Origin of the sequence: Flavitalea plasmicola, assembly GCF_030546645.1 — a bacterium.
Classification (GTDB): Bacteria; Bacteroidota; Bacteroidia; order Chitinophagales; family Chitinophagaceae; genus Puia.
This window is the reverse complement of the sequence record NZ_JAUOTO010000004.1, coordinates 403,701-461,371: the sequence shown is the minus strand read 5'-3', so window position 1 is coordinate 461,371 and position 57,671 is coordinate 403,701. Positions and strand designations below refer to the sequence as shown.

Below are 57,671 nucleotides of genomic sequence, written 5' to 3'. Positions count from 1 at the left end.
GACGATGCCCTTCTTCTGCACGTTTGGCCTCAATGATACCTACGGGCTTTTTATCGATAAATAGTACATAGTCTGCCGGTCCTACGTCGGTCTGATACTCTCGCACAGCGACCCCCAAGCCAGCAGCAAGATTAATATGTTTTTTACTCTGAATAACCCATCCGCAAGCCGATAATTGGCTGTCAATATGATCCCTGGCAAGTTGTTCAGGATTTTGGTTCATTGGTTGAATCAAAGATAAAAAACTATTTGAATTATGCTTATTTCATACGCCGAATCGAACCAGATTAAAATAATAACTAAATGATTTACACTAAATTATAAAAACAACTTGTATTATGTATATGCTTTAATCATGGGCCAATTTATCCAATTTCATCACTATCTATACTTGACAAATTCTCAGATTCATCAATTTATTATGTTATAATTGAAGAAATCTGTATTTTTGCAGATTTATAAATTATACCGTATGAAAGAAAAGATTATTCTCCGGAAGCAATATATGGAGAAGATCAAGCCCTTTATCGGAAAGGACCTGATCAAAATTATCACCGGACAACGAAGGATCGGCAAGAGCTATATGCTTAAACAGCTCATTGAAGAAATAAGGCAGAGCCATCCGGACGCCAATATCCTTTATATAGACAAAGAGTTGGAAGAGTTTTCAGGGCTCAGGAATAGTGAGGATCTGCATATGTATGTCAAGGACCACCTGTTGGAAGGGAAGGACAACTTCCTATTTATAGATGAAGTGCAGGAAATTGAATCCTTTCAACGCTGCCTGAGAAGCCTGTTAAACCTGAAAGAATGCGATATCTATTGTACCGGCAGCAATGCCAAGATGCTCTCGGGCGAATTGGCCACTCTGTTAGCGGGCCGATATATGGAGTTCTCCATTCATGGTTTAAGCTATGCGGAGTTTCTGGAATTTAACCAGATAGTGGATAGCAAGGAAAACTTAAACCTGTATCTGACGTTGGGAGGTATGCCTTACCAATATCATCTCGGGCTGGACCCATCAATAGTCTTCGAATACCTGAAAAGCCTGTATTCAACCATTTTATTAAAGGATGTGGTAAGTCGGGAAAATATCCGGAACGTGTCTCTTTTGGAAAATCTGGTCACTTACCTGGCCGATAACACAGGCAGCCTTTTTTCGGCGCAGAATATTAGCAAATATCTTAAATCGCAGCAGATCAATATACCGACACAATCTGTCATCAATTATCTGAAGGCCCTGACGAACGCCTATTTCGTTCATAAGGTATCGAGGGCTGATATCCAGGGCCTGAAAATATTTGAGATTGGCGAAAAGTTTTATTTTGAGGATTTAGGCTTACGCAACAGCATTCGACCATTTAATTACCGCGGCGATATAGGCAAGCTCATGGAAAATGCCGTGTACCTGCATTTGCTAAGAAACAGACACACCGTTTACGTCGGAAAATCCGGTGATAAAGAAATAGACTTCATGGCCGAGAAAAATGGTGAACGGGTATATGTGCAGGTCGCTTACCAACTGGGTGATGAAAGTATAATCAAACGCGAATTTGGAAACCTTGCCGCTATTCCCGACAATTATCCAAAATATGTTGTTACCATGGATGAAATTCAGTCCAGGAATACATTTAAGGGTATCAAACAGATTAATCTGAAAGAGTTCCTAGCGGGTACAATATAATAAGAAGAGCATCCCAACATCCAACCCAAAAGACCAAAAAAGCGGCGCAAGATACAGCCCGGGGCGATTCCGCGGCATAAACACAGCGCCAGCCGCACAAGAGCCGTCCTTTATACGCGCAATGAAAGATCAGGCTGTGGGCGGCGCCTTTCTTTTTTGCCCTTTTTCGTTTTGGGAAATTCCATATAAGAGTAGCGGGCGGCCGCGCCCTTACCCTTTCCCCTTGTTGCGTACATCACCATTATTTTCTACCTTTGTCATGCAATAGCTCTTAGTCCTAAAACGATCCAAATCATATCAGATCTCCCGGGTAGGGATTCGGGTAGTCATCCGATCGTTATCTTGAAATATAATACAGGCGCAGGTTCCGGCGGTCAGTCATTGTCCCGTCCGGTCCGCGAAAAAAGGATCACAGCAATGTGGTCCTTTTTTTATTTGTACATATCTGCCAGGACCAGCGTATTCTTCTTTAATTTATTAAACCTTCAATAATTTTGATCATCCCGCACCAAACCTTTGATTACCCATTGGGCGGCTGCGATCGTTGCAATCCTGAAATAAAAATTCCTTGTTTAAAAAAATGTCAATGCCCAGATTAAAACATAACTTTATTATTGACATGTTCTTAAACATAATACTGTAAGTCATACCGTTAGCACACAATTGACCGACCAATGAATGATATCAAATTCATAACCGAATCCCTCCTCCAATTCCGCAACGACAGGGACTGGGAGCAATTCCACAATCCAAAGGACCTTGCTCTCGCCATCAACGTGGAAGCCGGAGAACTACTGGAACTATTCCTTTGGAAGGCAGCAGATGAAGCCAATCCGGAAAAAGTTAAGGAAGAACTTGCCGACGTCCTGACTTTCGCATTCCTGTTAGCTGAAAAGTACGGCTTCGACATCAAACAGATCATGATGGATAAGATGTCAAAAAATGCCGAAAAATACCCCGTTGACAAGGCCAAAGGCACGGCTAGGAAATACAACGAATTATGATTGCCGGCAAAGAGTTTAATATCGACCGGATCTCCTTCGATAATGATGTTGTAAAAGCGCTTTCCGAACAATGGTATGCTCAGGAATTTTGGCCCATCGTCTATCTGTTAAGTGAAACAGCCTCTAAGAACAAATATGCATATGTTGGCGAGACGACCGACATAGTAACGCGTTTTTATCATCACAATAACCATTCGGAAAAGAAAAAGCTTAGTGACGCCTATATCATTACTAGTAATAAATTTAACAAGTCTGCAACGCTTGACCTGGAAGCAAACCTTATTAAATATCTGTCCGGAGATGGAAGATATAAACTTTTGAATGCAAACCTTGGACTGGCTAATCACAATTATTTTCAAAAGGACGAAGTATATGCTGCAATTTTTCGATCCATATGGAGCAATCTGATAAAATTAAAAATAGCTCAACATCCACTTGAATCCATCGATAATTCGGACCTTTTCAAATATTCTCCTTACAAATCTCTAAGCAGCGATCAGGTCGATGCTTTATTGGTCATTCTGGATTCACTTCTGAATGATGAATATCGAAACGTATTTATCGAGGGGGGCGCCGGTACAGGCAAATCCATCTTAGCCGTTTTTTTGTTCAAACTGCTAAATACACCTATAGAAGATTTTAGTTTTATAGACTTTGGGCCTGCAGATACGGAGATCTTCTCGCTGGTGACTAAGCTAAAAAGGAAATATCCAAATCCAAAAATGGCCCTGATAATTCCGATGTCTTCATTTCGAAAAACTGTACAAAAGATTTTCGGCTATGTAAAAGGGCTTAGGTCGGATATGGTTATAGGCCCAGCTGATCTTGCCCACCGACGATACGACTTTGTTTTGGTTGACGAATCACACCGTTTGCGGCAGCGAGTCAATTTGGGAGCCTATTTTGGCGTTTTTGATCAAGTCAGTGCTAAGCTTGGTCTAAATAACAAGGTAAACAATGAACTTGATTGGGTTATAAAACAATCTGACAAGACTGTACTTTTTTACGATGAAGACCAATCAATTAAGCCCTCTGATGTTCCAATTGAAGCCTTTGACCTCCTTAAAAATAAAGATCGGACGCAAACCAGATTTTTGGATTCACAATTCCGTGTAAGAGGAGGGATCAGGTATGTCCGTTTTATTAAGCAGTTACTTTCCGCGAGGATACCGAAAGACGACGAAAACTTCAGCTTTAAGAATTATGAGTTTTTCCTTTTCCATGACCTGCAGAAACTTATTACGCAGATCAAAAAGAAGAATGAACAATATGAATTGGCAAGAATGGTGGCAGGTTATGCTTGGCCTTGGATTTCCCGTCACAATCGCAATGCATACGACATTCAGCTGCAAGGCATAAAATTAAAATGGAATAGTGTGAGTATCGACTGGGTCCATTCAACCAATGCAATTAATGAAGTGGGTTGTATCCATACTACCCAAGGTTATGATCTTAACTACACGGGTATCATCTTTGGGCCTGAGATTGCGTATGACAAGGCAAATAAGGAAATTATCATACATAAAGACAACTACCATGACCGTAATGGCAAGAACAATGTTAAAAATAGCGACCAACTAAAAAACTATATTCTGCATATATATAAAACATTAATGTTGCGAGGCATTAGAGGTACTTATATATTTGTGTGTGATGAAGCCCTCCGCGAATACTTTGCACAATCTATGGTAAGCATTAAATAACCTATCCTTTTTATTACGCCCGATTTGCCGATAAATAATACCAACTTTCTCAGAACTATCTCCCAACTTTACACCGAACTCATACCGGACTTTATACCGAACCCCTGGCCAATAATGAGCATGTTCTTCTTCAACAACTCCAATACGGTCGAGTGTGATTCAAAATAATCAACAATATATAAAACATGAGCCACATCGTAGTCGACGTCGAAGCAGACGGACCAATCCCACACAAATATTCCATGGTTTGCTTTGGCGCCGTCATCGTAGAACCCCGCCTGTCAAAAACCTTCTATGGCAAGGTCAGGCCAATCGCTAAAGATTGGCCGTTTTCTCGTTGCTGCGGGCCAGTTGTTCGGATCCGATAAGATGGGCCAGCAGTTCATGACCTTCCAGTTGCTGATCCATGGGCAGTTCCAGTTGGGATTTGTAGGACTCATACATGCCATGTAGGCGGAGCTGTTGCATTTGCTCGAGTGTTTGGGTTGTATTCATGATGATGATTTTTTATTGGTAATGGTCTTTCCCGCGGATATTGTCATGGGATGGCAGCGGTCTATCCTCCACCCGGGCAGGCTGCTTGTCCAACCCTGCCTCCAGGATATTTTTGATCATCGTGTAATTGATCCGGCTGCCCTGTAAAGCGCGGCTGCAAGCCGCCTCCAGCCGGTCGCGACCATACTTTTTTTGCAGCATTAGCATGCCGAAGCAGGCTTTATAGTTTTGCTCGATATATATGCTCTTCTCCCACATCAGCGTAGCTGCCTGAACGGTGGCCGTTCCGATCCGGGCTGCCTGCGCCAGCAAGTCTTCCCGATTAAACCCTTTGATCTGCTGCATCCGCTGATGATGTGGCGGCATATGTTCGGCGAGCGTGGTATAAGCCTTATTGTGCGACTTGCGTACGTGCAGGGCAATACGTTCGCCTTCCAGGTAGACTTCCACCACCCGCTGATCATAGAACACCTTGACCTTTTTGCCCACATGCTGGTAGGGGACGCTATAATAGCGGTGATCTTCGGAGAGCTGAACATGGTAATTACGCTGAACTGTGAGCTGTACCGTTTTTTTGAGTGCAAAGGGTTTCCGTGGGAAGCAGTTTGAGCAGCGACCGCTCTTGCTGCTCATAAAAATACCAGCGGCTGTAAGGGGTATTCTTGTAAGGCTTGTTATTGAGCAGGATTAACTGCTCCTGCATAGCAGCATTGAGCGCCTCCAGGCTGTTAAACTCCCGGTTCCGCAGCGGCGCGTAGACATGGTTATAGATGATGTTAACGGCTCGTTCCACCATCGCTTTGTCTCTGGGACTATATGGACGGGTGGCACTGAAGGTGGTGCCGTAATGGTCGCTGAGCTGGTTGCATAGATCGGTAAAGACAGGTTCATACCGATCGGGTCGGATAACGGTAGTCCTCAGGTTATCGCAAAGAATGGTGATGGTCACACCAGCGTAAAACCGCAGCATGGCGTTGATGCAGCGGATAAAATCAGCGGTTCGCCGGGACGCGACCGCCAAACAGAAGATCAGGCCGCTAAAGGGAAGGATGGCCACAAATACTTCGCACGAGGTCTGTTCACCGGTAGTCGGATCCCGGTAGTGCTGTTTTTTACCCGCAAAATCGATCATGATCGTATCGGAAGGCTCATACTCCAAATGCATCAACAGATCCCGGTTCTTCAGATATTGCTGTAAGTGATAACAATACCGGTTGTAACTGTATCCATCCGGGTGTTGCTCCAGGTATTCCTGCCATAGCAACTGCCTGGTAACTCCTGTTTTTGACAACTCCTTCCCGGCATTGGCAAGATGAACGGTAATTTGCCTCAGTCTTTCTGCTTCAAACTCCAATAAATCATTGTCATAAGCCTGTTCAGCCAAATCGCCTTCCGAGGTACTTTCCTCCGTTCTCAACCGGGAAAGGTACTTGCGCGCGGTGTTGCGGTCAATGCCTACACGTCGGGCTATCTCGCGGATCGCTATTCCATCCTTGTGAAGTTGAAGAACCTGTTTTAATTGTTCCATTGCTATGGGCTTTTGTGCCATGCTCCTCGATTTTTTGGGAGCAAAGGACTGCAAAAGGCCCTTACTGTCTGCCTCTTATGGATGGGTGATCATGCAGGAATGACAGACGAACTGCCCCCCACACCCTGGGTCAACATGCAGGAATGACACCTATACAGGGTGGGTGAACATCCATGAATAGTGGGTGAGCATAATCAGGAATGGTGGGTGAACATGCGCAGGAATCTACATCTGGCTACAATCTCACATAAATAGTTAAATTATAACTACTTATGCTTCCTATAATAGTTGAGACTGATAATATTAGACCAAGCGTTCATTAATATTACATGTTCACTTTTAGTGAACACCCCATTTTAGTGAACAAAAATTGTAAAATTTTCCTCCACGTCTTAAAAATGTTCACTATTTTTACATGTTCACTGTCCGTGAACAGAATAAAATAATGAACGAAAAAGACATCATACAACTTGCTATAGCCCGCCTAAACGACCAGGAAGGAATTAAAGCCATTTTTACGGCAGGCAATCGCCCTGTGGTCGATGGAGAAATTGACCTGCGTCATAAGGATAAAAAGGTAAAAACTTACGTGGAGATAAAAAAGGAGCTACGCCCCTATCAGCTTCCTGAGATCCTTGAAAAATTTAAACATCGTCACCCGCTGATGGTGGTAGCCGAAAAAATCTACCCGGCATTAAAGCAGGAATTAAGAAATAAAGGGATTGCCTATCTGGATACTGCAGGTAATATTTATATTGAGCAAAATGGAACTATTATATGGCTGGAAGGAAATAAGCCAACCAAGCATGAAAAACCAGCAACAAACAGGGCCTTTACAAAAACAGGGCTTAAAACAGTATTCTATTTGCTCTTGCACAAAGAAGCGATCAATCTTCCCTATCGTAAATTAGCTGAAACCACAGAGACAGCGCTAGGTAACATAAAGAATATCATCGAAGGTTTACGTGATGCGGGTTATGTGCTCCAGATGGATGAAAAAAATCTACTTCTTCAAAATAAAAAGGCATTATTGGAGAGGTGGATCACCGGTTATCGGGAAACGCTCAAACCAGCATTACATCTAGGTACTTTCAGGTTTCTTCGTCCCGAAAAATTCGGTAATCTTGAGGCCATTGAAGGCCCAAACCAAGAAACGATATGGGGTGGAGAGCCAGCCGCAGAAGAAATGACTAAGTATCTGCATCCTCAGGTCTACACCTTATATACGACTGTACCTAAAATAGACCTAATGGTAAAGGCAAAGCTAATACCCGATGAAAATGGAAACGTGGAGATATATGAAAAGTTCTGGAAAGATGACATTAAGAATAAATATGCTCCCCCGCTCCTGGTATATGCAGATCTGGTCATCACTGATGATCCCAGAAATTTAGAAACGGCAGAAATGATTTATGATAAATACCTGAAAAATGAATTTGAATAGCGTTAGGGAGGGGGAACTAAAAGAGGTATTTGATGCACTCGAAGAAGCCTTCAGGAAATTAGAAATAGACTATTATCTGATTGGCGCTATTGCTCGTGACATCTGGTAATTTCCAACATATTTAAACATGAGCTACATCGTAGTAGACGTCGAAGCAGACGGGCCAATCCCACACAAATATTCCATGGTTTGCTTTGGCGCCGTCATCGTAGAACCCCGCCTGTCAAAAACTTTCTATGGCCAGGTCAGGCCTATAGCCACTGACTGGATACCAGAAGCCCTGGCCGTCAGCGGGTTCACCAGGCAAGACCATGAAAACTTTGATGACCCAAAAATCGTCATGGAACAATTTGAAACCTGGCTCCGGGAAAACTCCGTCGGCACCCCCATTTTTATCAGCGACAACCTGGCCTTTGACTGGCAATGGATCAATTATTACTTCCACTATTTCCTCGGGAAAAACCCCTTCGGCTTTTCCGGTCGCCGGATCGGTGACTTATACTGCGGGATGAAAATGGACGCCCGGCTAAACAGGGAATGGAAAAAGCTTTACCGCCAGACCAGCCATGATCATCATCCAGTGAATGATGCCAAAGGAAATGCGGAAGCCTTGCTCGCTATGAAAGAAATGGGTCTAAAAATATCACTCGATTAAATTAACTGCCCTGTTATAATTGAAGAATTTCAGCATCCGACCATTTAATTATCGCGGGGATATAGGTACCTTACCAAACCACTTTTTTTATCCAAAACCATCCCGACTGACATGAAATTATTTCAATTTTTCAACCCCAAAAGAAACAAATTTTCTTACAAATGTCCATGCTGCGGCCAAGTTTACGATGAAATGCCTCTGTGCTTTGGTGGCGAATATCCAGACTATTATTTTTCGGTGCCGCCTGAAGAACGGGCAACCCGTATTGAATTGACAGAAAGCCTATGCGTAGTTGACGAGGAGCATTTCTTCCACCGGGGACGAATCACCATCCCCATTCATGACCATAGCGAAGACCTCATATTTAATGTTTGGACCTCTATCAGCAAAGAAAATTTTGCTATCCGCAACTCCATGTGGAATGATCCGGAAAGGGTGCACAACAAACCTTATTTTGGCTGGCTGCAAACGTTAGTACCAACCTACGGAAATACCCTCAACCTCAAAACACAGGCCCGGGAGCAGGAAATCGGGCTCATCCCCTCCATTGAAATAATCGAAGAGAACCATCCCTTGACACTCGATCAAAGAAATGGGATCAGCCTTGTGACCGCCACCAAAAAGGTGGAGGCAATCCTGAGGGAATACCATAATCCGGACAACTAATTGCCTTATCTTTCTTTCTATAGCTCCCATGCTTTTTTGATTTGTCAATTTCTCATCCACCCAAACCCTTCATTTCTTATCTTTGCCCATCGACATTAAACCTTTATCCATGGAAGAAATTATAGCAAAATTTTCCATCTTCTTTCCTTTGAGCGACGACCTTATCAATTACCTGCTGTCTGTAGTCGAAGCTTTCGACCTGCGCAAAAAAGATTATCTGCTGAAATATGGACAGACCTGCAATTATATGTACTACTTGCAATCAGGCCTCCTCCGGTGCTATTATCTCGACGGGGAAGGTAAGGAGACATCCACCTGGTTCATGCGCGAAGGCAATTTCGTCACAGCCGTAAATAGCTACTTCACCGGGCAACCGACCCGTGAGCCGATACATGCCGTGGAAGATTGTCAGTTGTTCGGCATTCACAGAGATCACCTGGATTATGCTTACCTAAATTTTAAGGAATTCAATTTCCCTGGCCGGAAATTAACCGAAAAATATTATGTCCTTGCAGACGAACGCGCAAATTTACTCAGGAGATTGTCCGCAAGTGAATTATATCTCCATCTCAAAGAAAACGAACCATGGATGTTCCAACGGGTCGAGGAACAGGACATAGCCTCTTATATGGGCATCGACAAGTCGACTCTCAACCGGATAAAAAAACAGTACGAATAATCTCACCTACCCTTCATGACCTCCGTAATAAGGGTGTCAAAGATTTCGCTGCCCCCTATATAATAATCAAACTGTAAAGCAAGATAAATGATCCTTATCTCCATACCCTCGTCCAGGGTTACTGGGTGTAACACGTTGCTTTCATACCTAAATGCATCATCGTCTTCCTGCAATGTCCCGCAATGCACACAGGTACTACCCCATATTTCCTGCTGCAGTCCTTTCGAACGTACAAACTTAAAAAAAGGGTAATCGCTTTGCAGGGATGCCGATATTCTATCATCCAGATACGTAACGTCCGTAAAGGTAATGGGAAGCCCTTGCCACCTTCGCCAGGTTACCATGTCCCCCTTTTCAAAGGTGGCCCTTTGCACGACATGTTTGATCTTATCTGGTATCACCCAGGTTACCCCGTCGGGCAACAAGAGTCCGCCCAGTTTCTTTACCTTTGCCGCCTCCTCGGGCAGCACATCAATTATTATTGGCATATAAAAAGTTTTAAAAATAAAAAAACTTAGTCCTAATCTACCCCATTAGATCCTATAGACAAATTGACATTTATCAATTCCAGGCACCGGGGCTTTTCTTTATTTTTCACCTGTTAAACGAAACTTCAAGTAAAATTTAAACCTTTCCTCATGGTCGACTTAACGCTCTTCCATCAAGTCCCCGATGGAAACTATCGGACAAAAGACAAACTAAACAGCCGCTCCGGTCGCGCAGCATGCTATTTTTTTGAATGGACCGGCTGGTACAACCAGAACATAGCCCAAAGACTCCTGGGTCATTATCGCCTCTTTCAGATTTACAAAAAAGACCCGGACAATACCTCCAGGGACATCAACCTGGTGCAGGCGTACGTACTTCAATACCGTTCGAGCCACTTCGTTAAATATTCCCTTTCCCGGCTAATATCCCTTATTTACAGGATCTTCACCCTGGGCCGCCCCTACCTTCCCGTGGAAACCGAGACCTTCAATCGCTCCCTCATCAATGAATACGCAGACATTTTGCACACCTTTCTCACCGACGCAGAAAATGATTTTACCAGCGCCTTCCGGAATGCAATGAAAAGGCTAGACAATGTCAACCCCAACAATCCGTCCGGTCAGTCCAAAGAACTATCTCGACCATTCCAGATCCAGGTCCGGCCCACGTTCATCCAAATTCAAAGCGATCTTCATGTCAACAACACTTTCAACATCCAGCGGAACGACTTCCATACCCACAATAACTACGAGAATGATTACTCGTCCCACACTCATATCAATAATTCTCCCGAAGCCAAAGAAGGCGCAAAAGGAAAAGAAAAGGACGTCCTGTCAAAGAAACAGGTGCTGATCTTATTCGACCTCCTTTCCGAATCAGCAGATCTGGAAAAGATTGACCTAAGGAAACCAAATAAGTATGACGACTACGCAACCCTCCTTCATGCTATCACCGGCAAGTCCAAAGCTTCCTGGAAAGAAGTGTTAAATGATTTCAAAACAAAAGACCTGTATGAATTCCATACCCCCGGCGAGCTAAACCAACTGATTGTCACCATTATTAACCTTGCCGATTTTATCCGAAAAGCCGGCTTCCATTCTGTGGCGGCAGCGGCCGACAAAAAGATCATAGAACTTGAAAGACAAAAAAGGAATGAGTAACTACCTCACCCGTTCCTGGTTAATAAGATTCTTTATTTTCTCGTTTGTCTCCTCCGCCTTCTGCATATTCCTTGCCAGTTGGTCCCTCCGCTCCTCTTCACCCTGTACTTCATTGATGAACTGGTCCGGATTATTGCGGTACCGCTTCTCTGCACGATCCACCAACTGCCAGACAGCCGTGTCCCGGCTAAAGCGTACGTAACGCCACTTGTAATCCCCTGCCCGATAATCATCCACCCGCTGCCATTGTCTCACCGCGACGGCGACGGAAGACGTCGTAATGAACAACATACCAAGAATGACCACGATAGGCCACCCCACATAATGCCGGTAATGCACCGTCTTATCCAACGGTTTCTCGAAAAGCCTTCCATGCTTCTCCAACTGCAGCTGCAGCGTCTCGATTTTGTCCGTCGGAATATCCAACCTTTCTCCAATCTTGTGAACTTCCTCCCGGACTTCCCCGTTTTTCCTGACCAATTCCTCCATCTGCTTTTCCTGGACCAAAGACCGCTCGTTCATTGAGCCCATCACATCCTGCTGATCCGCCAGTTTCTTCAACTGTGCCGTGTTTTCCTGCATAGCGCTTCCCAGATCGATAACCTTACCGATCAACGCCTTTAAGATCTCATCTTCGAAAGGAGCCGGAGCCCCATTTGTTTGTTTTACAAACTCACCCATAGATTGCTGTTTTATGGTTATTAAATGTTGGCAATTACAATCCCAGGCTGTGTCCCTGCGAATGCCGATGCCAGTGTTCATGACTTTGCTCTTGCCGCTGTTGCTGTTCCAGTCTTTCCACCTCCCGCTGACGATCCTGCTCCTCCTTTATCAAATGGAGCCGCTGTTGCAACACCTGCTCCTGCTGCAGACTGAGCGTTTGCTGAAGGCCCTTTAATGTATAAGCCGGGTCAATCCTATAGCCGCCAAAAGCCGTCCTTTCCAGACGGAAACTTACTCCCTGTCGTTCTCCGGTTGCCGGGTCCTGCCTGTATCGCATACTGATCCCCTCTGATAAAAGGCGCTTTTCCAGGTCCTCCATCCTGTAACAACCCGGCAAATGATGTTGAATAGCCTGGTAAATACGATACCGAATGGCGTCCGGCTCCCGCAGCGCCTCCATATTAGTGAGATGGAGGTTTTTCCCCTGCTCCTGCTGCAGGTGGTATTCACGGGTCAATTCCTGTGCGGCTTTTATGCCCCTTTCAATAATGAGCCCCTTCCCTATGATCTGACCCTGATTATCAATCCGGTTAGCCACAATATGCATATGTAAATGCTGTTTGTCGGTATGCTTTATGACGGCGTATTGCGTATCGCGCATCTCTATTTTCTGCAGGTACTCCCGGGCGATCTCAACCATTTTCTCATGACTTAGCTCCTCGCCACGGGGAAAGGTCAGCGCAGCATGGAACACCGGCTTCTCCTTTTCCGGCCAGAATTGGTGCTGCACCTCAAAGTCCTCGGCCATACTTTTATAGTCGTGCCCTCTGACCCCTTCCACACAAAGGACCTCCGACCTGCTCAGATCCTGGCAGACATATTGGCAGGTTTCCTTGAATGTCTTACCCGTGATAAATACTTTACTTAGCATCGCTCAGTTGTTTTATCACTTCATCGATCATTTGCCGGTATTGCTGGAAATGCAACACCGCCGAAGTAGCCCCTTCCTGGCGGCCTATGATCACCAATTGATGCAGGTCATTCGAAATACCTACCATTTTCTTAAAAATCTCCCGTTCTTCCGGCGTCCATCGGGCCTTTATCTCGCTATAAATGGCTGCCTGCCGCAAATAATCGGACATATTCACATGAGCCTTGGCAGCCCTATGCTGAATAATAAAATGTTGTGCATTTGTTACAAAGAATCCCAGAAACTTCTCCTGCTTAATGGCCTTCTTGGGCCTTCCGGTAATTTTGGACATAATATTATCCGAACGCTTTAGTCACGCCCGGACAACAAAAGAAATAAATAAACAGGCTGATGTCAGGTCAGGTCGACCTGGAAAGATCAAAGAATTGGAAATCACCCTATAAAGCGTATTGAATGTCGCGGCCTCCAGGTAATTTAGGCCGGCAGGAAGCGTCCCCATCGGGATCGCGATTATTGAATCCAGGCAGACGCGCGTTACCCATTATACAATTTCCACGCCCCATAGGCCATCCCATACAACCCGACAGTCGTCACAAAATGCGACGCAGCCACCCTATATTCATTAGAACTCACGCCAATTCCTTCCATCAACGCAGAACCTCCGCTCGTATAGAACAAATTCGCAGCAAAAGCCTCAAAATCACCTGCTCTCGCATATCCAAACTTGTCGGAGAACGTCGGTTTATACTTCCCCGCCCCTGTTATCGGGTCCGCATCTGTCCGCGTAGATGTTCCATGCGGCCCTTGCTGTACACCATAAACCGCATAATTAAACGCATCCTTGGCATGCTGGAACTTCACCCCCCACCCCGTATTCGGATTGAATGGATTTCTTTCAGGCTGGAAATACATAAATGGTCGCTCTTTCCGATCCATGATTTTTCCAAACAAAACGGTAGGCAGATAAACCCCGGTCGTACCATACTGCTCCCCGACAACCATAGTGAAACCACTGGCAAACAGCGTACCACTATAATGTGACGACTGCCTTTTCTGGGCGCCAAGGCCTATGAGCCTATTGAATACATTTTGATTAAATGGAACTCTCACCTGCCCCCCATTCGCAACTTCGTCAAAGTTAGCTGGCCCAAGCGCCGCGAAAATCCAGTTGAGCAGTTTTATCTCATTCGCGCCAATTCCTGGCGGCACCGGAGTTTGTGCGCCGGCAATCCCGGGATTAAGAACGGGGTGGGCAGCAGTGAGTTCTGCCAGATTCATACGCATCCGATCGGCAATAACGTTGACATGTCCTTGTTGCGCAGGATCTTTCCCGGTCCACCAGTCGCCAATGCCACTACCAACAGCAGACCCCAGTTTCATACCAACTGATGCACCATGTAAAGTGCTGCTGGAATATCCGGCAATGGCATTCGTTGCAGCACCGAAAGCGCCCCAAGTTAACGCGCTTGTAAGGCCACCATGCTGATATCCTTTCACCGCATCGGCAGCCCCCCCGGTAATAGCGCTGGCCGTTGCACTCAGGGCTCCATAAGTGTAGCCGGCTGCAGCGCCGGCTAATCCGCCCAGGGCGCCTCCAATTGCCGTTCCCCACCATCTGCCATCTTCATTCAGCTGCACAACAGGCATTGCCCGCCTTTGCGCCTGCCTTACTGCTTTCCGTTGTTTGGGTGAGTTATTGGCGACGGCCCTGCTTTTTTCTGCCCGGGTTTTATCAGCGTACGTATGCATATTTTTTCTATTATTGAATGTAAGAGATCCTTCTACGGAATATCATTCTTCTTGATCAGCGGAAAGACAAGGAACCGCGTGATCAACACGCCAATAACAATACCCGTGAAGATGACGACAAACAAGGTCCCCAGCGGAAAATCAAAACAATCGGCCGGGCTGTCGCTGACCCCGAAAAACATCATGCTTGTATCCAGGAAAAAGTACATGAACGCAATGATCGTCAGAAGGATGAACTGGACGATCAGCAGTGCGGCCAGGGACTTCGTCCATTTCCACCCGTCTCCCACCCGCCTGAGCTTTGAGATAAAAAGCACGACTCCCCCGAGGAAAAGCAGGGCAAGTGCGAGGCTCAGTCTACCCAGCACGGCAGCCTCTTCCTTCCGGATCTCCGCACGGTTATTATTTTTTAAACCCGCCTGCTCCCATTTTCTCACCAGCACTTTGGGGAATTTCGGTTCGCAGGGATAAGCGAAAATAAAAGCATACTGTTCCAGCTTGGCCCCGATATAGGCCCAGGACCATTGCCAGTCGTCCAGCACTTTTGGCTTTGGATGCAGTGTCTTCAGTTCAGATGCCATCGTATCTACCCGTGCAAATCTCGAGGCAAGGACGTCCCATAGTTCTCCATAGCCTTCATCATATCCCAATGCCTGTATGGCAATACCACCCAGGTGCTGTTGCAGGATGAGATCATATTTGGCCGCCAGCGTCTTCTCATCTTCGTACCAGATCCGCTCTGTCACCACGCCATTCCTGTTTTTTATGTCCAGGCGTTGGGTGGCGCTGAGTGGATCATAAAGGGGCAGTTGCTGATACCTGGGGTCCGAACAAAGATCCTTGTAGGTTATATACTCCGGCGGGTCTTTGTCGGGTTTTACTTTCCACCTGACACCATAATAAGGGAGACAGACGATCAGTTTGGAAGGAGGGATCTCCATATTGAGGATGCGGGAGATACTGGTTTTCAGATCGTCATTGTGGACACCAGCGAGCGGGAACAATGGCCCGGGGGCCTTGGGCTGGTATTGCGTAAAGTCCAGCAGGAACTGGTCCGCATAGACGTTCAATGTCGCAAGGTCGTAGGCATCTTCCGCATCGTAGGCAGGGACCCGGATGCCCAGCCGGTAAGACCTGTCCCTGGTCTTCAGCGCTTCTGCCAGCTGGATAATAAAGGAGGTGAAGGCGGCGCGCGACCCTCCCGGTAATTTGTCGAACATGATCTGCACGCCATCCGCATGGCGGAGGCGCAGCGCAGCGACAACACCGGCGATCAACACCTGCTGCGCAGGCTTTCTCTCCAGCAGGTCTGTAATGTTCTTTTCATTTTTGCTTTGGACACATAAGCTGATCCTGCATCCCCTTGCCCGGGCAGAGTCGATCACAGCGCTGGTATTCCATCCATTGAAGCTCGTGAGGTCCCCCGTGGAGCCTTTGAACCCTACGGCATACCATGAGAGCTCATTTATCAGCCGGAGGTAAGCGTCTATATTCGGTTGTCCCTCCGGGTAAGGGAACAGCCCGATCACCGTCGCCTGCGTGCGCACGCTGAACCGGCGGATCTCGCTCAGCGAGTCGCTGATCTTCACCGTGTCGGTCAGTGGATCTTTTCTGAAAAGAAGAGACCGGACAGATCGCAGGTGTTCCTCCTCTTTGGGGTCGGTGGCGGCGATCACCTGGTTGACCAGGTCTTGTATCTGCTGATCATCCACCGGCGGATCCACGCTGCTGGAAGGCCTGCGGACAATGTCTTCCGGAACGCTCGTGTCAACAGCAGTTGCCATGCTGTCTAATCGCAGTTTTAGTAAATCGATGGCGTTGAGCACGTCCCGGACACTTTGTTCCTGTAGCGTACTTATACTTGTCCTGTTCACCGTATTCACCGAATCGAGTACGCGCACGGTAGCCTGAAGAGAGTCCTTCAATCCGCTGCGTGCAATGATATTCAATACTCTGGCCTGCTCGCGCGCCCTCGCATTCTTACGGAACTGCAGGGCTTGCAGAAGTTTTTTCAACAGCCCGACCTTGGGTGCAGGCGTCGAATCTGCCGCATACACCGGCATGTTGACGAAAATCAAATTTTTGGTAAAAGGGAAACCCGATGACGCACACCGGCAAAGATTATTTGCATGTAGTGTGTATGCAAAAAGAAAGAGAAATGATAAGGTTAATTGCTTATGCATATCAAACGATCGGCCCGACGAATGTATCAATTTATTTTTTCTTCAATCTTTTTTTTTGAATTGTCGATAAGATTTTTCTAACTTGTATCTGCAAAGCACAGGTGAACTAAACCCATTTTTTTCCTCTCTGGTTAGTCAAGGTTAAGCTTCCGATTTTTTTTACGCACTATTCAATAGTTGTATAAATGATACAAGAGGCCTTGTCATGCCTGGTTGACGAGATCAACAGCTTTTTTAAAAGCAAGCTGAAGATCACGGAAGATAAGGTCGTCCTTTCCGGTTTGCTGAACGCCGATGGATCAATAGCCATGCGGGAAGAGAACAAGATCGTCGTGACATTGGTAAACGTGGAGAAAGAGACAGTAGGCCAGAATGGCGTCAATCCGCATACATCCCCCCCTTTGAATATCAACCTGTACGTACTTTTCTCCGCCTATTTCGCTGCTGCGAACTACCATGAGGCGCTCCGTTTCCTTTCGTTTGTCATGGGGTATCTTCAGCAGAAGAATGTATTCAACAGGACTAACACGCCGCAGTTGGACGGAGGGATCGAAAAGCTGGTCTTCGAGATGGAAAATCTGACCACGGAAAAAATGAATAATGTATGGGCCGCCCTGGGTGCGAAATATATGCCCTCGGTGATATACAAGATGCGGATGCTGACGATCGACGGTTCGATCGTCCGGGAATTCAGGCCCGAGATCAGTGGTATTCAAAACTAAACTTGAGCAAGCAGCATACTATGATGGAAATGAAAATGGCGATATTGTCGGAGATCCAATACAGGCATGGCTATTTCAAAGATCGGCTTTGTCGCTGCCTCTCCGTCTCGCCTGCTGAAAGCTCCCTCCGGGAAATGCTCAATCATGGCCTGTTGCTGAAGTCAAACCCTGGCGGGTTCCGGCTGCTGTACGACATCCGCCATGCAGGTGCCCCCCGGTCCAGGTCCGATGTGCTCTACAAGGGCATTGCCATCCGCCTGCTGCTCCGCCTGGACGATCCCGGTTTTTACAATTACACGACACCCTCCCCTGCCGACATCAGCAAGCAGGTGTTCTATTTCCGTAACAGGCCGGGCCGCAACTTTCTACACAACGAAGAACAGGTGTCCGCAAGCGACCTGTTCGAAACCATCGCCCCCGGTAAGCCGCCCGGAAAAAAGATCGTCCTGGCGCCTTCCGCACACCGCCCCTTTGAAAAACCCTTTGGCATACTCGACTTCCATCTTTACCCGGGGCTTGAGAAAAATTATCATATACTTTTTCAACCCCTCTCCACCTGGTGGAATTATATTCTCGTCGGCAATCATTTGAAAGAGCTGCGCGACCCGGCTATTATCAATACGGGTACGAAAGAAAATTTTGCCGGGCCTTCTTCCATCCGTTTGCCTGATGAACGCACAGGACTATCCTTTCTGTCGCCGGCGCCGATGATGCTGAGCGAGCAACCGGCAAGCCCCTGCATGCTGGTGGAAAATTTCGACCCGGCAACGGGAAAATATAAGATCGTCGTGGCAGCGCTCCCTATCCCCGATACCCGGATGATCTCCAGGACCCAGGCCCGAAGGAAGCCGGCTGATTTTTCTGAAATCCTTTTATACTAAACAAACATAAATCCTATAACATGGCTTCAACATTCATGACCCCGGGCGTTTATATCAAAGAAGAGAACGCCTTCCCCGGATCGGCAGTCGCCGTAGAGACCGCCGTTCCCGTTTTCATCGGCTACACGGAAAAGGCGGAACGCAACGGAAAATCCCTCATCGGCAAACCGACCGCCATCACCTCCTTCGCGGAGTATACGGAAACCTTCGGCGGCGGCTTCCATGCCAAATTCACGATCGCCCCGCCGGCCGACCCCAAGGTCAAACAGGAGACCTTCAATCTCAACGGTAAGGACATGGTCGTAACCATCAAAGCAAACAATACCGCGTACTTCTACAATTGTATAAGGCTATTCTATGCCAATGGCGGAGGCAACTGTTATATCTACTCTGTCGATACCTATGGAGGCAAACCGGACGGATTCGAGATCAAAGCATCCGACTTCATCGGTTCACCCGACAATCCGGTGTCCGTGTTCGAGGTATTGGAAAAAGAATATGAACCCACCCTCATCGTCATACCCGACGTCATCGCACTGGGGAAAGACGTCTATAACACCGTATACACACAAGTGTTGAATCATTGCCATAAAATGCAAAGCCGGATGGGTCTGTTCGATCTGCGTAAACAGGAGCCTTCTGAAAAGACCGACGACCTGGCGGAAGAATTCAGGACGGGCATTGGGGTGAATTTCCTCAACTATGGCGCCGCATATTATCCCTGGCTGAAGGCGGGGGTCGTACAGCCGGGCGAAGTGGATTTTGAGAACCTGGATGCTTCGATGGACCTGGAGACGCTATTGCCGGAACCCGCCGCGATAGAGATAGTAAAAAAATTCAAGGCGGCCAACGCTTCTGACGCCGGTTCGAAAAAGAACTACCATCAATCCCTGAAAGCAGCCAGCCCCACCTACGGCAACATACTGGATGAGCTAAGGTCCAGGCTGAACGAATTGCCCCCCGCTGCAGCCATGGCAGGCATCTTCACCCTGGTGGACAACAGCCGGGGCGTCTGGAAGGCCCCCGCCAACGTATCATTGAGCATGGTCAATGCACCCACCATCAATATCTCATCCGAGGCCCAGCAAAAGCTCAATGTGGATGTCATGGCAGGCATTTCCATCAATGTGATCAGGCCCTTCCCCGGCATCGGCACCCTGGTCTGGGGCGCTAGGACCCTAGACGGCAATAGCCAGGATTGGAGATATATCAACGTAAGAAGGACCCTGATCATGATCGAACAGTCCCTCAAGCTGGCCACCAGAGCCTATGTGTTCGAGCCCAATGACGCCAGCACCTGGATCACCGTCAAAAGCATGATCAACAATTTCCTCGCCAATCTCTGGAAACAGGGAGCGCTGGCGGGAGCCGTTCCGGAGCAGGCCTTCGATGTTCAGATCGGCCTGGGCGCTACGATGACGGCTACCGATATTCTGGATGGGCTCATGAAGATCACTGTCAAAGTGGCCGTCGTACGCCCCGCTGAATTCATCGTCATTACGTTCCAGCAACAACAGCAGTTGTCATAAACCCAATATAAAAAGATCTTAAACCATTCATTTACTTTTAAAACCTTACAACTATGGCAGACGACGGATCAAGCCAATCACAATCCATATGGCCTCTCGTCAAATTCTCATTTCAGGTGAAATGGGACGACAAGGAACTGATCTTCCAGGAAGTGACAGGACTTTCTTCGGAAACGCAGGTCATCGAATACCGCGGTGGTAACAATAAAGTTTATTCCACCGTAAAAATGCCCGGATTACAGAAATTCGGCAACGTCACCCTGAAAAAAGGCATTTTCAAGGGCGATAAGGACCTGTGGGATAAATACAACCTGATCAAGATGAACACCTACAAAAGGTCCACTATCACCATCAGCCTGCTGGACGAAAGCAACGCCGTGGCCATGACCTGGACTTTGACCAATGCTTTCCCCGCCAAGATCACCGTGACGGATATGAAATCCGACGGGAACGAAGTGGCGGTGGAGACCATGGAGCTGGCCCACGAAGGACTCAAGCTGAGCGCTTAACACAGCTTAACCGCAGCTTAACACCGGCTTAATACCAAAGGAATGCCTAATGCACAAAGTCCATACTACCCACCCGTCGGCTTTTATTTTCGGGTGAGCGTTTCAGGTATCAACGGTCAGAACGAAGGGAACTTCCAGGAAGTCACGGGCCTCAACGTCAAGCTGGATGTGGAAGAAGTCAAAGAAGGCGGGGAGAACCGGTTCTCTCACAGGTTGCCTACCCGCCCGAAATATGAGAACCTTGTCCTGAAAAGAGGGATGATCACGGATTCCTTCCTGATCACCTGGGCCAGAAGAGCCACGGAACAATTCATTTTTTCCACCAAGACCGTTGTCTTGAGTCTCCTCAACGACGACGGCGTGCCGCTGGCTACCTGGAATTTTACCAACGCCTATCCCGTAGCGATCAGGATGTCCGAATTCAAGGCCCAGGAAAATGCCATCGCCATCGAGACGCTGGAGCTATCCTTTGATTATTTTGAAAGAACAACATGATACCATGCCCCTGGAAATAAGAGAACTGGTGATCAAAGTCACGATAGAAGAAGAGAACACAACGCCGCCTTCCGATGAAAAGGCCCTTTTCGCCATCAAAAGAGCCATCATCAGGGAATGCGTGGACGAAGTGTTGATAAAGTTGGAAAAGAGGGCCGAACGATAACTGCCATACTGCAATGAGCAACCTGATCAAATTAAAAATAGAAGCCTATAAGGATGCTGTATGTACGCAGCCCCTTGGCAAATCGATCGACGCATTCCTTAATCCCGAGTCCTATTCGCTGAATTATGCAGTGAACTATGAGAGCTCTAAGGAAAAACAGAACAATGCCGGGACGCAGATCTTCACCGGCATGGGGCCGACGTCGCTCGAGCTCGATCTCACCGTAGACGGCACCGGTATAATCCCCCTCCCCGCCGGCTATTCGGATATCGATAGCTATATCCGGGCCCTGAAAAATATCATATACGATTATCAGGGCATTTATCACCGGCCCAACTATCTGAAGATCGCCTGGAAAAACCTTCAGTTTACGGGTGTTTGCGAATCGCTTACCCTCAAATATAACTTGTTCAAACCCGATGGCACTCCCATTCGGGCCGCTGTCAAGCTCAAGTTCAAGGAGAATATAGATTTCAAGACCAAGCTGAGAATGGCCCAATCCAGCTCTCCGGACCTTACCCATGTCCGCACCGTAAGATCAGGGGACACCCTCCCCCTGATGGCCTACCGTATCTATGGGGATAGTTCCTTTTATGTGGATGTAGCAAAGGCCAACAACCTTTCACACTTTGGAGCCATCCGCCCCGGCGACGAGATCTATTTTCCCCCATTAAAGAAGAAATGACATGCCCCCTCAATCCCCTATAGATATTAAGGACCCTGTCTTGCGTCTTTCCGTGGAAGTAGACGGCAGTACATTGGAAGAATATTACCCGGTGCTGTCCCTGGAGATCCTGCATGAGATCAACCGTATCTCCACCGCTGAGATCAGCATCATTTTCGATAGCCTGGCCACCCGCAATTTCGATATGAAGGAAGATAAGAAGCTGAAGCCCGGCAGCAGCATCGAGATAAAAACGGCCTATGGTACAGACGGAGATGAAGCATCCATCTTTAAGGGCGTTATATTGAAAAAAAAGATACGGGTAAGATCGGCTGGGTCATATACCCTGGAAGTCAGCTGCTCCCATCGCGCCCGGAATATGACTTTTAACAAAAATGCGACCGAGTTCAGTAAAAAGACGGACAGCGATATCATAAAAGCCATCGTAGGCACCTACCCTGGGTTGAGCTGCAAGGCGGATACTACCAGCCCTGCCCTGGACGTAATGCTGAAGACCAGCGGTTCCTCCGACTGGGATTTTGTCCTGGCCCGCGCTGAGTTCAACGGTCAAATAGTCATTTTGGATAATGACACGCTGATCGTTACCGCACCTTCCCTCAACACGGCGCCGGTTTTGAGAGTGGCGTTCGGCGAATCCATCTATTCCTTCGATGCGGAAATTGATACGGAAAACCAACCTACCACGGTCAAGAGCAGGTCATGGGACATCAAAGGATTGAATTTCCTGGAAGTGAAAGCCAACGAGCCCAGTCTGCCAGAGCCGCTGAAAAGCGCCATTAAAGCCGCTTCCACCGAACAGGTAGACCCTCCGGTGCTTAAGTCGAATACGGGGATGTCACGGGACGAACTGCAAACCTGGGCCGACGGAAAACTTCTCCGGATAAGGATGAGCGCACTGAAAGGACAGATCACTTTCATCGGCAATGATAAGATCAAGCCGGGTGACAATATCCAGTTGGACGGCACCGGCGTCACCTATGACGGCAGCGTATTCGTGTCTTCCGTCAAACATACCATCGACGAAGGGAACTGGACCACCACGGTGAAATTCGGACTGGATAATACGTCCGTCACACAGAAAAAAGATTTTTCTCCACCGGCCGCAGGCGGCCAGCTCCCCCCCATACATGGCCTGCAGGTGGCAACAGTGAAAAAACTCTCCGGCGACCCCAACTCCGAATACAGGGTTCAGATCGTCCTGCCCTCCCAGTCCGCAGATGCCCAACCCATCTGGGCAAGAGTGGCCAACCTCTTCGCCACTAATCAGGCAGGTTCTGTCTTTTTCCCGGACGTAGGGGACGAAGTAGTCGTAGGTTTCTTCGAAAGCGACCCGAGATACCCGGTGATCATCGGTTCCTTATACAGCACCAGCAAAGCCTCCCCCTCTCCCATGCAGGACGAGAATAACTATTTCAGGTCGCTTACGACAAAATCGAAGCTGAAGATAAGTTTTGATGATCAGAAAAAGATCCTGAAGATCGAGACGCCGGCAGGCAATATGATCACCCTCGATGACGACGGCAAATCCATTGAGCTCAAAGACCAGAATAGCAATAAGATCACGATGAGCTCCGGGGGCATCACACTTGACACCGGAAAAGATATTACCATGAAAGCGACGGGAAATATTAACCTGGCGGCGACAGGTAAGTTGAACCTGTCGGCAAAGCAGGACGCTGCGCTGACAGGAATGAACATTACGCATTCCGCCGACATCGGTTTCACTGCGAAAGGAAAAGCCAGCGCCGAACTTTCCGCCACCGGGCAAACCACCGTAAAAGGCGGGATGGTCATGATCAATTAAAATCATTAAATGAATAGAAGATGGGACAGCCAGCCGCAAGGATAACAGATCTCCACATATGCCCGATGGTAACACCGGGTCTCCCACCCATTCCGCATGTAGGAGGTCCTGTCATCGGGCCCGGCGTGCCCACCGTGCTGATCGGCAATATGCCGGCCGCAGTGCTGGGCGATACCGCCGTTTGCGTAGGCCCCCCGGACGCCATCCAGAAAGGCTCCGCTACTGTCAGCATAGGCGGAAAGCCCGCCGCCCGGATGGGAGACCTGACGGCTCATGGAGGAACGATCTCCATCGGCTATCCCACCGTGCTGATAGGCGGTTAAATACCCTAAAACATCGACGATGAATGCAAACAGACAATCTTTTTTAGGCACAGGATGGGGATTCCCGCCTTTCTTCGACAAGGTCAACCATCGGGTGCGATTGGTCTCCGATGCAGAAGATATTGCCGAAAGCATCCGGATCATTTTAAGCACGACTCCCGGCGAGAGGATCATGCAACCGACTTTCGGCTGTAATCTCTCCAGGCTTGTTTTTGAAAAAATAGACTCGGCGATGATAGCGGAGCTGAATCATATGGTATACCATGCACTACTCGACTTTGAGCCAAGAGTAAATTTTATCTCGGCGGAGATGCTGGACCGGGATGAGCTGGATGGCGTGCTGCATATAGCGATCCATTATTCCATCGTCATTACCAATACGAGGCATAATCTTGTTTTCCCTTTCTACCTAAGGGGAGAAGGGACCAATGTATGAGGTAAAATACCGAAGAAACCATGGAGGATCAATTACTAGCTGAATTAAAGGATGGCCTGAGCCAGTCGGACAGACTGCTCCGGATGCTCTTTCCCGGCAACATCGGGATTGATGACAGAGATCCTGCGCAGTTAATGCAGCTGGCCGCCCTCCTGGCCGGTCAGATCAACTACTACAACGCGGATAACATTATCGACGGGGACTGGCAGGATTTCTTTAGCTCCGACATCAACATCCTCACCTTGATTATTTCAGGATGGGATCTTTCTGCCCACAGTAAAGCATATGGCTCCCTCCTGGCAGAGATCTGGCATTCGGCAGACGAGGATGCATTTCGGGATAACTCCCGGGAATTGATCAACACCGTTTTCAAGCTGGCCGACTCCCTGGGCCACCTGCTGCAAAAGGTCGACACCACTCCCATGCCAGCCCATATAGCGGCAAAAATGGCCGGGATCATGGAAAATGTCGTTGCAATCCGGCTTCAGCTGGAAAGCTTTTCCCCTTTATTCTCTCCGGTGATTGCCTCCGAACCCGGACCCGCATTCCCGGTCGACCCTCATGCGCCCGCCTCGGCCTCCCCTTCATCCACCACCCGTCCCGCTTCCCCCGCCGGCCGCCAGGAGCAGCTGCTGCAGCTCCTCCCCGGGCTGCATAAAGCTTTTTCCGACCTGCTGATACAATGCACCCGGCTACAGGAAGTATCCGATTACTACCGGAAGAATTATGACTGGACGGACCAGCAGTATACACCTCACCTGGGCCTATTCATCACCTTCCTCCATTTGTACGGCTATTTGCGGGAAGAGATCAATCAATTGACAAAAGAACACCTGGATTATTACTACCGGAATATCCTGGCTATAGCAACAAGAACAGAGGTCCCGGATAAAGTGCACCTGCTGTTCACCCCAAACATCAATGCCGGTCTCGTCCGGTTGAATGCAGGCGAAGAGATGCTGGCCGAAATACCCGGACGGGAAGACCCGCTGAAATACCGGCTGATAACAGATACTACCGTTACACCCGTGAAGGTTGCAGCGCTGAAGACCCTATTCATCAGCGAAAGGACCGTATTCCTGGACGATGACCCCGATCATAGCCTTCTAAAGAACGCCCAGGTATACCAGGGTGATTATCCCGGCGCCACAGCCGATCTTTTGATGAAAGGGAACACACAGGTTCCCTGGCCGCTGTTTGGCGAGGACCAGGATGAGCTGGCAAGGCTTCAGCGCTCGATGAACGATACGAACATCGGCCTTCTGCTTGCCTCTCCTGTTTTCTATCTGACGGAAGCACAGCGGAAGATACAATTGACCTTTTATTTTGAACCGTCGTCTTTCAAGCGTCTCGGTGATTATATCACCCGGTTCGCGGCGGCTTCTCTGAAGACGGAGCAGGCAGTACAAAACGAGATCCTTACCCGCGCTTTTGACATTGATTTTACAGCAGCCGACGGCTGGAGCCCCGCGGAAAGGTACACCGTGCGCATGCCGGAAAACAATACCCTGGAGGTCCTCATTGAATTAGGTCCCGCTGCGAAAGCCCTCGAGGTATATAAGCCAGGGATCCATGGGCCGGATCACGGAACAACCTTCCCTGCTTTCCGCCTGCTGATCAACAATGACGCTCCGCACAACGCTTTCTCTTTCCTGCGCAGTCTGCTGATCCAACGGATCCATCTGAGATCACAGGTACAGCATTTCCGTCAGGTCAAAATGCAAAACAGCATTGGCAACCTGGCCATCGACAGCGCATTCCAGCCTTTCGGCCCACAGCCGGTCGTGGGCTCTTACCTGGATATTAAGAACAGCAACATTTTCAATCGCTATACGACGGATCTGGCTGTCCGCCTGGAATGGATGGACCTGCCTAAAGAACCGGGCGGATTTGCCACCTGGTTTGCAGGATATAACACCGGGGTCACCGACGACTCATTCCGGATTGGCATCGGCGCCCTGAGGAATGGAACAGTACAACCTCCCGTGGCACAGCAACAGACCTTCCCGCTGTATACCAGAAGCCCCGACGATGGGGTCAACGGCCCTTCTTCCACGACCTGGATCAGGGGAATCGATATTAAAAAGCTGGAGTTTTCCAACTTGCCCTTGCTTGCACAGGAAGAAGAAGAATCCAATGGATTTTTCCGCAACGGTGCGATCCGCCTCGAATTGCTCTCCCCACCGGAAGCCTTCGGACATGCCTTGTTCCCAAAGATCTTCCCCGAGGTGGCCATGCACAACGCCCGCCTGTGGACGAGGAAACTTCCCTTGCCGAATCAACCCTATACGCCCAGGGCTAAATCCGCCAGCGTCAATTATACGCTGGAACATGCGGAGGCTTTCAAGGATACCCGGGAGTCCGGCAACACCGCGGGTGGGCTGGAAATTATTCATCAATATCCCTTCGGATATAAAAAGATCTACCCCGGCGACGATGCCCGGTTTATCTCCCTTCTGCCGGACTTTGACACCGGGGGTCACCTGCACCTGGGCCTCAGCGATGCCACATCGGGCGAAGAGCTTTCCCTCCTTTTTCAGCTCGATGAAAAAAACTTCCACCATACCTTGCACGATTCCGGCAGCATCACCTGGAGCTACCTGGTGGATAATGACTGGGTGACGATGAGCGCCGGCAGCATTTTGACCGATACGACCCACGGATTTATCAACACAGGCATCGTCCGGCTGAAATTGCCGGAGCTCATCAGCCTGGAGCATACCATATTGCCTGCCGGTCTCTTCTGGATCAGGGCTTCTGTCAGTGTGACCACCGACATGAAATCGAAAGTCATCGCCATCCTCTCCCAGGCTGGATTGGCTGAGCGGGTGCCGGATAAGGAACACCCATTCTCCGATTCCACCTTCGTCCTGCCTGCCGGATCTATAAAGAATTTTATTCGTAAAGTGCAGGGGCTGGAGCAAGTCTGGCAACCTTTCCTCTCCTTCGGCGGATCATCCGCAGAAAAGGACGAAGCTTATTACACCCGCATCAGCGAACGGCTTCGTCATAAGAAACGTCCCCTCACGTCCCTGGATATAGAACAGTTGGTGCTGGAGAAATTTCCTTCCATCGCCGTAGTGAAATGTTTCGGGACCAGCCATCAGCGGCAATCCGTGTACCCTGGCGTCGATATCCAGGTGATCCTGATACCCAAAGAAGGCGCCGACGGCAATGTATATATCGATCAGCCGAAAGTGAACCTGTCAACCCTCTTCGCCGTCAAAAATTATCTTGCCGGCTTTGCCTCACCTTTTATAAATATAGAGATCGGCAACCCCGTGTATGAGAAGATCAAAATTGCCTGCCGGATCAGGCTGACGGATCAGCTCGCCAAAGATGCCGGCAGTGGATATTACCTCCAACAATTACACGAAGATATCAGGCAATGGCTCTGCCCCTGGATATACGCACCCGACTCCGCCGTGAGGATCGGTACGCGGATCTATATCCCGGAGCTCCTTACCTATATCAAAAAGAGACCCTACATAACGGAGGTGAGAGGATTTTCCGTCGTACATTTCTTCAAGGTTAAAGATGCGGTCACCGGTGAATTGAAAGGCGCAATGATCGATTCGGCAGTACACCCCATCGAGTTCATCCAGGGTTCCGTCCCCGAGGCTGTTTTGATCCCGTCCGATCATCACCTGATCCGATTGCTGGATAATGACGACTATATCGCTCCTGACCCGAAAGGCATCGGAGACCTTTACATCGGCAACGAACTGTTGATCTCCTATCCCCGGCAGACACAGCAGGAAGGCTATGATGAAGAGCCTGTCAGCAGAGAGAGTCCGGATGAATATTTCAACCTGACTTTTGTTAACCCCGTAAAATAAAACATTATGAATAACCAGGGCAATGGAAAGACCCACGGCAGGGAAGAATTAAAGAAATTTTTCAGGAATGGCGGCCTCCCCTCCGAAAAACATTTCAGCTCCCTCATCGACTCCATGGTCAACAGGGAGGATGACGGGTTCTCCAAGGACGAGGCGAATGGCCTGCATGTCAGTTCTTCCGGCTCTTCCAAAAGATTGGTCACCTTCTACAGCAGCATTGATGAAATGGAGCCTTTCTTCTATATCGACAAGAACATTCAGCATCTGCAAGGCCTGCAATTGCAATGCGCATCCAGGCCGGAAGAGATGAAGGAAGAGGAGAACTGCGTTTTCTTACAGGAAGGAGGAAGATTGGGCATTGGAAAAAAGACCGATCCACGGTACAAGCTGGAGGTAAAGGGATGCGTGGGCATGGAAGGACGGAGAGGCACCTTCAGCCAGCAGCCGGGGCCTTGTATTGTGCCGGCAGATGGCAAATGGCATACCATTCTGTCGGGGCTGGACCACTGCCAGGCTTTCGAGATCATCGCCCGCACGGGGCTCAGGAACACAGGCCGGTTCGCCATCATGCATGCAATAGCGCTGAGCGCTTATGGCCATTCGAGGAGCAGGATCCGCAGGACCTGCGCCCACTACGGATTTTTCTGGAACCGGCTGAGCCTCCGGTGGAGAGGCACCACACATAATAACTCCCTCCAGCTCCGAACAAACAGTAATTTCGGAAAGGGAGTGGTGATCCATTATTCCATCACCCGGTTATGGGACGATGAGGAGGTGATGCATGATTGAGTTTTCCTTTCTTCGTCAGCGGGGCATTGAGCTGATGCAACAATTGTGCGGCGAAACATGGACCGATTACAATTTGCATGATCCGGGAGTAACGATCCTGGAAGCGCTTTGCTATATGATCACCGACCTGTCCTACAGGACAGATTTTCCCATGGCTGATCTGCTGGCGGACAAGGAAGGAAAGATCCGGTTGCAGCAGAATGCTCTCTATGTCCGTGAGGACATCCTCACCAGCAATCCGGTCACGGTGAAGGATTTCAGGAAATTCATGCTGGACAAGATGGATTCCCTCCACAATGTTTGGCTGGAACCCTTTATGTCCGGCTTCTCCTATGGCACCATGCACGGATTATATACGATGCATATTCAGGTGAAGAAAGAATTTTCAGAGAAATTGCGCGCGGATGACGATGAATGGGCCAGGGACCTGCAAAGACAAGTACGCGCATGCTTCGTCTCCGGCAGGAATCTATGCGAAGACCTGGTCAAAAATATCACCGTCCTGCGCCCCCGTCCCATCCGCATCAGGGCCGAGGTGGTCATTACAGGGGATCAGCCGGAACGGCTGCTGGCCCATATTTACCGCGACCTGGAAGCCGCGATCAACCCGCCCGTAAAGTACTATACTGAGCAGGAATTGCTGGACAAAGGCCTTCAGGTAGAGGATATCCACACCGGCCCCCTCCTGAAGAAAGGATTTATCCCCGATGCAGAGCTCCCTCCCCGTAAACAATTCATAGATCCGGCAGAGCTGATGAAAGTCATTTCCCAGGTACCAGGGGTCAGCTATGTGAGGGACCTTAGCATCATCACGCCGGAAGGTTCCGCCAGCAAGGCCCCCTATCATCTGGAAGAAGGGACCTACCTGTATTTCGAAGAAGGTCTTTCCGCATCCCCTATTCGCCTGATTAAGGACAAATATGAGGTCCGCATACGCGAATCGGTGTTCAATGATATATGGCCCCGGGTGGACGAGGCCGCCCGGAGAAGTTCCCAGCCGGTGGTGGATCCCCATGCCACCTCCAGGATCAGTCAGGGGCAATATAGAGATGTGCTGTACTATCATTCCCTGCAGCATCTTTTCCCCGTCGTTTATGGCATTGGCACCAACGGCCTTGGCAGACACCCATCACCCGAGCGGATTGCCAGCGCACGGCAATTAAAGGCTTACCTGCTTTTTTTCGAGCAGGTGCTGGCCAATTATCTCGCCCAGTTGGCCAATGTATCCCGGTTCTTCGCATTCGATGTCCCGGACCAGACCTATTATCATCAGCCCCTATACCAGGTTCCCGGCATTCGCCACCTGCTGCGGGCATTTACACAACTAGCCGGCCCCGCTGACGAAAAAGCCTGGGACACGTTTATCAATGACAGTAACAACGGATATATACAGACGCTGTCAGAAGGATCTGAAACAGACGAAGCATACTGCAAAAGGAAAAATGCTGTGCTGGACCACCTGCTGGCCCGGTTTAATGAACAGCCATCCACCTTGCCCGTCAGACTATATGCGCACCTGTACCGGATGCCGGACAGGCAAAAAAGACAGGATGAGATCATCGAATGGAAAGCCGGTCTGCTTAAAAACATGGTCGACACAGGATATGGCAGAGTAAGAGGCGGCAATTATCTCTTAAAAGACGGGGAGGACAAAGGAGGATTTTATAAAAAAATGGCGGACCTGCTCTACATCCGCCCCCCCTCGCCGCCGCCCCCCCTCTCGGATGCAGTATTGAAAATGATGACCCTCAGCCCTGGCCACGGAAATGAAGATGCCGCCACCATTGCCACCGCCGGCGATGATCAGCAAAAACAGGAATGGGTAACCTTTGCCGGCGCCGCCACCATGCGGCAACGGATACCTGCTGCACACCCTCAGACCCCGGACCTCCGGGATGCCGGCGACTCCTGGAATTTTACCAACAGAAAAATGTCTTTCTTCCTGCATGGCCTCAGCGCCGGAAATTACACCATCGGCCCGGACCCCCACAGAGGCAGAGGATGGCTGGTCCTCTTTTCGGAACCTGCAGAGAATAGCTGGCAGATCATCAGCCGGCACCAGGATGAAAAGGGAGCCATCACCTCGCTGAAAAAGCTGATCGACCAGCTCCGCCAGATAAACATCCTGTCCGAAGGCTTTTATCTTGTAGAGCATGTATTGCTGCGCCCCGCCATAGATTCGGATTCCTTCGGCTTCAGGTTCTGCGCGACACAAAAGGACGTACTCCTGCAGCATGCCCGCTGGACAGGTTTTATGGAAAGGGAAAGCATACTCACCGGCATCGTACAAGCGGCGGCGACGGCGCCACTGCCCACAGGCGCTCCGGACGCCGGAACAACCGAATGGGCCGTCAAAAACCTCGGTGGCCGATGCAGGGTGCTGTTACAGCGACATAAAGAGCTGGGATTTTTCAGCGACCCCATCGACCTGGAGAAATGGATCTGGGAAGAGGCGGCGCCCGACATGGAGCATATCCGGCAACAGCTGCTCCTGTTCGGCGAAAACAAGCTGCGATTCTATCCCCGCTTTGAGATGCTCGTAAAAGGAAAGGACGAGAGCATGATCCGGGAAGAATTTTTCAATTTTAATATGACGGTGGTATTACCCGCCTGGCCCGCAAGATTCCAGGACCCCGGCTTCCGCACCTTCGCGATGGACCTTTTCAGGATGCACACGCCCGCGCATATTCGGCTTTATTTTCAATGGCTGAATATATCCGATATGAAAGAATTCGAAGTCTTGTATCCCAATTGGATCCAGGCCTTAAAAAACCCGGATGATCCGGGCCCCAGAAAACACTGGTCAGACCGCATCATTCACTTTCTAAAAAAAGGCATCTATTGATATGCCAACCTCTTACCATATCATCCAGCGGCAGATATTTGACATCGGTTTCTCCCGGGAAAAAGAAGCTTACGATCTGCAAAACAGGTTCAGCCGTCTGTTTTACAACGATGCCACGCCTGTAATGACGGATGTCTTCGATCGTCTGATCCCCGATGGACTGGTGCTGCGGCTGGATCAGCTGACACTGGACCTGGGCAGGATCCGGAATGACAGACTGGAGAAAGATTTCAGGGAGAGATTCACGCAGGCGCTGGAAAAAGAGCTGGAGCGCGCTCTCAATGAATATGCACGTCGCGAAAAGCCGGAATGGAACCAATCATTGACAGACTTGCTGCAATATTTTCTTATGACAGGCACGCTTCCCTGGTGGGCTGCTGGGGATTTGCTGGTTAATCCCGCAGCTGTGATAGACAGGTTGATACTGGACGATCCCTCCGGGCTGAAAAGCCTGCTGATCTATACAGGCCAGCGGGAATATGTAAGAAGGAGGCTGGTTTATCAATTTCCCGAAACAACCATCCGTTCGGTGGTGGAGACGCTGGAGCCGGATGAAGCTGCCTTTATCTTCGTTTACTACACCGATCTCATCCACATACAGTCGACGGAACAGTTTTTCCGGCGGGAGATCAACGAATTTGAAAAGGATCTCTGGATATTCATATTCACCTACCTGCTGGTGGACAGAGGCAGCAACTTTAACAGGAAAATATTTGTAAAAAGTACGCTGGGACAGATGGCCCGGCAGTACAATCTGGAATACGGTGAGCTGATCGCGCTCCTTTTCAGGGCCCTGGAATCCGCCAGCATGGCGCTTGTCAGGCGCAGTTCCCTGTCAGGGATAATTTCTACCTTATTTTATGAAGAAGAATATGCGGTAGAAAAGGGCTTGCCACAAAGCGCCGCCAGTCTGATGATGGAAAAGATGAATGTCATCCGCACCTACCTCTTGCATGGGAGCCTGACCGGGCTGGCTACATTATATAATGAGTCTGACTTATCCGAAATTTTCACCGGGCTGATGGCAGAGGCGCCGGACCCCACCTATGACATGATCCGGTCGATGAGCGAACGGGAAGGCATCTGGGCCAGGATCGTTCACACTTTCGACGAAGCCACGGTCAAAAGCCTGGTCCGGTTGAGAGAGCCCAACGAATCGGAGTTTATTTTTCACTATGCGAAAAGGCTGGAAACCTTGCAGCGTCAGAAATTCCTCGTAAAGACAGACAGCAGCAGCTTCTATCAATCGGTATGGGAGCTGATCCTTTCTTTTCTTTGGACGGAAAGAGGGAATGTGTTCAATAGCCGCGTATTCCTGGAATATAATATCCGGCGGATTTCGCGCCGCCACCAATTGTCCTATCGCCAGCTGCTGGCCTTCCTGGTCCAGGGCATCGGCCAGGATATCAGGTCGGAACGGGACAGTTCCCTTTTCCATTCGCTGGCCGTACTATTGAAAGGATGTGAAGAACCCCTGCATCCCGATCCATTCCGCAACAGTGTTCTGCCCTTAACCGCCGACGCCCCTTCGGACACCGGCTCGTTCCCAAAAACCAGTCCCCCCACGAGCGCGGTTCTGCCTCTCCATACCGCTTCTCCAAACGACTATCCATCTTCCCCGGGAGAATGGCTATCCGCATTGACCCATTTTCTTGCACACGGGCGATGGCCCGGGAAATGGATGCAGGCTGGTCACAACGAAGAAAGATTGCTGCAACAGACATTGCATTTATTATTCCGGGAAAGCCCTCTTACGCTGATGAAGTTACTAATGTCGGAAGGGGCGCCCCCGCCGGTAATACAACAAGCGATCCGCTCGCTGTTCGCATCAACAGGCCCCGCCCGTCATCTGGTCCTGCATATTATCCGGCTGGCAGGAGAAGAGCCCCTGCGATTACTGACAGCGTATATGGGGAGCGAGATCCTGCCGGCAGTCGAACAGATCTTAGTCAGCGAAATTGCTCCCGGGCCTATTTATATCCACAACGCCGGCCTGGTCCTGCTGCATCCTTTATTACCCCATTTCTTTGCGCGAATAGGACTGACAGAAAAGAACCAGTTCATCGATCAGGCGGCACGGCACCGGGCAGTACATCTGCTGCAGTTCCTCGTTGATGACGGGCAGGAGCATCCGGAACAGGGACTGGTACTCAATAAAATTCTATGTGACATCCCGCTTGAAGAAACCATTTCCCTGCAAATCACCCTTACGGAGATGGAAAAAGAAGTGGCAGGGCAGCTGATGGAAGTGTTGCGCCAGCAGTGGGAGAAAATGAAGAATAGTTCTGCGGAGGCACTAAGGCTATCCTTTCTGCAACGGGATGGCGCGCTGACTCCGGTGCAGGACGGGTGGCGACTACAGGTAGAACAAAAAGGGATAGATGTGCTGTTGCAATATCTTCCATGGAGCTGGAAACTCATCCGGCTGCCATGGATGAATAAAATATTAAATACAGAATGGACATAAATACTACGAGCGCCAACGCTGCCATCCTCACCAGAGAAATGGCATGGCTTGCGGAAGTGATGGACACCCGCATGAAATTATTCCATGGACAGGATTGCCATTATACTTCGATCAGCGAAGTTCCTGCACCGGACCTGTCCGGAGATCTCTCTTTATATAGCAAAGTGGTAAGGCATTACCGGATGACCCTCTCGGAACGTATCACTTTATTACTTGCCCTGGCGCCTCACCTGCAACCACACCTCCTGGATATCTTTTTCATCAGGAATGCGGACTACGACCGGGGATTTACAGAGTTCGGAGGCATCAAAGGACAGAATCATGGCGGCTTCCTTCCCACAGGCGAGACCGTAGCCTTTATCCTTGCTGCGGACAACCTCGAAAAAAGGTTTGTCCTGCTGGACCTGTTCGGGGAAGATCATTTTTTCCGTAAGTTCAATATACTGACCCTGGAGCATCCCCATGCCGGGGAACCTTTTCTCAGCGGAATGATCCAGATCTCGGCGGAGTACCTCAGCTATTTTACGAAAGGCGTGTCCCACCAACCTGATTTTAGCATCCGTTTCCCCGCCAAACGGATCCATACCGAAATGGATTGGTCCGGATTGGTGCTGGATGACAACACACTCCAGGGAGTACAGGAGATCCGGGACTGGCTGCAGTTCGGCGATACCCTCCTCAACGAATGGGGAATGTCGAAAAAGATCAAACCCGGCTTCCGCGCCTTGTTTCACGGACCACCCGGGACGGGCAAAACCTTTACCGCTACTTTGCTGGGCAAATCTTCCGGCCTGGATGTCTATCGCATCGACCTGTCGATGGTAATATCCAAATACATCGGAGAGACGGAGAAGAACCTGTCCAAGGTATTCGACCAGGCCGAACACAAACATTGGATATTGTTCTTTGACGAGGCCGATGCGCTGTTCGGCCGGCGTACCCAGGCCGCCAGTTCCAATGATCGCTATGCCAACCAGGAAGTGTCTTATCTCCTCCAGCGTATGGAAGACTTTCCCGGCGTAGTCATCCTGGCCACTAACTTAAAAGCCAACCTGGATGAGGCTTTCAGCCGGCGGTTCCAGTCCATGGTCTATTTCCCCGTGCCAGGGCCTGCGGAGCGTCTCCTGCTGTGGCGGCAATCATTCCCGGAAAATACAGTGCTGGAAGACGAAGAGGGATTGACAGCCATCGCGGAAAAATATGAAATGACAGGCGGCGCGATCATCAATGTCACGCGCTATGCCTCCCTGCTGACGATCAAGCGGGGTGCGAATATCATCCTGCACAAGGATATACTGACAGGTATCCGGAAAGAGTTCGGCAAGGAAGGTAAGACGATGCAGTGAAGAGGCTTAACAATTGGTTTAACAATTAGTCATGGCTTGCAGTCATGGCCTGCACAGCTTTCTGCCCCATCATATCCGCCTCCTTTTCCAGGCCCGGGTCGTCATTCACCGGTATGCTTTCTCTTAATTGCATGGTGGGTTGTACCCTTCCCTGTCTTTGTTGCACCACATGCCAGGCTTCATGCGGCAAATGCTGTTCCTGGCCAGGCCCGATATGGATGTCGCTGCCCTGCGCATAGGCAAGGGCATTGAGCTGGGCAGGGTGGGAAGAATTGTAATGTACCTTCACATCCGAGAGGTCGAAACCCGACATGGTTTCCATGCTTGTTTTCAACCCATCGGGCATACCAGTCCTGTTTTCCGGCACATCATTTCCTTTGGCCTGCAATAAGTTATCCCCCGACTGCACTTGCTGTATGATGGGCAGAGGAGACTTGGCCTGAAGAAGCCCCTGGTAAGGACGGGTTTTCGATAAATTATTCGCTGCGGCCTGGTCGCGGTAAGAAGAGTTGGAGATTTTTTCGCCACCGGAAAACATATGAAGAGGTTTAATGATTATCCTTAACAAATTACTGTTTTTCTCCGGAAGATCGAACTCCTTTTCTTATTATATTTATGTAGCCCCTTTTTTCATTAAAAACCTTATATGTCCCCGACCAGAATATCATGCTGGGTAGTATTGCTCCTGCTTGCCGGTTGCCAGTCTTATGACCGCTCTGCCAATCTTACCCTGATCAACCGCTCCGGCAAACCTGTTTATTATTCGGTTAGTTGTGATTCGTCCTACCGGGACCTGGAATTGAAAAGCGATTACCTTCTGAAAGCCCACGACAGCATTAAACCTTATTTGCTGTACGGCCCCGAAGGAAAAGGACCGGACAGGAATTCCTGGGTAAATGCGATCAACCGGGCCGATGACAGCGCCCTGCATGTATTCTTTTTTTACATTGATTTCAAGGACGACAAGAACCTCACAGATAGCCTCTACCACCTGATCATCCGGAGATTCGATTACAAAGTGGATTCGTTGAACAAGCTGCGCTGGAGAATTGAATATACCGCAGGGATATAATGCTTTTGTTAAACATCTTCCGGCTCCTCCCCAGGATAGCTGTAGCCTTTGTTATGAATTTTCACCCATTGTTTAACGGCTTCCGTCCGCAGTTCCACACTGTACTTGAGAAAAGCTATTCCGGCCGCTTCATCGCCCGTTTGGTATTTATTGAAAGCGCTCATGATGTCCGGGATCTCGTCCGGTGGTTTCAAAGGAGGGGGTTTCAAAGGACTGGCCTTGGAACTCACCTCCTCCGGATCGTGTATGATCGCTATTCTTGGTTTCCTTCTACGTGACTTCTTTTCTGTTCTTTTTTCCGTCACCTTCTCTCCCCGATCGATGCCCTGGCGCCCGGCTGCCCCTCCCTTCCACGGTTCGGGCAGGGGAATTACCGGTATTCCTACGCCCGTCACCGCCGATTCCAGCACATACCCTCCCTCAGTAAAATTGGATACCTCATAAAGAATACCAATCGTCCCTTTGGTGCTTCCTTTGATGTCCACTTCCGTTCCTTTTTTCAACACTACTACAGGAGTGGTTGCATGAAGGGAATTATAAAATCCGGTATCCTCTTTCAAAACCCCCTTTCGCAATGCCTGACTGGCATTCCATGCTTCGGCTGCCTCTTTAAAATTGTCGGAGGGTAACCCTCTCGATACCAGATAGAGAGGGAGGGGTTCTACTTTTCCACCTCTTCTTCTAAAGCCCCAACCCGCCGATCCATAGTAGGTGCCTGCCTGTTTTCCGTCGATGGCGAGTGCGGTCGTTTCAAACTGCAGCTCAAAATCACCATGCGACATCGGAGCTTGAGGGCCGTCAAGCAGGGTAGCAGGTTTCTTTTCCCCCGTCTCTGCATTACGATATCCGTGCTCACCCACGCCTTTATGCACCAACCCGGGATGAAGTAATACGTCGATCATGTGTTGTTTCATCGGTTGTTTTTGCCATTCCTCCACCGCCTCTTGCCTGACAGATTCTGAAAACGTTGAGAACAATTCCCCGGCGGTGTCGTTACCCTTTTGGTACGCATCAAATGCATTCAAAGCATTTACCACTGAGCTCCGGTCATTTGTCTCCTCTATCTTCACTGGTCCTTCCGGCTCTTCTCCGGGGTATTTCGAATAGCTTCGCTCTCGCGGAAGTTCAGTAGGTATTTTTTCTACAGGCGCCTGCCCGCCGGTCTCTTTCAGGGTCTGTTCACCGGGCTTGCCTATACCGGTCGCGTACAGTGGGTTCCGGGCAACTACAGATGGGCGATCAATGTGAAACCCTTTGGAGCTGGCTTGTTTCCCCTGTCGCTCGCTGAGAAAATAGGGCTTGTCCTGTTGACTCGACCGTACAATTTGCGTCATACCAATGGCAGTAGCATCGGTTTTTTCTCCAGGATCGTATGAAATGAATATTTCCACACCCACTTCATTGCCGTCCTCCTTGCGCACACTCAAATGCTTTTCATCAAATTCGCCCCAGTCCGTTTGAAACTTTCCCTGGATCACTGCTTCTATGCCTGATCTCATTTTACTGTTACTCCGGTGTTTCGACAAGCTATCAGCAACAGACCTGCTTCTATTCTCCTTCGATTTATCAGCGTGTGTATGCATAATATCTTATTTCTTTTTATTCGCCAGGTGAACCAATTCCCATATTCCGGAAATTACAGGCAGCAGGTCCCTGGGCCGTATGCTTAGATATTTCCTGAATTCAAATATGGGCAGCCTTTTACCGCCCTCACCGGCATCTGTCTTACTTCCATATCCTCCCAGCGACTCCAGTTGTGAGAAATCGTCGTTGCTGTATTTGCCTTTTGGATAGTTTGTATCCGACAGATAATCCTTGGGGGCTTGCGTCCCCCCCACTGTACCGCTTGCAGGGAGCAGCCCATCCAGCCATTCACCGATGGTAAGCGAAAGCCCCTGGCTGTCCTTAATAGATCCCCGGGGATAAACCTGTGATTCCAGTCCCACTTGCCGGGCATTAATGGTGGGAAGATAACTGTTAAGTATAACCATGATCAAAAACTTCAGCCTTTCCTTGTTCATGAGCACGGCCGCAGGCAGCTCATTGAAGACAGTGGCATAATCCGATCTGGCCAAAAAGGTAGTAGCGGATTTGGCATAAGGCAGCTGGTTGTCCCTTGCTGTGATGGGTATGGTCAGGATGGAAGTGATCACCGCGGCTACTTGTTCTTTGGCTCCTTTCGTTAGATATGGAAATAATATATTCACATAGTACTGGGCCTTTTGCAGCAGTACCGTCCCGCCTTTCCCATACTGGCGCAAATTAAAGGCCTTTACCGACTGCTCTTCTGTATCCGGATGATCAAGTCCCTTTGTTCTTATTGATTTGTGTTGTCTGTTCTCGTGCACGACCCCCATTTCGCCGGAGAGAAAGGCATGAAGTGCCGTAAGGCTGAGGCCTGCAGTGGCCTGTACGCTGCCTGATGAAAAATCGCCATACATTAGCACGTTGGGATCCCCGCCGATTGTATCTCCCGACACAGGATGCGTGGCTGTTGACAATATCTCCAGTATACTCAACACCTGGTATACGGTAGCTTGCAGATCGGTGAGGGTGGCGGGAGAAATATGGTCCACCTCTTTAATGCGTATTTCCACATCAAAGCCGACAGGTGTGCTGTCAACAGATACGTCAAACCTGTCGTAATCCGCAATAACATATCCTTTTTCAAGGTCAACGATAGGCTTTGAAGGCTCATCATCTCCAAAGAGACCGAGCGTCTTTTTTTTCTCCTTGGTAACTTTAGATGAAACAAAGCTGCCATCTAATTCATATTCAAAGCCAACAGCGCGCTGAACAACGAAACGCCCTATCGCAGCGCCAGGATCACTTCTAAGTTCCTGCACGGCCTCTTTCTTTTGCGGGATGGCTTGCGCCCTGCCTTGAATAGGAACTGCCGGCATGGATTTACCGCCGCGGGATCGCTGTGACGGTGTTTTATCGACCCGGGATTGATCCTTGCCGGCATAAGTAAAGGAAAAATGCATATCGGGCGCTTTAGCTTTAAATCATCTCCTGTATCAATATACTTAATTTTATTCAAAAATCCTGCGGAGATAATTCACCTGCCCGAGATGATAGTTTAAATGGGCCAGCAACTGCACCAATACATAGCTGACAGAAGTTTTCGGCTTGTCGAAGAAAATCGGGTATTCAGCCTCCATTTGCTCCTGCGTGAGCCCACTCACTGTTCCATTGATCATAGGGATAAGCGCTTCCAGCTGCGCCACCAGATCTTTTCTGGCCACGCCTTTCCTGGTAAATTCCTGGTCACGATCCCTGACATATCCGGTTTTTGCAAGCGTAGCTCCGATAAGGTAATTCAGGCCCCCAATGATATGTAATACAAGATTCCCGCTTGAGTTCTTCACAGATCCCTGCGTTCTCCACAGGTCTTCTTCATTCCTGAATAAGTTGACTTCTTCGATGAGCTTGCGGAGGTCTCTCTCATAAAAACTTGCCAGTATGCTATTCAACATAGAATAATATTTACCCATAAAACTACGCAATAGACCGTACTTATCCAGGCCCCGGGCTGGCCCTAATTGGTCAATGGCCGTAGCAGTCGCTAATACCTTCACGGCATGCATATCCGCCTTTACGATGTCCATTTTTGCATCCGCCAGTTCATACGCATCCTGCCCCAGGAATAAATGCACCGGTGGATTCAGTTGCCTCGATACGGTAATAAGTACCTCGGCTGCCTTCTCAGGATCGCCACTTTGATTGCCATTGATCTCCTCCGTGTGGGCGCTTTGTATCGCTCTGACAGTCTTATATTCAGCCATCTCGTGCCTGGGAACATTGATAGAGGTATCGCTGAGGAAATTCGTACGGAAATATCCCGGCATCACCACCGTAGCGTGAATGCCGAAATCCTTTATCTCCTGCGCCAGTGATTCGGTAAAACCCTGCACCGCGAACTTGGTGGCGCAATAGATGCCAAAGCCAGGGAAACCTCCCGTAAAACCGCCAATGGATGAAATGTTGAAAATATGACCCGACTGTTGCTTGCGCATATAAGGCAGCGCCTGGCGAATTACGTTCAGCGAGCCAAATACATTGATATCGAAATTGGCCCTTGCTTCCTCATCGGTCAATTCTTCCAGCGCACCCGCCAGGCCATAGCCAGCATTGTTGACGACAACGTCGATGCTGCCAAAATGGTCGATAGTGTCCGCGATGCTCTTTTGCACGCTGCCTTCATCGGCAAGGTCAACCGCCAGCGGCAGGAAAATACGGCCGTCATACCCTACAGCCTTTTGCAGCGCTTCAATATTGCGGGACGTAGCGGCGACGCGGTGCCCTTTGCTAAGTAGTTTTTTGACCAGGGCGAGCCCAAGTCCCTTGGACGCACCGGTGACATACCATACATTGTTTTTCATTGTGCTTTTTGTTTGCACAAAGCTACCACGGGATGCAGGGACCCTGTTTGCGGGATTGAAACAGGTAGTTGTAAAAATCAAACATTTCCAATAAAAAAAACTTTCCCCTTACAAATCTAAAAACCATCGTATTACGTATATAACTTTCGAGGCCTGGTTTAACCTTACTTAACGCTTGCGACAGGTTGTTTTAAGGGTCAAGACCATCCGGTAACGTAGGTTATCTGGATGGTCTTATTTTATACCCCACACCATCATGCATGTATGCTCATAACAGGTATAGGGCTGCGTTTAGTCAATTTCCTGGACTGGCTGACATGAAACTCAAAAAGCCTGTGCCTTTTTGGAAAAACCATGACCAGGTCTGCCTCATGATGGCCCAGGAACTGCAAAATACCCTCTTCGATCCTGGCGGCCCTGACATAATGCAGCTCCGGATGAAACTCACCGAACGCCCCCTTCCAAACTTCGGAAGGATACACAGCGGGCTCTTCATTAGCCGTGGCCTCCGTCTCGATGGTCAAAATATCGATCCTGGAACCAAAGCACCTGCGCATATCTTTCAGCAGGGGGAGCGAATAGGGGATCCCTGCACCGATATCCTTCGGCTCGCATGCCAGCAGGATACGCCGGAAATGGTGAAAGACACCCGTTTCAGGCACCACCAGTACGGGATAATGCAGGCTATGCAGGAGGGACGCTGCCGGGCTGGAAGCGAGGAATTTTTCAAGCGTAGTGCCTGCCGCACCCAGTACGACAGCATAAGGTCCCAGCTCCTGGCACAGATCTTTGATCTTTCCGGACACGCTGCCCACCTTCAGGATACATCTCACCGGCACCCTTTGAATAGTACGTTTCATTAACTCCGCCTTCAAACTCTCTAAATTCAATTCGGCGGAATCGACCATTTCCTTATAAAGCGACTCTGCCATCGGCATTTCCGTCGAGGCAACAGGTACCTGGATCACGTGGACAAGATAGAGCTCGGCCCGTATGGCCAGGGCCAGGTCAGCCGCATAGCGGGCGGCATTGACCGCATATTCGGAGAAATTGACGGGAACAATGATTGGTTTCATGATCAGATCGTTTTCACAAAACTAACAGCAGGAGAAGAGCTTATCTATGACTTTTATCGGCGCGTGCATGACAAAGATCAGTAAAAAAGCATGTTCCGGATTTTTCGTAAATTTATACATGATCCGGAACGCCGCCTTTGCCGTCTGGTTTGCCAGCCTGTATCTGCTGGCCTATATCATACTGCTGCACCAGGACAATCACACCCTGCGGCAGATAGCCGTCATTTTGCTGTTCTTGTCACCCATACTGCTGGCATGGCTGGCCTATGCCATCATCCGCTTCGGCAAGTTCACCGGCAGGGAATTACGGGAGGGCGAAGAATATGGGTATGGAGACTACCCATCCGACAAATTATCAAAATGAAATATATGGGTGTATCTCACTTCCCATTCACCTTTTTAAACACCCTTTTACGCTCTTAAAAACATACTATATAGTACTTCTGCACTAACTAATCAACCCTTCCACACATCACATTCCGGAGCGCAAAACTAACTTGTTCGGAGTTATTGCATCTCGTATTAGCTTATTTTCTTTCTTTACCAAATGTTAGACCGTGATCCTCGCTTCCGTGCTGTCCAGAGTATGCACAAAACCGGAGGACTGAAGTCCTTTAATGACATCTACCTCATTGTGCCCAAGACAGTCATTTCAAACAGGCTTGGGAAAAAGGTCGACCGCTTCAACGAGCTGATGAGCGATGTCGGCAAGTTTACATTGGATGAAGTAGCCTTTATTGCAGGCCTGTTCGAGATAAGCGTCAAAGACATGACTGACCTGTGGTTGAAAGAATATGCCATGCAAAAGGAAAACATTAAAACAGTAAAGAAAAAAGCTTTAAAATAAAAGTTTTGCGCCCTGATTTCCATAACCATTAGCTGGACCTTTCCTATTATCTCTGAACAGCAACGGCCCTGAAAGGGCCAATGCCCGAAAGCAACCTTGCTCCCAACCAGGCCATCTCAGATCACTGAGGTGGCTTTTTTTTTTCGCCATCGGCAGCCGCCCGGGATTACTAAATATGTTAGCATTGATTTAGTTTTACATTCGAATCATTCACCCACCCATGTACATCAACTGCAAAACATACTTCAGCTTTCACTACGGCACCTATGCAACGGAAGAACTCGTCAGGGAAGGAGTGGAACAAGGCGCCCGGGCCATGGCGCTGACGAATATCAACACTACCTGCGATGCCTGGGATTTTTTGCAATATTGCCAGGAACAAAATATAAAGCCCATCCTGGGCGCCGAAATACGCAATGGCCACCGGCTGCTATACATCCTCCTGGCCAGGAATAACCAGGGCTTCCGCTGGATCAACGAATTCCTGTCCCAACATTTGACAGCTAAAACGGCCTTCCCTGAGAAGGCGGACGAAAGTCCGTTCTTTGCCTGCCGGGAGGACGGATTTGTCATCTATCCCCTGCAAAGTAAAGCCCCTGAAGATCTGCTACCCAACGAATACATTGGCGTACAGCCGGCAGAAGTACGCAAATTACAACGTTCACAGGTAGACGCGTATGCGGGCAAATTCGTCGCCCGCCAGCCCGTTACCTTCCGGAACAAGACCTATTACAATTTGCACCGCCTCCTGAGGGCCATCGACAAAAATGTGCTGCTGTCCAAACTGCAGACAGAAGAACAGGCAGGCGAGCAGGAATATTTCCTGCCTCCCGATAAGATCATCGAAGCATTCCGGCAATACCCGTCCATCATTGTCAATACCTATCAGCTGATCGATGCCTGCCATATCACCATGACCTTCGGGAAGGATAAGAACAAAAAGGTCTTCAGCGCATCACAGGAGGACGATAGGATCTTACTTGAAAAACTGGCCCGCGATGGCTTCCTCATGCGCTATGGCGCAAACAAACGGGCCGCCGAAAGACTGACACGGGAATTAGGCATCATCGACGAAATGGGTTTCAATGCTTATTTCCTCATCACCTGGGACATGATCCGCTATGCGCAGAGCCGTGGTTTTTATCATGTGGGCCGGGGCTCCGGCGCCAATTCACTCGTGGCCTATTGCCTGCAGATCACGGATGTAGACCCCATCGCGCTCGACCTGTATTTCGAAAGGTTCCTGAATCCGCAACGCACCAGCCCCCCCGACTTCGATATAGACTTTAGCCATCGTGACAGGGACGAGGTCATCGATTATATGTTCAAGCGATACGGCAGGCAGCATGTAGCCCTGCTGGGCATGTATTCCACATTCCAGTATAAGGCCATCATCCGTGAATTGGGAAAGGTCTTCGGTCTGCCCAAGGCCGAGATCGATCAGCTGGCGGAAAAAGGATATTACAATGGCGATGCCCGGGGAGAGAACTTCATGAAAAAGGCCGGCGAAGGCCAGCTCCAACGCATCATCCTGCAATATGGCAAGCTGTTACAGAATTTCCCGAATCATCTCAGCATCCATGCAGGAGGCATCCTCATCAGCGAAGAACCTATCTCCGCCTGGTGTGCCGTACATATGCCGCCCAAAGGATTTTCCACCGCACAGATAGATATGTTCGTCGCGGAAAGCATTGGCCTGTTCAAGCTGGACGTACTGAGCCAGCGGGGCCTGGGACATATCAAGGAGTGCCTGCAGCTCGTTAAACAGAATAGACGTATTGACATCAATATCCATGAGGTTCAGAAATTCATGAAGGACGACAGGGTCCGGGCCCAGATCCGTACCGTGAATACCATTGGCTGTTTTTACATCGAATCGCCTGCCATGCGTCATCTCTTGCAAAAGCTGCATTGTGATGATTACAAAACCCTGGTTGCCGCCAGCTCCATCATCCGGCCGGGAGTGGGCAGGAGCGGCATGATGCAACAGTATATCTATCGGTTCCACCATCCCGGCAAATTTGAATACCTCCACCCGAAGCTGGAAGAGTTATTAAAAGAAACCTATGGCGTAATGGTCTACCAGGAAGACGTCCTGAAAGTAGCCCATTACTGGGCGGGAATGGATATGGCCGATGCAGACCTGCTACGAAGGGCCACGAGTACGAAATACAGGGGTAAGAAACATTTCATCCAGCTGAAAGAAAGGTTCTTCGCAAATTGCAGGCAGCTGGAGTATCCCGAAACTACCATCGAAGAAGTATGGCGTCAGATCGAGAGCTTTGCCGATTTCAGCTTCTGTAAAGCGCATTCGGCAAGCTTTGCCGTAGAGAGCTATCAGAGCCTCTTCCTGAAGACCTATTACCCCATGGAATTTGCCGTTGCCGTGATCAATAATTTCGGCGGCTTCTACAGCCGGGAGCTTTATTTCTATGAGTTGATGAAGACAGGCGCCCGGGTACACCCTCCCTGTGTCAACCACAGCGATTATTACACGAATATCACCGGCAGGGATGCTTATGCTGGTTTCATTCACGTCAAGGGACTGGACCAGCAGCTGACAGAGAAATTCCTGGACGAGCGGCATCGTGGCGGCCCTTACCTGCACCTGGCTGATTTCATCGAGCGTACGGGCATCACCGCGGAGCCCCTGGAGCTGCTCATCCGGGTAGGCGCTTTGCGCTTTACGGGAAAAAGCAAGAAGGAGCTGCTCTGGGAGGGGGATTTCGTACAAAAGAAGAACAGGGCGCTGGCCCCGGCGCACCAGGCTTTGTTTAAAGAAGCGCCCATGACCCTGACCCTGCCCGATCTCCCCCTCCATGAGCTGGACGACATTTACGATGAGGTCGAGCTGCTGGGCTTTCCCTTGCGTGATCCCTTTTCCCTGGTGGATGATGATCCGGCAAAATACACGCCGGCCAGAGAGCTGTCACAACACGCAGGGAAGATAATCACCGTGCTCGGCTATCATGTGACGCATAAGCCGGTACGTACGATAAAAGGCGAGACAATGAGCTTTGGGACCTTCCTGGACCATAATAAGGATTGGATCGATACGGTACATTTCCCACCGGTGCATGCAGCCCACCCTCCCCAGGCAGGTTTCTACAGGATCACAGGTAAGGTAATGGAAGAGTTTGGCGTGTATAGCATCGAAGTGACAGGGATTGAGAAGGCAGGTATTAAAAGCAGGATCACTAACTAATTCGAATAATATGTTTCTTAATCCAAATAGGCATATAGCCCATTTTGACCTGGACGCTTTCTTTGTTTCGGTGGAATGCCTGAAAGATTCCAGGCTCAAAGGCCGGCCGCTGATAGTCGGAGGTTCCGGCGACCGGGGCGTGGTTGCCGCCTGCAGTTATGAAGCCCGGAAGTTTGGTATTCACAGCGCCATGCCCATTAGGATGGCCCGCCGGCTATGCCCCGAAGCTCTCATCATCAGGGGTGATATGGAGTCGTACGCCAAATACTCCAGGCTCGTAACGGACATCCTGCGGGACGATACGCCGCTATTTGAAAAAGCATCTATCGACGAGTTCTACATTGACATGACAGGCATGGACAAATATCATGGCTGCAGCCTTTTCGTCGAGAAGCTGAAGAAAAAGGTACTGATGGAGAGTGGCCTGCCCATCTCGTATGGGCTGGCAAGTAATAAGCTCATCAGCAAAGTAGCCACCAATGAGGTAAAGCCCAATGGGCAGATAGAAATTCCCTTTGGGGAAGAAAAAAATTTCCTGGCGCCTTTGAAGATAGGCAAGTTGCCCGGCATCGGCCAGGAGAATGCGGGCAAGCTCATCCGGCGGGGAGTGGAGACCGTAAGGACGCTGGCAGCCATCCCGGTTGAAATGATGGAAACTTTATTCGGCAAGACAGGCATCGACCTCTGGCGAAAAGCCAACGGCCTTGACGACTCTCCAGTCATACCTTACCGTGAGCAGCGATCTATTTCCACGGAACGGACCTTCCAGACGGATACCATTGATCTTAAATTCCTTCATGCCGAGCTGGTCCGTATGACAGAAGCCATCGGCTTCGAGCTGCGGTCGCAGAACAAGCTGACAGGGTGCGTGACGGTAAAGCTGCGCTATTCCAATTTCGATACCGTCGTCAAACAAAAGACCATCGACTATAGCAATGCAGACCTGCTGCTCTTACAGACGGCGCAGGAGATCTTTGAGAAGCTATATGACAGGCGCATGCTCATAAGGCTCCTGGGGATTCGTTTTACACGCCTCGTGCCGGGAAATTATCAGATCAAGCTGTATGAGGACACGCAGGAGAATATCAGGCTATATCAATCCATCGATCATATAAAAAGGCGCTTTGGAGAACAGTCCCTTATGAGAGCCGTAGGTGTTCCGCGTCACTGACCCAGCCAGGCACATAAAAAACAGAACCCCTGTGGAAACAGGGGTTCGTAACCAAAACTAACTGCTTATGAGAAAATTTATCTGTTCTGTTATGAAAGATGATATTCAAATCATCAACACAAAGGTAAGTCGGTTCCCGGTTAGCATTCTGTTAATAAGCCGGTTTAATTGTTAAAATAGGTAAAAACCCCTTCATTTTTTAGACCTGAAGGAAGCATCCCGCTCCCGCAGGATATAAGCCACCACCTCCGGATGATCAGCAGGCACATTTTCGATCCTGATATCCGAGATGGCCAGCCTGCCAATGGTATCCCTCGCCTTTTGCCACACCTGTGCTTCCACTTGTTTATAGGTCAGACTCTCCGGAAAATGGCGGACACCGGAATATTTCAGTCCGTTTTGCTTTATTACGGTAATTCGGAAGTAGGGCATAGCCGGTAATGGGTTCTATAGATAAAAAAGCCGGCTTTACAGCCGGCTTGATTGGAAAGGTCGTGATAAGGGTCTGCCTGGTGTTAATAGGAAAGGCGCCAATAGGCAATGGTCATGGTACCCAGGGTGTGCATCACTATTTGTTGTTGCGTTTAGCCAGTTCTGCTTCCACTAACTTGAACATCTCCGCCGAGGTCAGCCCGCATAGCCGGGCGATGATCAGCAGCTCCTTTACGGTAAAATCCTCCACCTTATTGATTAACTCGGTAAAACGAGGACCTCGTTTCCCCAGATCAGCCGCGACAACCGATTTTTTAATAAACTTGAAGATATCCGGAAAAGAGTGGATTTTCCCTTCATTCAGCATCGGTTTAATGACTTCATAACGCGGATCCCGTGGTCGCATAGTCAAAGAAAAGGTTAAAAGATTTTCCCAGGTTTCTCTATGCAGTTTTTTCTCATTTTACCTGCCGCTTTTTCACTTTTTCTCTGCTGTTCTTTCACTTTTTAGATACCAATTTCACCTTTTCTGCGATCCCGGACTTCCTTATCCCGGTCAACACCGGGCCTATGCTGGAAAACAAAGCAATAGGTAATTTTTACAATCCAAAAATACTAAATTTATTGGAATATTAAACTAATTTAATTAGCATTTTTTCATGACGGGCTTTCCGGAGCACATAAAGACCGCCTGCGTTATCTTTGGAGGCAAAAGCCAGCATTATGCCTTCTCGTTCCCTTTCCGAAACCACCTCGCCTGACCAACGGTATATTGCTATACATGACGCTATTAAGACAGGAAGTATTACCCGTTTTGCTCAACTCCTTGATTATCTGCCAGAAAGCGAATTTGCGGCCCTCTTAGACCTCGATTCAAAGCGGCTTGGTCAACTCATCCGGGATCCTGAACTCATGCAGGTAAAGCAGTTGGCAACGCTGGCGGGGCTTTTCAACGTGGATTATCGGGACTTGCTGCCCTTGCTGATACGGCATAACGATGACAATAATTCAGCTTCTCATAAAAATGTATAACGTTGTTGCAAATACGCTCAAAATACTTTTTGTATCTTTCCGGAAACCTAACGCAACGTACCATGCTCCTAAAGTGGCAGTTCCCCGTACTACTGTTCCTCTCCATCCTATCCATAAGCGCAGGCAGCATAATTGAACCAATAGCGCCTGGGCGCCAACCCATCATCACCGGAGCTGACCAGACAGCCGCCTATTTACCCCTGTTAAAAGGTAAAAGAGTAGGCATGCTGGTAAATCCTACTTCCGTTATACACAACCAATCCATCGTAGACAGCTTACACAAGCTGAAGGTCGATATCCGGGAAGTATTCGGTCCCGAACACGGCTTCCGGGGGAAAGCCAGCAATGGCGCCAAAGTATCCGATGAGATCGATTCGGCGACTGGCATCCCCATCATCTCCCTTTATGGCCGCAAAAGAAAGCCGTCCAAAGAAGATATGGAAGCCATAGACATCATGGTCTTCGACGTCCAGGACGTAGGGTGCCGCTTCTATACCTATATCAATACCCTCAGGGATATCATGGAGGCATGTGCCGAATCCGGGAAAGAACTGCTGATACTCGATCGCCCCGATCCCAACGGCTATGTCGACGGCCCCATCCTCGACATGAACCTGAAGTCCGGCATCGGCCAGTTCCCTATCCCCATAACCCATGGAATGACGATCGGAGAGTTCGCCCAAATGATCAATGGCGAAGGTTGGCTGCCCAACAAAGCGCAGTGCAAGCTGAAGATCATAAGAGTGAAGAACTATGCTCATAGCATACACTATGATCTGCCGGTAAATCCCTCCCCCAACCTCAACACCCAGCAGTCCATCCTGCTCTATCCTTCCCTGTGCCTGTTCGAAGGCACCATCATCAGCCAGGGCCGTGGCACTCATATGCCTTTTACCATATTGGGCAGCCCCGACCTGAAAGGGAAATACGCTTTTTCCTTCACACCCGTCAGCCTGCCCGGGATGTCCGAAACGCCTTTGCACCAGGACCAGCAATGTTATGGCCTGGACCTGAGAACATACAATGCTGACGGCCTCCGCAAAGCAGGAAAGATCAACATACAGTGGATGATAGAACTATATAAAGCCTATCCGGCCAAAGAGAAATTCTTCGATCGCACGTTTAGCAAACAGATGGGTGATATTAATAAACTGGCTGGAACTACAGCTTTTAAAGACCAGATCATCGCCGGTAAAAGCGAAGAAGAGATCCGCAGGAGCTGGGAACCAGGATTAAGCAAATACAAGCAGATGAGAAAAAAATATCTATTATATCCATAAGGTCTAAAACAACCTCCCACCCTCCCTCACCTTCAATCGCCCCGCCAGCTGATCGAAATACCGGTGCTTACTCCAAACCTTCCTGTTCCCTATCACATACAACCGCTCCTTAGCCCGCGTAACCGCTACATTCAACATATTAGGACTTTGAGCCACCCAATTCCTTGCCTGAATACTCCCAGGCATGGTCCCTAACACCAGAACTACGATATCCGCTTCCTTCCCTTGAAATGTATGGATCGTCCCGCAGGTTACCCGACCCTTTTCATAAAATCGCTCCCGGCAAACACGGGCCACACTCCTGAAAGGGGAGATGATATACACCCGCCCCGGAAAGTAAACAAGCTGCTGAAGCAGATCCCCCACCACTTGTATCTCTTCGGCAATCACATGTCCCTCCAGCGATGTCCCTGTAGCAACATCTATCCAGCCGCTTTCACCGGTAGGGACATCAGCTACGGCCTCCTTCCGCACGGACACCATCTGTCCGTTATACGCAATACGATTGGCAATAGAGAACATCGGTTCGCCACATCGCCGGTGAGCGCGTAAAGGCATACCCGTCCAGGTATCGGGCCTTCCAATATAGGTCCCATATGCGGTAACCCGGTCCGCCAGGAACTGAGCTGAATGACAGAGGGGGTTCCAGCAATCCTCGGTAATGCCATAAACACTTTGCAACAGTTGCCCCAGCCCGGCAGGGATGGTGACGACCGGTGGGATCTGCAACGTATCCCCGATGATGATGGCTCTTTCACTCCGCCAGATAGCCCCGCAAGCTGCCGCCGGCGTCGCCTGTCCCGCTTCATCCAGCAGCAGCCAGCCAATGGAGCCCTGCCCCATCAAAGGAAATTGCCGCTGAAAGGAAGCCAATGTCACCGAAACGACCGGGATACAAAAGAAAAAGGTATTCCATAAGGTGGCGGCAATCCCTTCGTCCATAAAGTTCATATGCTTATTCGACAGCATGTCGACAAAAGCGCCAAGATTACAGTTAAAGCTCCGCGCATTGACCTTGATCGCCCACTCATGTAGCTCCAGACTGCGTAAGAAGATCCTGCTCCTGAGAATATTGATTTTGCGTGAAGAATATGGCCTCATGCGGTGGATCTGAGAAAAGGACAGGTCCGTAAACCCGGCACCAGGTAGTTCCGCCGCACCGATGCCATACCTGGCAAACAACGCCGAAGCCAGCTCCTCCAAATCCTCCCCTCCCGAAAGCAGCCGCTCATGATAAGCGCAAGCGAGTGCGCTAAAAGCCGCATATTCATCCAGCAGTTCCTGTAGTTCCCCGGCCGTCTCCTCATAATGAGCCAGGCTCCTTTTATAAACACCAACATCCAAAGACGCTTCCTTCAAATATTTGCCAAAACCTTTCCCTTTATTGAACCAAAACCGGTTGACGAATACCGCCCTGTTCTCCGACCTCCCCAGCACCGCGCTCATCATACCCCAGCTGGGCTCCTCGCCGAGAAAGGCAGCCATCTCAGAGAAATATTCCGCTTCCCCGAAAGTCTCCCGGTCGATACTCCCCAACAGCGGTAATTCCCTGGAAATATTTTCAATCGCCGTATTGTTATTGCTCGTCACCACGACACCGTCATTGCCAAAGACCTCCCGATCGATGGTATAACAGCCCGTTCTATCGACAATGCCTTTCCATCCTCCGGAAAACAGCTCCGTGACCTTCCCTTTCAATAATCGCTTAGCCCGGCCAACAACGACATCCGCGATCACCTCCCGCAGTAAGGTCGTCTTACCCGTACCCGGAGGTCCATTGATCCCCAGCAAGGTCGATCTTTCCCGCAAGCCTGACATGGCCAACCCCAATGCAGCCTGCTGACCCGCATACAAGCCATGATCCGGAGAGGAAGGCCAACGTCCGGCAGACAAATAAGCCGGATGCAATGCCTCCAGCAGAACACGCCTGTCCAGCAGATCACGACGCGAACCCGTATCCACCACAGCATTCAAAAAGGTCTCCATCGGACCGCCCATCCCTGAGCTGCCGATCAATGTATTCAGATCGTGCAGATAATAACTATTGAGAAAAGGAGAATCCGCATTTGCTCCGGCGGCTACAACCTCCGAAATACATACAACGCCTTCCTGCACCGGCAATGCCTTCCGCGTCAACCTCCGAAGATGATCCAGCTCCTTTTCCAACACTTTCCAATCCGCTATACGAACCTCCTTATCCAATCCGAATCGTACCAGGTATGATGTCTGTGCCTCCTTCAAAAGCCCGGGCAACTCCTCGAAATCCATTCCATCCTCGATGACCTTTATCCCATAAATAAAGCCGGCCGGCGTATACCCCCGCTCCGATGGCCGTCCCGACCCGTCCAGCACCAACGCCGAAAGACAGGTAAGGCCATACACAGGCTCTCGATACTCCTTCGATCCGGTAAGCTTTGCCAACAGATCGACGACTCCCCCTTTTAAAACGGTATGAAAATATAAGGTATGCTTCCACTGCTTGCTTTCAGGGACCGCGGGCAACTCACCTGGCTCCCAGGGCAGCCGGACCGGCGGCCCCAACACCGTATATCTCTTGTTGTCAGTATCTTGAAAAGCATAAGGAATATCAGGCAACGTAAACGTCTCAACGGAGCGCCAAAACTTCAACACGTTCGTGGAGTGATCTTGCATAACAGGCATAAGGTGCACAATTCATGAAATAGTAAGTTAAGGATTTGTCGTTTATATTTTTTTATATACTTTTGCTGCCGATAAGCAATTTTCATGCTGAACAACCTCATATATCGATTAGGGACATTGGTAGCCACAGCTATCAAGGCTATTATTGCCAGCACCCGTATCGTCTTTATTAAGAACGGGGAGGCAATCGCATTCCCGGCTCCAAGAGGCTGACTTTCCTACTTTTTAGCATAGTATATAGGCCTCTTCTCCGAAGCGGCCTTTTTTATTTGTCTCCCCTACGTTATCTGATATTATCATTATCCCACAATGGAAGATGGGTCAGCGCCTCGCTGCAATCTCCCAAAAGGGAAGCTTTTATTCATTTCTCAAAAACAAAATATGAAACGCAGAAATATAGGGATCATGGCACACGTAGACGCAGGCAAAACCACCGTAACGGAACGCATGCTTTATTACACAGGTCTTACCCATCAGCTCGGCAACGTCGATGAAGGCAATACCATAATGGACACCGATCCGCAGGAAGAGCAAAGAGGCATCACCATTTCATCGGCCTCCATCACTACGTACTGGAATTACGCCGGAAACCAATGCTGCATTACACTGATCGACACACCCGGTCACGTGGATTTCACAGCCGAAGTAGAACGGTCGCTGCGCGTATTAGACGGCGCCGTCGCTGTGTTCTGCGCGAGATCCGGCGTCCAGTCGCAGTCTGAAACGGTATGGCATCAAGCCGACCGCTACCAGGTGCCACGGATCGTTTTGATCAATAAGATGGACCGTCAGGGCGCTGACTTTGCACAGGTGGTACAGGAGATCAGGACAAAACTGCATGCCAACGCAGTCCCCGTGCAATTACCCATTGGCTCGGAAGATGATTTCAAAGGGGTCATTGATCTGGTAACCATGACGGCGTTAATATGGCATAGCCCGGATGGAAAAACCTATGAGACAACAACAATTCCATCAGACGGGGCGTTGGCCGCTGAACATGCCCGCCAGCACCTGATGGAAGAGCTGGCGTTGGTGAACGAAGCTTTTTTTGAGCGCTTCACGGCCGATCCCACAGCCATCACGGTGCAACATATCCGCGATGCGTTGCGCACTGCAACGATTGAAAGACGGCTGATGCCGGTCTTATGCAGCGCCGCTTATCGGAACAAAGGAGTACAGCCGTTGCTGGACGCCATCGTACAGTACCTGCCGGCGCCCGAAGACCTGCCCCTTATAAATGGTACAGATCCTGCATCCTTTGCAGGCCTGGTATTCAAGATCGTCACAGACGACTATACAGGCAAGCTGGGCTTGATCAGGGTATATGCAGGCATACTGCAAGCAGGTGATACTTTGTGGAATAGCCGCACAGGCAAAAGGGTTCGGATCCATCGGCTGCTGCGCATCATGTCCAATAAATATGAGGCCATCCAACAGTTGGAAGCTGGTGACATAGGCGCGATCCTGGGGGCAAAGGACCTTCGCACAGGCGATACCCTGTCGAGCCCGGATCACGCCGTTACTCTTGAACCCATACGGTTTCCGCATCCAATGATTGGGTTCGCTATTGAAGCACGATCCGCTAAGGAAAGCGTAAAATTAAGTGAAGCGCTCTCCCGGCTGCTGGAAGAAGATCCAACCTTATCGGTGGAGATAGACGCCAGTTCCGGGCAGACCATCCTCAAAGGAATGGGTGAGCTCCACCTGGACGTGGTGCTGGAGAAGCTGAAAAGTGATTACCAGGTTGAAGTTAACAAAGGCCAGCCGCAGATCGCCTATAAAGAAGTGTTCACACAGTCCGTTACGCACTGTGCCACTTATAAAAAGCAGAACGGCGGCTCGGGGAACTTCGCTGAGATCCACTTTGAGCTTTCTCCTCGCTCCGACGGGCAATCGGGGCTGGAATTCATCGATGCCATTCGCGGAGGAGCGATCCCCCGGGAATTCATCGCATCTGTTCAAAAGGGATTCACGGCAGCCATGGGCACGGGCGTATTGGCCGGCTATCCTGTGGACGCCATGCGCATCCGTTTGTTCGATGGTATGATCCATGAAAAGGACTCCCACGCCCTGGACTTCGAACAGGTGGCGCATATTGGGTTCAAGGCGGCCGCCGTCCAGGCCGGCCCCAAACTGTTGGAGCCCGTCATGTGTGTAAATGTCACCGCACCCCAAGAATATACGGGTGCCGTGACCAGCGATCTCACCAGGCGGAAAGGTCAAATTAAGGAAGTAGAAGCAAGACTTTCGATGCAATGTATACAGGCATCAGTGCCCTTATCCCGCTTGTTTGGATATATCACGACGCTGAGAACATTGACAGCGGGAAGAGCCTCTGCTTCAATGAAATTCGAACAATATCAGTTGGCAACTTAGCTGATAGAGGATGCCTCCATAACGAGGCATCCTCTTATTTATGTATCTTCGGCAGAGTTAAAGTAAATCATGAAAATAATAGAAGTTTCTCCCATCCACCCGGCCAGCCCAAACCCTTCCATGCAGGACCTATCCTCCCTTATGGATAGTCTTTTCCGCCATTCCATCGATCATTCGCCCTGGCCGGCTTTCCCACAGGAACCAGCAACTTCCTTTACCATCGCCCACATAGAAGATGCCATCCTTCTCAAATTCTATGTGGCAGAACATGATCCAAGGATCACCTTCTATACAGCCAACGATCCTGTATACAAAGACAGCTGCGTGGAATTCTTTGTCTCATGGGATGCCGGTCGCACTTATTACAACCTGGAAAGTAATGCCATCGGCACCTGCCTCATAGGCTACGGACCCGGGCGTGAGAACAGAAGCCCCCTCTCACCCGAATTGATCCAGACCATCGGCCATTACAGCAACCTACCCTCATCCTCCCCCGATGAACCCAGCACAGGATGGTCATTGATCCTGAAGATCCCCCTGGAAATATTTATCCATGACAGCATAACCACACTCACCGCCATCGAAGCAAAGGCCAATTTTTATAAATGCGGCGATGACTGCGCCGCTCCGCATTACCTTGCGTGGAACGATATCGCAACGCCCGACCCGGATTTCCACCAATCCCGGTTCTTCGGAGATTTACATTTCCTTTAGCACGCTCACTAGCTCTTTTCTGGGGTCGTCAGTCTTCTTCGTCGCCGTCTCCGCCACGCTATTTAAGAATCGGACCTTCAGCCCGTCCCCCTCCAACACACACGTGATCCGGTCGCCAAAGATCGCCTCCACAAATCGCACGTTCAGCTGCAATGTATGATCGTCGATCCAGGTAGCAGTGCCGGCAATACGGGATGGCATGGGGACCATATCCTTACCTGAGAATACATACATCTCGCGACGATCATTCAGCACCCATTTTTCCCAGCCGAATCTCATAACAGTTACCTTATCTCCCATCCCAACCGCCAACCTGCAGCCCTCGTCTGAAAAACCAAATTCCAGGGTCTGAATTCCCCGTTCATTCGCTGCCAGCGTCCATTTTTTCGATGCATACCTGGACGACGAAGCGCTGGTGACGGCCCCTTTCACCACTGGAAGCGACAATGCCCGCAGCTCCTTTTCCAATGCCTCCTGTTCCCCTCGATCCTCCGGTAAGCTCCCAGCCCTCATTCCGGCTGGGATCGTATCCCAAATGATGTTCATGGACTTTTGCATATCAGGAGTTTGCCCCGTCACCGCCATCACCGCATCATGCTCCGGCATGACGATACAGTACTGCCCAAAAGCCCCATCGCCCCTGTAATAGCCATGCGTACAGCGCCAGAACTGGTATCCATAGCCCTGGGACCAGTCTCCGTTGTTCACCTGCGAGGTGGTTTGAGCGCTGGTGGCTTCATCGACCCAACTTTCCGCCAGGATGACATCTCCCTTCCATTTGCCTTTCTGCAAATACAGCTGACCCAATTTGGCAATGTCCTCGGTCCTCACGCGAAGCCCATATCCCGCCGTGTTCAATCCCTGGGGAGAAGTCTCCCAATCATATCCGTTGATGCCCAGGGGCTGAAATAGCCTCGGCGCCAGGTATTGCTCCAGCGTCTGCCCTGTCAATTGGTATACGATCGCCCCTAACATATAAGTATTGCCGGTGTTGTATAAAAAATGACTGCCCGGTGCAAACTCGACAGGCAGTGCCAGGTAGGTGCGGATCCAGCTGTCCTGCGAAGCCCTCATCTTAGGCATCGTATCTTCTCCATGACCCGTATTCATGGTCAACAGATGCCGGACCGTCATTTGTCGAAGATTATCACCAGGGTCGGCAGGCAGTTCTTTTGGAAAAAAGCTCATCACCTTCGTATGGATATCGAGCTTGCCTTCCTTCACCAGCAGCCCTATGGCCGTACTGGTAAAACTCTTCGACAACGAATATAAGGAGTGAACGAATTGCGGCTCATAAGGCTTCCACCACCCTTCCGCAACCACATGCCCGTGCCGGAGCAGCATAAAACTATGCCAGCTGATGCCCGACGAATTCGCCGCCGCAAGGAACTGCCGGATCGACGCAGCACTGACTCCTTGTGATGAAGGGCTGGCACGCGGAAGATCCGACGGACCTTCCATCATCCATGACGGACCCCATCCGCCCAATGCCGGTATGACGCCAAAACCGAGGATCCCGGCGCCGGCAGTCCTGATAAACTGTCTCCTGTT

51 protein-coding genes (2 of these 51 cut by a window edge) are annotated in these 57,671 nt (G+C 49.6%); 32 read left to right on the top strand and 19 right to left on the bottom strand.

Annotation, left to right across the window (positions count from 1 at the left end; translation table 11 throughout):
• Positions 1-223 carry the beginning of a type I restriction endonuclease subunit R gene (locus tag Q4E93_RS16075; RefSeq protein ID WP_303586877.1) on the bottom strand. Its footprint begins 2,564 nt before the window's first position, so the window shows 223 of its 2,787 coding nt (coding positions 1-223); its start codon is at positions 221-223; the stop codon falls past the left edge of the window.
• Between the two features lie 249 nt (positions 224-472).
• Between Q4E93_RS16075 and Q4E93_RS16070 the strand changes: the two genes are divergently transcribed.
• From Q4E93_RS16070 to Q4E93_RS16060, 3 genes are all read left to right on the top strand, one after another.
• A complete protein-coding gene (locus tag Q4E93_RS16070) occupies positions 473-1,684 on the top strand; it encodes an ATP-binding protein (RefSeq protein ID WP_303586875.1) in 1,212 nt (403 codons plus the stop codon).
• A 674-nt stretch (positions 1,685-2,358) separates the two neighbouring features.
• On the top strand, positions 2,359-2,688 hold the full coding sequence (locus Q4E93_RS16065; RefSeq protein WP_303586873.1) for a nucleotide pyrophosphohydrolase: 330 nt from the start codon (positions 2,359-2,361) through the stop codon (positions 2,686-2,688).
• The gene (locus Q4E93_RS16060) at positions 2,685-4,391 is read left to right on the top strand and encodes a DUF2075 domain-containing protein (protein WP_303586871.1); all 1,707 of its coding nucleotides are present in this window, start codon (positions 2,685-2,687) and stop codon (positions 4,389-4,391) included. The genes Q4E93_RS16065 and Q4E93_RS16060 overlap by 4 nt, the downstream gene beginning before the upstream one ends.
• A gap of 315 nt (positions 4,392-4,706) precedes the next feature.
• Here the strand turns inward: Q4E93_RS16060 and Q4E93_RS16055 are convergent, their stop codons facing one another.
• Genes Q4E93_RS16055 through istA form a run of 3 tightly spaced genes read right to left on the bottom strand, consistent with a single transcriptional unit; the run spans position 4,707 to position 6,435 of the window.
• Positions 4,707-4,886 (bottom strand): P-loop NTPase family protein, encoded by a 180-nt coding sequence (locus Q4E93_RS16055; protein WP_303586869.1) that lies wholly within the window; start codon positions 4,884-4,886, stop codon positions 4,707-4,709.
• 12 nt (positions 4,887-4,898) lie between these two features.
• Positions 4,899-5,519: a Mu transposase domain-containing protein gene (locus Q4E93_RS16050; protein WP_411162128.1), complete on the bottom strand. Its 621-nt coding sequence runs from the start codon at positions 5,517-5,519 to the stop codon at positions 4,899-4,901.
• The gene (istA, locus tag Q4E93_RS16045) at positions 5,431-6,435 is read right to left on the bottom strand and encodes an IS21 family transposase (protein ID WP_303586864.1); all 1,005 of its coding nucleotides are present in this window, start codon (positions 6,433-6,435) and stop codon (positions 5,431-5,433) included. Before istA ends, Q4E93_RS16050 begins: the two co-directional genes overlap by 89 nt.
• A gap of 424 nt (positions 6,436-6,859) precedes the next feature.
• Between istA and Q4E93_RS16040 the strand changes: the two genes are divergently transcribed.
• From Q4E93_RS16040 to Q4E93_RS16025, 4 genes are all read left to right on the top strand, one after another.
• Positions 6,860-7,858, top strand: coding sequence for a type IV toxin-antitoxin system AbiEi family antitoxin (locus tag Q4E93_RS16040; protein WP_303586862.1), 999 nt, complete (start codon positions 6,860-6,862; stop codon positions 7,856-7,858).
• Positions 7,859-7,985: 127 nt separating this feature from the next.
• Positions 7,986-8,513 (top strand): 3'-5' exonuclease, encoded by a 528-nt coding sequence (locus Q4E93_RS16035; protein WP_303586859.1) that lies wholly within the window; start codon positions 7,986-7,988, stop codon positions 8,511-8,513.
• A gap of 111 nt (positions 8,514-8,624) precedes the next feature.
• Positions 8,625-9,179, top strand: a complete 555-nt coding sequence (locus Q4E93_RS16030; RefSeq protein ID WP_303586857.1) for a DUF2199 domain-containing protein — start codon at positions 8,625-8,627, stop codon at positions 9,177-9,179.
• Positions 9,180-9,288: 109 nt separating this feature from the next.
• On the top strand, positions 9,289-9,858 hold the full coding sequence (locus Q4E93_RS16025) for a Crp/Fnr family transcriptional regulator (RefSeq protein WP_303586855.1): 570 nt from the start codon (positions 9,289-9,291) through the stop codon (positions 9,856-9,858).
• A gap of 2 nt (positions 9,859-9,860) precedes the next feature.
• Here the strand turns inward: Q4E93_RS16025 and Q4E93_RS16020 are convergent, their stop codons facing one another.
• Positions 9,861-10,346, bottom strand: coding sequence for a hypothetical protein (locus Q4E93_RS16020; protein ID WP_303586854.1), 486 nt, complete (start codon positions 10,344-10,346; stop codon positions 9,861-9,863).
• 150 nt (positions 10,347-10,496) lie between these two features.
• On the opposite strand from Q4E93_RS16020, the gene Q4E93_RS16015 reads away from it, so the two are divergent.
• On the top strand, positions 10,497-11,507 hold the full coding sequence (locus tag Q4E93_RS16015) for a hypothetical protein (protein WP_303586853.1): 1,011 nt from the start codon (positions 10,497-10,499) through the stop codon (positions 11,505-11,507).
• On the opposite strand, the gene Q4E93_RS16010 is transcribed toward Q4E93_RS16015, so the two are convergent.
• The 5 genes from Q4E93_RS16010 to Q4E93_RS15990 all read right to left on the bottom strand — a co-directional run bounded on the left by Q4E93_RS16010 (position 11,508) and on the right by Q4E93_RS15990 (position 16,928).
• Positions 11,508-12,188, bottom strand: coding sequence for a hypothetical protein (locus tag Q4E93_RS16010; RefSeq protein ID WP_303586851.1), 681 nt, complete (start codon positions 12,186-12,188; stop codon positions 11,508-11,510). It abuts the gene before it with no gap.
• A gap of 34 nt (positions 12,189-12,222) precedes the next feature.
• The gene (locus tag Q4E93_RS16005; RefSeq protein WP_303586849.1) at positions 12,223-13,101 is read right to left on the bottom strand and encodes a relaxase/mobilization nuclease domain-containing protein; all 879 of its coding nucleotides are present in this window, start codon (positions 13,099-13,101) and stop codon (positions 12,223-12,225) included.
• Positions 13,091-13,432, bottom strand: coding sequence for a plasmid mobilization protein (locus Q4E93_RS16000; protein ID WP_303586847.1), 342 nt, complete (start codon positions 13,430-13,432; stop codon positions 13,091-13,093). The genes Q4E93_RS16005 and Q4E93_RS16000 overlap by 11 nt, the downstream gene beginning before the upstream one ends.
• Positions 13,433-13,635: 203 nt before the next feature.
• Positions 13,636-14,850 (bottom strand): hypothetical protein, encoded by a 1,215-nt coding sequence (locus Q4E93_RS15995; RefSeq protein WP_303586846.1) that lies wholly within the window; start codon positions 14,848-14,850, stop codon positions 13,636-13,638.
• Between the two features lie 32 nt (positions 14,851-14,882).
• A complete protein-coding gene (locus Q4E93_RS15990) occupies positions 14,883-16,928 on the bottom strand; it encodes a glycosyl hydrolase family 18 protein (RefSeq protein WP_303586845.1) in 2,046 nt (681 codons plus the stop codon).
• A gap of 290 nt (positions 16,929-17,218) precedes the next feature.
• On the opposite strand from Q4E93_RS15990, the gene Q4E93_RS15985 reads away from it, so the two are divergent.
• Genes Q4E93_RS15985 through Q4E93_RS15915 form a run of 15 tightly spaced genes read left to right on the top strand, consistent with a single transcriptional unit; the run spans position 17,219 to position 35,869 of the window.
• Positions 17,219-17,755 (top strand): Pvc16 family protein, encoded by a 537-nt coding sequence (locus Q4E93_RS15985; RefSeq protein WP_303586843.1) that lies wholly within the window; start codon positions 17,219-17,221, stop codon positions 17,753-17,755.
• Between the two features lie 20 nt (positions 17,756-17,775).
• On the top strand, positions 17,776-18,636 hold the full coding sequence (locus Q4E93_RS15980) for a hypothetical protein (RefSeq protein ID WP_303586842.1): 861 nt from the start codon (positions 17,776-17,778) through the stop codon (positions 18,634-18,636).
• Positions 18,637-18,656: 20 nt separating this feature from the next.
• Positions 18,657-20,165 (top strand): phage tail sheath family protein, encoded by a 1,509-nt coding sequence (locus tag Q4E93_RS15975; RefSeq protein ID WP_303586840.1) that lies wholly within the window; start codon positions 18,657-18,659, stop codon positions 20,163-20,165.
• A gap of 53 nt (positions 20,166-20,218) precedes the next feature.
• The gene (locus Q4E93_RS15970) at positions 20,219-20,674 is read left to right on the top strand and encodes a phage tail protein (protein ID WP_303586838.1); all 456 of its coding nucleotides are present in this window, start codon (positions 20,219-20,221) and stop codon (positions 20,672-20,674) included.
• A 42-nt stretch (positions 20,675-20,716) separates the two neighbouring features.
• Positions 20,717-21,169: a phage tail protein gene (locus tag Q4E93_RS15965; RefSeq protein WP_303586836.1), complete on the top strand. Its 453-nt coding sequence runs from the start codon at positions 20,717-20,719 to the stop codon at positions 21,167-21,169.
• A complete protein-coding gene (locus Q4E93_RS15960) occupies positions 21,153-21,335 on the top strand; it encodes a DUF5908 family protein (protein ID WP_303586835.1) in 183 nt (60 codons plus the stop codon). Before Q4E93_RS15965 ends, Q4E93_RS15960 begins: the two co-directional genes overlap by 17 nt.
• A 13-nt stretch (positions 21,336-21,348) precedes the next feature.
• Positions 21,349-22,020, top strand: coding sequence for a CIS tube protein (locus Q4E93_RS15955; RefSeq protein ID WP_303586834.1), 672 nt, complete (start codon positions 21,349-21,351; stop codon positions 22,018-22,020).
• 1 nt (position 22,021) lies between these two features.
• Positions 22,022-23,824, top strand: a complete 1,803-nt coding sequence (gene vgrG, locus Q4E93_RS15950) for a type VI secretion system tip protein VgrG (protein WP_303586833.1) — start codon at positions 22,022-22,024, stop codon at positions 23,822-23,824.
• Between the two features lie 20 nt (positions 23,825-23,844).
• Positions 23,845-24,147, top strand: a complete 303-nt coding sequence (locus Q4E93_RS15945) for a PAAR domain-containing protein (protein ID WP_303586832.1) — start codon at positions 23,845-23,847, stop codon at positions 24,145-24,147.
• A gap of 19 nt (positions 24,148-24,166) precedes the next feature.
• Positions 24,167-24,583 (top strand): GPW/gp25 family protein, encoded by a 417-nt coding sequence (locus tag Q4E93_RS15940; RefSeq protein WP_303586830.1) that lies wholly within the window; start codon positions 24,167-24,169, stop codon positions 24,581-24,583.
• A gap of 20 nt (positions 24,584-24,603) precedes the next feature.
• A complete protein-coding gene (locus tag Q4E93_RS15935; RefSeq protein ID WP_303586828.1) occupies positions 24,604-28,422 on the top strand; it encodes a hypothetical protein in 3,819 nt (1,272 codons plus the stop codon).
• A 6-nt stretch (positions 28,423-28,428) separates the two neighbouring features.
• Positions 28,429-29,211 carry a hypothetical protein gene (locus tag Q4E93_RS15930; protein WP_303586826.1) on the top strand — a complete coding sequence of 261 codons (783 nt, stop codon included), beginning with the start codon at positions 28,429-28,431 and terminating at the stop codon, positions 29,209-29,211.
• On the top strand, positions 29,204-32,056 hold the full coding sequence (locus Q4E93_RS15925) for a hypothetical protein (protein ID WP_303586824.1): 2,853 nt from the start codon (positions 29,204-29,206) through the stop codon (positions 32,054-32,056). Before Q4E93_RS15930 ends, Q4E93_RS15925 begins: the two co-directional genes overlap by 8 nt.
• 1 nt (position 32,057) lies before the next feature.
• The gene (locus Q4E93_RS15920; protein WP_303586822.1) at positions 32,058-34,523 is read left to right on the top strand and encodes a contractile injection system tape measure protein; all 2,466 of its coding nucleotides are present in this window, start codon (positions 32,058-32,060) and stop codon (positions 34,521-34,523) included.
• A complete protein-coding gene (locus Q4E93_RS15915; RefSeq protein WP_303586821.1) occupies positions 34,514-35,869 on the top strand; it encodes an ATP-binding protein in 1,356 nt (451 codons plus the stop codon). The genes Q4E93_RS15920 and Q4E93_RS15915 overlap by 10 nt, the downstream gene beginning before the upstream one ends.
• A gap of 25 nt (positions 35,870-35,894) precedes the next feature.
• Here the strand turns inward: Q4E93_RS15915 and Q4E93_RS15910 are convergent, their stop codons facing one another.
• Positions 35,895-36,407: an eCIS core domain-containing protein gene (locus Q4E93_RS15910; protein ID WP_303586820.1), complete on the bottom strand. Its 513-nt coding sequence runs from the start codon at positions 36,405-36,407 to the stop codon at positions 35,895-35,897.
• 108 nt (positions 36,408-36,515) lie between these two features.
• Between Q4E93_RS15910 and Q4E93_RS15905 the strand changes: the two genes are divergently transcribed.
• Complete coding sequence (locus Q4E93_RS15905) at positions 36,516-36,941, top strand: hypothetical protein (protein WP_303586818.1); 426 nt, start codon at positions 36,516-36,518, stop codon at positions 36,939-36,941.
• An 8-nt stretch (positions 36,942-36,949) separates the two neighbouring features.
• On the opposite strand, the gene Q4E93_RS15900 is transcribed toward Q4E93_RS15905, so the two are convergent.
• The 4 genes from Q4E93_RS15900 to Q4E93_RS15885 form a co-directional block, all read right to left on the bottom strand.
• Entirely contained in the window at positions 36,950-38,524 is a 1,575-nt protein-coding gene (locus Q4E93_RS15900; RefSeq protein ID WP_303586816.1) for a hypothetical protein, read from the bottom strand.
• 6 nt (positions 38,525-38,530) lie between these two features.
• Complete coding sequence (locus Q4E93_RS15895; protein WP_303586814.1) at positions 38,531-39,928, bottom strand: hypothetical protein; 1,398 nt, start codon at positions 39,926-39,928, stop codon at positions 38,531-38,533.
• Between the two features lie 48 nt (positions 39,929-39,976).
• Positions 39,977-41,326, bottom strand: a complete 1,350-nt coding sequence (locus Q4E93_RS15890; protein ID WP_303586811.1) for an SDR family NAD(P)-dependent oxidoreductase — start codon at positions 41,324-41,326, stop codon at positions 39,977-39,979.
• Positions 41,327-41,580: 254 nt separating this feature from the next.
• On the bottom strand, positions 41,581-42,402 hold the full coding sequence (locus Q4E93_RS15885) for a universal stress protein (RefSeq protein WP_303586809.1): 822 nt from the start codon (positions 42,400-42,402) through the stop codon (positions 41,581-41,583).
• A gap of 118 nt (positions 42,403-42,520) precedes the next feature.
• Between Q4E93_RS15885 and Q4E93_RS15880 the strand changes: the two genes are divergently transcribed.
• The 4 genes from Q4E93_RS15880 to dinB all read left to right on the top strand — a co-directional run bounded on the left by Q4E93_RS15880 (position 42,521) and on the right by dinB (position 47,625).
• A complete protein-coding gene (locus tag Q4E93_RS15880) occupies positions 42,521-42,766 on the top strand; it encodes a hypothetical protein (RefSeq protein WP_303586808.1) in 246 nt (81 codons plus the stop codon).
• Positions 42,767-42,949: 183 nt separating this feature from the next.
• A complete protein-coding gene (locus Q4E93_RS15875) occupies positions 42,950-43,249 on the top strand; it encodes a hypothetical protein (protein ID WP_303586807.1) in 300 nt (99 codons plus the stop codon).
• A 220-nt stretch (positions 43,250-43,469) separates the two neighbouring features.
• Entirely contained in the window at positions 43,470-46,454 is a 2,985-nt protein-coding gene (locus Q4E93_RS15870; protein WP_303586805.1) for a DNA polymerase III subunit alpha, read from the top strand.
• A 10-nt stretch (positions 46,455-46,464) separates the two neighbouring features.
• Positions 46,465-47,625, top strand: a complete 1,161-nt coding sequence (dinB, locus tag Q4E93_RS15865; protein WP_303586803.1) for a DNA polymerase IV — start codon at positions 46,465-46,467, stop codon at positions 47,623-47,625.
• A gap of 192 nt (positions 47,626-47,817) precedes the next feature.
• On the opposite strand, the gene Q4E93_RS15860 is transcribed toward dinB, so the two are convergent.
• Positions 47,818-48,057, bottom strand: a complete 240-nt coding sequence (locus Q4E93_RS15860; RefSeq protein WP_303586801.1) for a hypothetical protein — start codon at positions 48,055-48,057, stop codon at positions 47,818-47,820.
• A gap of 136 nt (positions 48,058-48,193) precedes the next feature.
• Complete coding sequence (locus tag Q4E93_RS15855; RefSeq protein WP_303586799.1) at positions 48,194-48,463, bottom strand: hypothetical protein; 270 nt, start codon at positions 48,461-48,463, stop codon at positions 48,194-48,196.
• Between the two features lie 317 nt (positions 48,464-48,780).
• Between Q4E93_RS15855 and Q4E93_RS15850 the strand changes: the two genes are divergently transcribed.
• Together Q4E93_RS15850 and Q4E93_RS15845 are read left to right on the top strand one after the other, a co-directional pair.
• Positions 48,781-49,089 carry a hypothetical protein gene (locus tag Q4E93_RS15850; protein ID WP_303586798.1) on the top strand — a complete coding sequence of 103 codons (309 nt, stop codon included), beginning with the start codon at positions 48,781-48,783 and terminating at the stop codon, positions 49,087-49,089.
• Positions 49,090-49,151: 62 nt separating this feature from the next.
• On the top strand, positions 49,152-50,369 hold the full coding sequence (locus Q4E93_RS15845; protein WP_303586797.1) for an exo-beta-N-acetylmuramidase NamZ family protein: 1,218 nt from the start codon (positions 49,152-49,154) through the stop codon (positions 50,367-50,369).
• Between the two features lie 3 nt (positions 50,370-50,372).
• On the opposite strand, the gene Q4E93_RS15840 is transcribed toward Q4E93_RS15845, so the two are convergent.
• Positions 50,373-53,030: a DEAD/DEAH box helicase gene (locus tag Q4E93_RS15840; RefSeq protein ID WP_303586796.1), complete on the bottom strand. Its 2,658-nt coding sequence runs from the start codon at positions 53,028-53,030 to the stop codon at positions 50,373-50,375.
• 381 nt (positions 53,031-53,411) lie between these two features.
• On the opposite strand from Q4E93_RS15840, the gene fusA reads away from it, so the two are divergent.
• Together fusA and Q4E93_RS15830 are read left to right on the top strand one after the other, a co-directional pair.
• Positions 53,412-55,406, top strand: coding sequence for an elongation factor G (fusA, locus tag Q4E93_RS15835; RefSeq protein ID WP_303586794.1), 1,995 nt, complete (start codon positions 53,412-53,414; stop codon positions 55,404-55,406).
• A gap of 69 nt (positions 55,407-55,475) precedes the next feature.
• Positions 55,476-56,120, top strand: coding sequence for a carbohydrate-binding family 9-like protein (locus tag Q4E93_RS15830; protein ID WP_303586792.1), 645 nt, complete (start codon positions 55,476-55,478; stop codon positions 56,118-56,120).
• Here Q4E93_RS15830 and Q4E93_RS15825 read toward each other — a convergent pair.
• Positions 56,106-57,671, bottom strand: the 3' portion of a protein-coding gene (locus Q4E93_RS15825) for a serine hydrolase domain-containing protein (RefSeq protein WP_303586790.1). Its footprint extends 9 nt past the window's final position; the window shows 1,566 of its 1,575 coding nt (coding positions 10-1,575); its start codon lies off the right edge, out of view; the stop codon is at positions 56,106-56,108. The two genes, Q4E93_RS15830 and Q4E93_RS15825, sit on opposite strands and share 15 nt — an antisense overlap.

Excerpts from the sequence above, each read along its gene's own strand:
- Q4E93_RS16010 (WP_303586851.1), bottom strand. The coding sequence starts at position 12,188 with ATGGGTGAGTTTGTAAAACAAACAAATGGGGCTCCGGCTCCTTTCGAA.
- Q4E93_RS16025 (WP_303586855.1), top strand. The coding sequence starts at position 9,289 with ATGGAAGAAATTATAGCAAAATTTTCCATCTTCTTTCCTTTGAGCGAC.
- Q4E93_RS15900 (WP_303586816.1), bottom strand. The coding sequence starts at position 38,524 with ATGCATACACACGCTGATAAATCGAAGGAGAATAGAAGCAGGTCTGTT.
- Q4E93_RS15945 (WP_303586832.1), top strand. The coding sequence starts at position 23,845 with ATGGGACAGCCAGCCGCAAGGATAACAGATCTCCACATATGCCCGATG.
- Q4E93_RS16015 (WP_303586853.1), top strand. The coding sequence starts at position 10,497 with ATGGTCGACTTAACGCTCTTCCATCAAGTCCCCGATGGAAACTATCGG.
- Q4E93_RS15970 (WP_303586838.1), top strand. The coding sequence starts at position 20,219 with ATGGCAGACGACGGATCAAGCCAATCACAATCCATATGGCCTCTCGTC.
- Q4E93_RS15885 (WP_303586809.1), bottom strand. The coding sequence starts at position 42,402 with ATGAAACCAATCATTGTTCCCGTCAATTTCTCCGAATATGCGGTCAAT.
- Q4E93_RS15855 (WP_303586799.1), bottom strand. The coding sequence starts at position 48,463 with ATGCGACCACGGGATCCGCGTTATGAAGTCATTAAACCGATGCTGAAT.
- Q4E93_RS15965 (WP_303586836.1), top strand. The coding sequence starts at position 20,717 with ATGCCTAATGCACAAAGTCCATACTACCCACCCGTCGGCTTTTATTTT.
- Q4E93_RS16050 (WP_411162128.1), bottom strand. The coding sequence starts at position 5,519 with ATGAGCAGCAAGAGCGGTCGCTGCTCAAACTGCTTCCCACGGAAACCC.
- Q4E93_RS15880 (WP_303586808.1), top strand. The coding sequence starts at position 42,521 with ATGATCCGGAACGCCGCCTTTGCCGTCTGGTTTGCCAGCCTGTATCTG.
- istA (WP_303586864.1), bottom strand. The coding sequence starts at position 6,435 with ATGGCACAAAAGCCCATAGCAATGGAACAATTAAAACAGGTTCTTCAA.
- Q4E93_RS15840 (WP_303586796.1), bottom strand. The coding sequence starts at position 53,030 with ATGCCTGTTATGCAAGATCACTCCACGAACGTGTTGAAGTTTTGGCGC.
- Q4E93_RS15935 (WP_303586828.1), top strand. The coding sequence starts at position 24,604 with ATGGAGGATCAATTACTAGCTGAATTAAAGGATGGCCTGAGCCAGTCG.
- Q4E93_RS16065 (WP_303586873.1), top strand. The coding sequence starts at position 2,359 with ATGAATGATATCAAATTCATAACCGAATCCCTCCTCCAATTCCGCAAC.
- Q4E93_RS16030 (WP_303586857.1), top strand. The coding sequence starts at position 8,625 with ATGAAATTATTTCAATTTTTCAACCCCAAAAGAAACAAATTTTCTTAC.
- Q4E93_RS15860 (WP_303586801.1), bottom strand. The coding sequence starts at position 48,057 with ATGCCCTACTTCCGAATTACCGTAATAAAGCAAAACGGACTGAAATAT.
- Q4E93_RS16040 (WP_303586862.1), top strand. The coding sequence starts at position 6,860 with ATGAACGAAAAAGACATCATACAACTTGCTATAGCCCGCCTAAACGAC.
- Q4E93_RS15930 (WP_303586826.1), top strand. The coding sequence starts at position 28,429 with ATGAATAACCAGGGCAATGGAAAGACCCACGGCAGGGAAGAATTAAAG.
- Q4E93_RS16020 (WP_303586854.1), bottom strand. The coding sequence starts at position 10,346 with ATGCCAATAATAATTGATGTGCTGCCCGAGGAGGCGGCAAAGGTAAAG.
- Q4E93_RS15975 (WP_303586840.1), top strand. The coding sequence starts at position 18,657 with ATGGCTTCAACATTCATGACCCCGGGCGTTTATATCAAAGAAGAGAAC.
- Q4E93_RS15920 (WP_303586822.1), top strand. The coding sequence starts at position 32,058 with ATGCCAACCTCTTACCATATCATCCAGCGGCAGATATTTGACATCGGT.
- Q4E93_RS15955 (WP_303586834.1), top strand. The coding sequence starts at position 21,349 with ATGAGCAACCTGATCAAATTAAAAATAGAAGCCTATAAGGATGCTGTA.
- Q4E93_RS15905 (WP_303586818.1), top strand. The coding sequence starts at position 36,516 with ATGTCCCCGACCAGAATATCATGCTGGGTAGTATTGCTCCTGCTTGCC.
- Q4E93_RS15830 (WP_303586792.1), top strand. The coding sequence starts at position 55,476 with ATGAAAATAATAGAAGTTTCTCCCATCCACCCGGCCAGCCCAAACCCT.
- Q4E93_RS15925 (WP_303586824.1), top strand. The coding sequence starts at position 29,204 with ATGATTGAGTTTTCCTTTCTTCGTCAGCGGGGCATTGAGCTGATGCAA.
- Q4E93_RS16035 (WP_303586859.1), top strand. The coding sequence starts at position 7,986 with ATGAGCTACATCGTAGTAGACGTCGAAGCAGACGGGCCAATCCCACAC.
- Q4E93_RS15845 (WP_303586797.1), top strand. The coding sequence starts at position 49,152 with ATGCTCCTAAAGTGGCAGTTCCCCGTACTACTGTTCCTCTCCATCCTA.
- Q4E93_RS15890 (WP_303586811.1), bottom strand. The coding sequence starts at position 41,326 with ATGAAAAACAATGTATGGTATGTCACCGGTGCGTCCAAGGGACTTGGG.
- vgrG (WP_303586833.1), top strand. The coding sequence starts at position 22,022 with ATGCCCCCTCAATCCCCTATAGATATTAAGGACCCTGTCTTGCGTCTT.
- Q4E93_RS15940 (WP_303586830.1), top strand. The coding sequence starts at position 24,167 with ATGAATGCAAACAGACAATCTTTTTTAGGCACAGGATGGGGATTCCCG.
- fusA (WP_303586794.1), top strand. The coding sequence starts at position 53,412 with ATGAAACGCAGAAATATAGGGATCATGGCACACGTAGACGCAGGCAAA.
- Q4E93_RS15985 (WP_303586843.1), top strand. The coding sequence starts at position 17,219 with ATGATACAAGAGGCCTTGTCATGCCTGGTTGACGAGATCAACAGCTTT.
- Q4E93_RS16005 (WP_303586849.1), bottom strand. The coding sequence starts at position 13,101 with ATGCTAAGTAAAGTATTTATCACGGGTAAGACATTCAAGGAAACCTGC.
- Q4E93_RS15910 (WP_303586820.1), bottom strand. The coding sequence starts at position 36,407 with ATGTTTTCCGGTGGCGAAAAAATCTCCAACTCTTCTTACCGCGACCAG.
- Q4E93_RS15995 (WP_303586846.1), bottom strand. The coding sequence starts at position 14,850 with ATGCATACGTACGCTGATAAAACCCGGGCAGAAAAAAGCAGGGCCGTC.
- Q4E93_RS15875 (WP_303586807.1), top strand. The coding sequence starts at position 42,950 with ATGTTAGACCGTGATCCTCGCTTCCGTGCTGTCCAGAGTATGCACAAA.
- Q4E93_RS15895 (WP_303586814.1), bottom strand. The coding sequence starts at position 39,928 with ATGCATTTTTCCTTTACTTATGCCGGCAAGGATCAATCCCGGGTCGAT.
- Q4E93_RS16000 (WP_303586847.1), bottom strand. The coding sequence starts at position 13,432 with ATGTCCAAAATTACCGGAAGGCCCAAGAAGGCCATTAAGCAGGAGAAG.
- dinB (WP_303586803.1), top strand. The coding sequence starts at position 46,465 with ATGTTTCTTAATCCAAATAGGCATATAGCCCATTTTGACCTGGACGCT.
- Q4E93_RS16070 (WP_303586875.1), top strand. The coding sequence starts at position 473 with ATGAAAGAAAAGATTATTCTCCGGAAGCAATATATGGAGAAGATCAAG.
- Q4E93_RS15915 (WP_303586821.1), top strand. The coding sequence starts at position 34,514 with ATGGACATAAATACTACGAGCGCCAACGCTGCCATCCTCACCAGAGAA.
- Q4E93_RS16060 (WP_303586871.1), top strand. The coding sequence starts at position 2,685 with ATGATTGCCGGCAAAGAGTTTAATATCGACCGGATCTCCTTCGATAAT.
- Q4E93_RS15850 (WP_303586798.1), top strand. The coding sequence starts at position 48,781 with ATGCCTTCTCGTTCCCTTTCCGAAACCACCTCGCCTGACCAACGGTAT.
- Q4E93_RS15870 (WP_303586805.1), top strand. The coding sequence starts at position 43,470 with ATGTACATCAACTGCAAAACATACTTCAGCTTTCACTACGGCACCTAT.
- Q4E93_RS16055 (WP_303586869.1), bottom strand. The coding sequence starts at position 4,886 with ATGAATACAACCCAAACACTCGAGCAAATGCAACAGCTCCGCCTACAT.
- Q4E93_RS15980 (WP_303586842.1), top strand. The coding sequence starts at position 17,776 with ATGATGGAAATGAAAATGGCGATATTGTCGGAGATCCAATACAGGCAT.